At 67.1% G+C, this 57,671-nt stretch carries 48 protein-coding genes, 1 tRNA gene and 1 riboswitch (1 of these 50 running past the window's edge); of the genes, 17 read left to right on the top strand and 32 right to left on the bottom strand.

Annotation, left to right across the window (positions count from 1 at the left end; translation table 11 throughout):
• A protein-coding gene (locus G5V65_RS13010) for a sigma-54-dependent transcriptional regulator (protein WP_165050785.1) crosses the window boundary here: on the top strand, positions 1-109 show its end. Its footprint begins 1,373 nt before the window's first position; only the last 109 of its 1,482 coding nucleotides appear in the window; its start codon lies beyond the left edge, outside the window; the stop codon is at positions 107-109.
• Between the two features lie 198 nt (positions 110-307).
• Here G5V65_RS13010 and G5V65_RS13005 read toward each other — a convergent pair whose 3' ends face one another.
• The 3 genes from G5V65_RS13005 to G5V65_RS12995 form a co-directional block, all read right to left on the bottom strand.
• Positions 308-1,699, bottom strand: coding sequence for a PepSY-associated TM helix domain-containing protein (locus G5V65_RS13005; RefSeq protein ID WP_165050782.1), 1,392 nt, complete (start codon positions 1,697-1,699; stop codon positions 308-310).
• Positions 1,700-1,758: 59 nt separating this feature from the next.
• Complete coding sequence (locus tag G5V65_RS13000) at positions 1,759-2,142, bottom strand: hypothetical protein (RefSeq protein WP_165050779.1); 384 nt, start codon at positions 2,140-2,142, stop codon at positions 1,759-1,761.
• A 340-nt stretch (positions 2,143-2,482) separates the two neighbouring features.
• A complete protein-coding gene (locus tag G5V65_RS12995; RefSeq protein WP_165050777.1) occupies positions 2,483-3,250 on the bottom strand; it encodes an NAD kinase in 768 nt (255 codons plus the stop codon).
• A gap of 204 nt (positions 3,251-3,454) precedes the next feature.
• On the opposite strand from G5V65_RS12995, the gene glyA reads away from it, so the two are divergent.
• Complete coding sequence (glyA, locus tag G5V65_RS12990; protein WP_165050775.1) at positions 3,455-4,750, top strand: serine hydroxymethyltransferase; 1,296 nt, start codon at positions 3,455-3,457, stop codon at positions 4,748-4,750.
• Positions 4,751-5,011: 261 nt separating this feature from the next.
• Positions 5,012-5,899, top strand: coding sequence for a DUF817 domain-containing protein (locus G5V65_RS12985; RefSeq protein ID WP_165050774.1), 888 nt, complete (start codon positions 5,012-5,014; stop codon positions 5,897-5,899).
• On the opposite strand, the gene G5V65_RS12980 is transcribed toward G5V65_RS12985, so the two are convergent.
• Entirely contained in the window at positions 5,859-6,230 is a 372-nt protein-coding gene (locus G5V65_RS12980; RefSeq protein WP_165050773.1) for a hypothetical protein, read from the bottom strand. The two genes, G5V65_RS12985 and G5V65_RS12980, sit on opposite strands and share 41 nt — an antisense overlap.
• Before the next feature lie 94 nt (positions 6,231-6,324).
• Here G5V65_RS12980 and G5V65_RS12975 point away from each other — a divergent pair, with 94 nt between their 5' ends.
• Positions 6,325-7,128, top strand: a complete 804-nt coding sequence (locus G5V65_RS12975) for an alpha/beta fold hydrolase (RefSeq protein ID WP_165050771.1) — start codon at positions 6,325-6,327, stop codon at positions 7,126-7,128.
• A 22-nt stretch (positions 7,129-7,150) separates the two neighbouring features.
• Here G5V65_RS12975 and G5V65_RS12970 read toward each other — a convergent pair whose 3' ends face one another.
• The 21 genes from G5V65_RS12970 to gltX form a co-directional block, all read right to left on the bottom strand.
• Positions 7,151-7,636 carry a cytochrome b gene (locus G5V65_RS12970; protein ID WP_165050769.1) on the bottom strand — a complete coding sequence of 162 codons (486 nt, stop codon included), beginning with the start codon at positions 7,634-7,636 and terminating at the stop codon, positions 7,151-7,153.
• Positions 7,637-7,757: 121 nt separating this feature from the next.
• Positions 7,758-9,488, bottom strand: a complete 1,731-nt coding sequence (locus G5V65_RS12965; protein WP_165050767.1) for a hypothetical protein — start codon at positions 9,486-9,488, stop codon at positions 7,758-7,760.
• Positions 9,485-10,615, bottom strand: coding sequence for a protein-glutamate methylesterase/protein-glutamine glutaminase (locus tag G5V65_RS12960; protein WP_165050978.1), 1,131 nt, complete (start codon positions 10,613-10,615; stop codon positions 9,485-9,487). The genes G5V65_RS12965 and G5V65_RS12960 overlap by 4 nt, the downstream gene beginning before the upstream one ends.
• A 7-nt stretch (positions 10,616-10,622) precedes the next feature.
• On the bottom strand, positions 10,623-11,456 hold the full coding sequence (locus G5V65_RS12955) for a CheR family methyltransferase (RefSeq protein WP_241250563.1): 834 nt from the start codon (positions 11,454-11,456) through the stop codon (positions 10,623-10,625).
• Between the two features lie 16 nt (positions 11,457-11,472).
• Positions 11,473-11,979, bottom strand: coding sequence for a chemotaxis protein CheW (locus G5V65_RS12950; protein WP_165050765.1), 507 nt, complete (start codon positions 11,977-11,979; stop codon positions 11,473-11,475).
• 10 nt (positions 11,980-11,989) lie between these two features.
• Positions 11,990-13,654, bottom strand: a complete 1,665-nt coding sequence (locus tag G5V65_RS12945; RefSeq protein WP_165050762.1) for a methyl-accepting chemotaxis protein — start codon at positions 13,652-13,654, stop codon at positions 11,990-11,992.
• A gap of 11 nt (positions 13,655-13,665) precedes the next feature.
• On the bottom strand, positions 13,666-14,154 hold the full coding sequence (locus G5V65_RS12940; protein ID WP_165050760.1) for a chemotaxis protein CheW: 489 nt from the start codon (positions 14,152-14,154) through the stop codon (positions 13,666-13,668).
• Positions 14,151-16,193 (bottom strand): chemotaxis protein CheA, encoded by a 2,043-nt coding sequence (locus G5V65_RS12935; RefSeq protein WP_241250562.1) that lies wholly within the window; start codon positions 16,191-16,193, stop codon positions 14,151-14,153. Before G5V65_RS12935 ends, G5V65_RS12940 begins: the two co-directional genes overlap by 4 nt.
• A complete protein-coding gene (locus tag G5V65_RS12930) occupies positions 16,193-16,558 on the bottom strand; it encodes a response regulator (protein ID WP_165050758.1) in 366 nt (121 codons plus the stop codon). The genes G5V65_RS12935 and G5V65_RS12930 overlap by 1 nt, the downstream gene beginning before the upstream one ends.
• Before the next feature lie 65 nt (positions 16,559-16,623).
• The gene (locus G5V65_RS12925) at positions 16,624-16,896 is read right to left on the bottom strand and encodes an STAS domain-containing protein (protein WP_165050755.1); all 273 of its coding nucleotides are present in this window, start codon (positions 16,894-16,896) and stop codon (positions 16,624-16,626) included.
• Between the two features lie 307 nt (positions 16,897-17,203).
• Positions 17,204-19,480 carry a S8 family peptidase gene (locus tag G5V65_RS22695; protein WP_165050753.1) on the bottom strand — a complete coding sequence of 759 codons (2,277 nt, stop codon included), beginning with the start codon at positions 19,478-19,480 and terminating at the stop codon, positions 17,204-17,206.
• A 197-nt stretch (positions 19,481-19,677) separates the two neighbouring features.
• Positions 19,678-19,753 (bottom strand) — tRNA-Ala (locus tag G5V65_RS12915).
• Positions 19,754-19,813: 60 nt separating this feature from the next.
• Positions 19,814-20,263: a thioredoxin family protein gene (locus G5V65_RS12910; RefSeq protein WP_165050751.1), complete on the bottom strand. Its 450-nt coding sequence runs from the start codon at positions 20,261-20,263 to the stop codon at positions 19,814-19,816.
• Positions 20,264-20,474: 211 nt separating this feature from the next.
• Positions 20,475-20,792 carry a DUF3775 domain-containing protein gene (locus G5V65_RS12905; RefSeq protein WP_165050750.1) on the bottom strand — a complete coding sequence of 106 codons (318 nt, stop codon included), beginning with the start codon at positions 20,790-20,792 and terminating at the stop codon, positions 20,475-20,477.
• A gap of 91 nt (positions 20,793-20,883) precedes the next feature.
• Positions 20,884-21,201, bottom strand: a complete 318-nt coding sequence (locus G5V65_RS12900; RefSeq protein ID WP_165050748.1) for an AzlD domain-containing protein — start codon at positions 21,199-21,201, stop codon at positions 20,884-20,886.
• Positions 21,198-21,893 (bottom strand): AzlC family ABC transporter permease, encoded by a 696-nt coding sequence (locus G5V65_RS12895; protein ID WP_165050746.1) that lies wholly within the window; start codon positions 21,891-21,893, stop codon positions 21,198-21,200. Before G5V65_RS12895 ends, G5V65_RS12900 begins: the two co-directional genes overlap by 4 nt.
• A 235-nt stretch (positions 21,894-22,128) precedes the next feature.
• Complete coding sequence (gcvP, locus tag G5V65_RS12890; RefSeq protein ID WP_165050971.1) at positions 22,129-24,999, bottom strand: aminomethyl-transferring glycine dehydrogenase; 2,871 nt, start codon at positions 24,997-24,999, stop codon at positions 22,129-22,131.
• Between the two features lie 119 nt (positions 25,000-25,118).
• Complete coding sequence (gene gcvH, locus G5V65_RS12885) at positions 25,119-25,478, bottom strand: glycine cleavage system protein GcvH (RefSeq protein WP_165050744.1); 360 nt, start codon at positions 25,476-25,478, stop codon at positions 25,119-25,121.
• A gap of 9 nt (positions 25,479-25,487) precedes the next feature.
• Entirely contained in the window at positions 25,488-26,609 is a 1,122-nt protein-coding gene (gene gcvT, locus G5V65_RS12880; RefSeq protein ID WP_165050742.1) for a glycine cleavage system aminomethyltransferase GcvT, read from the bottom strand.
• Positions 26,610-26,769: 160 nt separating this feature from the next.
• A riboswitch (glycine riboswitch) is annotated at positions 26,770-26,876 on the bottom strand.
• 95 nt (positions 26,877-26,971) lie between these two features.
• Entirely contained in the window at positions 26,972-28,345 is a 1,374-nt protein-coding gene (locus tag G5V65_RS12875; protein ID WP_343162847.1) for an MATE family efflux transporter, read from the bottom strand.
• Between the two features lie 144 nt (positions 28,346-28,489).
• Positions 28,490-29,827: a glutamate--tRNA ligase gene (gltX, locus tag G5V65_RS12870; protein ID WP_165050740.1), complete on the bottom strand. Its 1,338-nt coding sequence runs from the start codon at positions 29,825-29,827 to the stop codon at positions 28,490-28,492.
• A 91-nt stretch (positions 29,828-29,918) separates the two neighbouring features.
• On the opposite strand from gltX, the gene G5V65_RS12865 reads away from it, so the two are divergent.
• The 4 genes from G5V65_RS12865 to G5V65_RS12850 all read left to right on the top strand — a co-directional run bounded on the left by G5V65_RS12865 (position 29,919) and on the right by G5V65_RS12850 (position 34,238).
• Positions 29,919-30,356: a metallopeptidase family protein gene (locus G5V65_RS12865; protein WP_165050738.1), complete on the top strand. Its 438-nt coding sequence runs from the start codon at positions 29,919-29,921 to the stop codon at positions 30,354-30,356.
• 161 nt (positions 30,357-30,517) lie between these two features.
• Positions 30,518-31,456 (top strand): MBL fold metallo-hydrolase, encoded by a 939-nt coding sequence (locus G5V65_RS12860; RefSeq protein ID WP_165050736.1) that lies wholly within the window; start codon positions 30,518-30,520, stop codon positions 31,454-31,456.
• 164 nt (positions 31,457-31,620) lie between these two features.
• A complete protein-coding gene (locus tag G5V65_RS12855; RefSeq protein WP_165050734.1) occupies positions 31,621-32,586 on the top strand; it encodes a 1-phosphofructokinase family hexose kinase in 966 nt (321 codons plus the stop codon).
• 128 nt (positions 32,587-32,714) lie between these two features.
• Entirely contained in the window at positions 32,715-34,238 is a 1,524-nt protein-coding gene (locus tag G5V65_RS12850; protein ID WP_165050732.1) for an endonuclease/exonuclease/phosphatase family protein, read from the top strand.
• Between the two features lie 140 nt (positions 34,239-34,378).
• Here the strand turns inward: G5V65_RS12850 and G5V65_RS12845 are convergent, their stop codons facing one another.
• On the bottom strand, positions 34,379-36,046 hold the full coding sequence (locus G5V65_RS12845; RefSeq protein ID WP_165050729.1) for an NAD+ synthase: 1,668 nt from the start codon (positions 36,044-36,046) through the stop codon (positions 34,379-34,381).
• A gap of 128 nt (positions 36,047-36,174) precedes the next feature.
• Between G5V65_RS12845 and G5V65_RS12840 the strand changes: the two genes are divergently transcribed.
• Positions 36,175-37,671, top strand: coding sequence for a 2-isopropylmalate synthase (locus G5V65_RS12840; protein WP_165050727.1), 1,497 nt, complete (start codon positions 36,175-36,177; stop codon positions 37,669-37,671).
• A 188-nt stretch (positions 37,672-37,859) separates the two neighbouring features.
• Here the strand turns inward: G5V65_RS12840 and G5V65_RS12835 are convergent, their stop codons facing one another.
• Positions 37,860-39,389 (bottom strand): cryptochrome/photolyase family protein, encoded by a 1,530-nt coding sequence (locus tag G5V65_RS12835; RefSeq protein ID WP_165050725.1) that lies wholly within the window; start codon positions 39,387-39,389, stop codon positions 37,860-37,862.
• Positions 39,390-39,474: 85 nt separating this feature from the next.
• A complete protein-coding gene (locus tag G5V65_RS12830) occupies positions 39,475-40,137 on the bottom strand; it encodes an SDR family NAD(P)-dependent oxidoreductase (protein WP_165050723.1) in 663 nt (220 codons plus the stop codon).
• A 278-nt stretch (positions 40,138-40,415) separates the two neighbouring features.
• Between G5V65_RS12830 and G5V65_RS12825 the strand changes: the two genes are divergently transcribed.
• The 4 genes from G5V65_RS12825 to G5V65_RS12810 all read left to right on the top strand — a co-directional run bounded on the left by G5V65_RS12825 (position 40,416) and on the right by G5V65_RS12810 (position 46,342).
• Complete coding sequence (locus G5V65_RS12825) at positions 40,416-41,990, top strand: 2-isopropylmalate synthase (RefSeq protein ID WP_165050720.1); 1,575 nt, start codon at positions 40,416-40,418, stop codon at positions 41,988-41,990.
• A gap of 140 nt (positions 41,991-42,130) precedes the next feature.
• Complete coding sequence (locus tag G5V65_RS12820) at positions 42,131-42,472, top strand: hypothetical protein (RefSeq protein WP_165050718.1); 342 nt, start codon at positions 42,131-42,133, stop codon at positions 42,470-42,472.
• Between the two features lie 125 nt (positions 42,473-42,597).
• A complete protein-coding gene (locus tag G5V65_RS22840; protein ID WP_165050716.1) occupies positions 42,598-44,475 on the top strand; it encodes a calcium-binding protein in 1,878 nt (625 codons plus the stop codon).
• A gap of 427 nt (positions 44,476-44,902) precedes the next feature.
• Positions 44,903-46,342 (top strand): tyrosine-type recombinase/integrase, encoded by a 1,440-nt coding sequence (locus G5V65_RS12810; protein ID WP_165050714.1) that lies wholly within the window; start codon positions 44,903-44,905, stop codon positions 46,340-46,342.
• 17 nt (positions 46,343-46,359) lie between these two features.
• Here G5V65_RS12810 and G5V65_RS12805 read toward each other — a convergent pair whose 3' ends face one another.
• Positions 46,360-47,562 (bottom strand): Fic family protein, encoded by a 1,203-nt coding sequence (locus G5V65_RS12805; RefSeq protein ID WP_165050712.1) that lies wholly within the window; start codon positions 47,560-47,562, stop codon positions 46,360-46,362.
• 241 nt (positions 47,563-47,803) lie between these two features.
• Here G5V65_RS12805 and G5V65_RS12800 point away from each other — a divergent pair, with 241 nt between their 5' ends.
• A complete protein-coding gene (locus G5V65_RS12800) occupies positions 47,804-49,129 on the top strand; it encodes an integrase family protein (RefSeq protein ID WP_165050711.1) in 1,326 nt (441 codons plus the stop codon).
• Positions 49,130-49,157: 28 nt separating this feature from the next.
• Here the strand turns inward: G5V65_RS12800 and G5V65_RS12795 are convergent, their stop codons facing one another.
• Positions 49,158-49,862, bottom strand: a complete 705-nt coding sequence (locus G5V65_RS12795) for a hypothetical protein (RefSeq protein ID WP_165050709.1) — start codon at positions 49,860-49,862, stop codon at positions 49,158-49,160.
• 92 nt (positions 49,863-49,954) lie between these two features.
• Between G5V65_RS12795 and G5V65_RS12790 the strand changes: the two genes are divergently transcribed.
• On the top strand, positions 49,955-50,953 hold the full coding sequence (locus G5V65_RS12790; RefSeq protein ID WP_165050707.1) for a helix-turn-helix transcriptional regulator: 999 nt from the start codon (positions 49,955-49,957) through the stop codon (positions 50,951-50,953).
• A 4-nt stretch (positions 50,954-50,957) separates the two neighbouring features.
• Here G5V65_RS12790 and G5V65_RS12785 read toward each other — a convergent pair whose 3' ends face one another.
• Both G5V65_RS12785 and G5V65_RS12780 read right to left on the bottom strand, forming a co-directional pair.
• A complete protein-coding gene (locus tag G5V65_RS12785; RefSeq protein ID WP_165050705.1) occupies positions 50,958-53,003 on the bottom strand; it encodes a VIT domain-containing protein in 2,046 nt (681 codons plus the stop codon).
• Between the two features lie 3 nt (positions 53,004-53,006).
• Positions 53,007-53,351, bottom strand: a complete 345-nt coding sequence (locus tag G5V65_RS12780) for a MerR family transcriptional regulator (protein WP_165050703.1) — start codon at positions 53,349-53,351, stop codon at positions 53,007-53,009.
• 209 nt (positions 53,352-53,560) lie between these two features.
• Between G5V65_RS12780 and G5V65_RS12775 the strand changes: the two genes are divergently transcribed.
• Positions 53,561-54,697, top strand: coding sequence for a metallophosphoesterase family protein (locus G5V65_RS12775; RefSeq protein ID WP_165050701.1), 1,137 nt, complete (start codon positions 53,561-53,563; stop codon positions 54,695-54,697).
• Entirely contained in the window at positions 54,694-57,288 is a 2,595-nt protein-coding gene (locus G5V65_RS12770; RefSeq protein WP_165050699.1) for an AAA family ATPase, read from the top strand. Before G5V65_RS12775 ends, G5V65_RS12770 begins: the two co-directional genes overlap by 4 nt.
• Positions 57,289-57,671: the final 383 nt, after the last annotated feature.

The raw sequence follows: 57,671 nt of genomic DNA, 5'->3' as shown, positions 1-57,671 counted from the left end.
GGTGATCGAGGCCACGCTGAAACGCTTCGACGGCTCGGTCCCCAAGGCCGCCCGCATCCTCGAACTGGCACCCTCCACCCTCTACCGCAAGATCGACGGCTGGAAGTAAGCCAGGCCCGGCGCGCGCGGGGTCACCATGCGGAACACCCGTAGGGCGGGGTTCACCCCGCCACGCGCCCCCGCTCCGGCCATACCCTGCCCACCCCGCGCAACGCCGTAGGGCGGGGTTCACCCCGCCACCCCCCCCCAAAAAAAAGACATAGGGCGGGGTCAACCCCGCCCTACGGCCGCACCGCAAGCCTTCGGCTTACGACAGCACCCGCCGCAGCGCCGGCACCTGCCGCAGCAGCACCAGATCCAGCACGATCACCGCCGCGATCGCCGCCCCGCCCAGCGGGAAGGCCAGCCCCAGCACCACGATCAGCGCCGCCGCCCCCCACCAGAAGGCCAGACCCTGCGGCGCGGGCGGCGCGGCCAGGCGGAAGGCCCGCTCGGGCCGCCGCTTCCACCACATCACCAGCCCCGATACCGGCAGGAAGATCATCGACAGGCAGAAGACCGTGTTCAGCGCGATGTTCCACACCCCCATGTCGCCTTCATGGAAGGCGATGCCATAGGCCATGGCCTTGGCCCAGGGGGAGTAATCGGCATAGCCCACATCGGCCAGCACATTGCCGGTATACTGGTCGATATGGATCGTCCGGTCCGCGCTCGGGTCCGGCCCGTCATTCGACATGCTGTCATGGCTGATCGTCCAGACCCCGGTCTCGTCGCCCGGCAGGGCGATCTGGAACCGCCCGTCGAACCCGAGGCCGCGCGCAAACCCCGCCACGCCGTCGATATCCACCGGCCCGGCCACCGCCTGCACCCCGGCCAGCGATCCGCTTTCCGGCATCGGCGTCTGCTCCAGCCCCCAGGGCACGCTCTTCTCCGCGCCATGGTTCATCTCGGCATGGGTCTTGTCCGACAGCGGCACCGCATCCCATTTCTCGGCCGGAAAGGTCGACCAGGCCTGCACCATCTTGCCGCCCCAGATCCCGGCCCAGCTCAGGCCCGAAATCAGGAAGACCAGCAGCACAACCGACATCCACATCCCCACCGCACCATGCAGCGCCTTCCACGCCCCGCGCGACGAGAAGGCAACCTTCGGCAACAGCGCCTCGCGCCAGCCCGCGCCCCGGCGCGGCCAATGCAGCCAGAGGCCGGTCACGACAAGGATCACGCCCAGCGAGGCCGCCGCCTCGATCAGCCAGTCGCCCAGATCGCCGATCAGCAGCGTGCCATGGATCTCGGTCGCGAAATCATACCAGCCCGCCCGCCAGGGGAAGGTCTCCACCACCTCGGCGGTATAGGGATTGATGACCACCGTCATCTCGCCCGCCTCGCCCGCCACGCGGAACACGGCCACCCGGTCCGCCGCCATCGGCTCGATATAGGCCCCCGCCACGCCGCCGGGAATGGCGGCCTCGGCCGCCGCCTGCAGGGCGGATACCGCCAGCGGCGCATCGCCCGGCTGGATGACCGTCCGCTCGCCATTGATCTCGGTCAGGGCCGAAATCCACAGCATGATCAGGCCGGTCACCGCCAGCATGATCAGGAAGGGAAACACGTAAAGGGAACTGTAGAAATGCCAGCGCCAGACCGTGAAATAGCGCCGTTCCGTCGCCGCGCGGGCGACATCTTCCGTTGTGGAAACCATGGGATCCATCCTTTGTCCATGAGCTGGCCGCCGCACCACGCGGCAGCCTGAAGATCGCATCAGGAAAAGGTCGTCTCCGGGGGGCCCCGCGCCGGGGGCAGGATCAGCGGATCGTCGGGAACCGGCTGCCCGCGCGTGACAGGCCAGAGCGCCAGGACCAGCCGCCCCCGCACGGGGGCGGGCAGGGCCATCCCTGCCGCCGCCATCGCGCATTTCTGCAAGACGCAGGCCGGGCACTCCATCGCGCCATGCCCGTTGCGATGCCCCGGGCTTCCCGCATCATGGCAGAGATCGGCCAGCGATCCGCCCGAGGCGAGGAAGGCCGCCATCGCCGCCGCCTCGGCGGGCCGCTCCAGCGGGCGATGCGCCGCGCCTGCGCCCACCAGCGCAAGGCCCAGCAGAAGGGCCATCACGGCCCGCATCACCGATGGAAAGCGCGGCATCCACATGCCGACAGCGCTAACGCAACTCTCCGCCCCCGATCAAGGGGGCATCACGGATGGACGTGAAAGCCCCCCCGCGCGCCCGCCCCGGGCCTGACCCGGGGCCTCCCCGAACCGCCCCGAACCGCCCCGAACCACCCAGAACCGCCCACAGGCCCCGGCTCACGTCCGGGGCGCCGGGCTGGCCCGGCACCCGGCCCGACTCATCCCCCCGCCTGCCATGATTAACGCAGCCCTACCCGCGCGCGCGTCTGCACCGGCTGCTGCACTGCCCGTCTGCACCGGGCGCGGCACGCCCTCCGGACGGAATCGCGAAAATGAATGCAGCGTTCCCCGCGGGTTAGACGAATTGCTCGTTGATCAGCCGCTCTTCCAGCCCATGCCCCGGATCGAACAGGATGCGATGCCGCACCCCCGGCTCCGACCGCACCTCGACGCTTGCAACACCCCGCACCGATCCGCGGCTGTCGGCATCGGCCATGACCGGGCGCTTCTCCGCCTCCAGCACGTCGAAACGCACGACCGATGTGCTGGGGATCAGCGCCCCGCGCCAGCGCCTTGGCCGAAAGGCCGCCATCGCCGTCAAGGCCAGCACATCCGCCCCGATGGGCAGGATCGGCCCATGCGCCGAATAGTTGTAAGCCGTTGATCCCGCAGGCGTTGCCACCAGCGCCCCGTCGCAGACAAGCTCCTCCATCCGCACCCGTCCATCGACGCTGACCCGCAGCTTCGCCGCCTGCGGCCCCGCGCGCAGCAGGCTCACCTCGTTGATCGCCAGCGCCTCGTGCCGCGCGCCCTCCACATCCAGCGCCTGCATCCGCAGGGGATGGATCACCGCCTCTTCCGCCGCCGCCAGCCGCGCGGGCAGGTCGCCGGGGGCATAGGTGTTCATCAGAAAGCCGATGGTGCCGCAATTCATCCCGTAAACGGGCAGCGCCAGCGCCTGGGTTTCATGCAGCGTCTGCAACATGAAGCCGTCCCCCCCCAGCGCCACCACAACATCTGCCCTCTCCAGCGGCACCTGCCCGTAACGCGCCGTCAGCACCCGCAGGGCCTCGGTCGCCGCGGATGCCGTCGAAGCCATGAAGGCGATGCGTGAAAAGGCCATCGGCCCAACCTCCCCTGATCCTGCCCCGCAGTCTTGCGGGCGGCTTGGCGCAAACTCAACCCCCGTTCCGATCCGCGACATAAGTTCCGATGCGCACATTTATTTCGCACCGTGCGCCTTTGGAGTCGTTTTCCTGCCTTCCCGCATTGCCCCCATTGCGCTAGATGCAGCCCAAGCCCGCGAATTCCGCCATGAGGAGTGCCCATGAACGCCCCCCACCGCGACACCGGATTCTTCACCGAACCGCTCGCCACCCGCGATGCCGAACTCTTCGGCGCGATCACCCAGGAACTTGGCCGCCAGCGGCACGAGATCGAACTGATCGCCTCGGAAAACATCGTCTCCCGCGCCGTGATGGAAGCGCAAGGGTCGGTGATGACCAACAAATATGCCGAAGGCTATCCCGGCAAGCGCTATTATGGCGGCTGCCAATACGTTGATATCGCTGAAAATCTGGCGATCGAACGGGCCTGCAAGCTGTTCGGTTGCGGCTTTGCCAACGTGCAGCCGAACTCCGGTTCGCAGGCCAACCAGGGCGTGTTCCAGGCGCTGATCCAGCCCGGCGACACCATCCTCGGCATGTCGCTCGATGCGGGCGGCCACCTGACGCATGGCGCGGCCCCCAACCAGTCGGGCAAGTGGTTCAAGGCCGTGCAATACGGCGTGCGCAAGCAGGATCTGGAACTGAACTATGACCAGGTCGCCGAACTGGCGGCCGAGCACAAGCCGAAGCTGATCATCGCCGGCGGCTCCGCCATCCCGCGGGTGATCGATTTCAAGCGCATGCGCGAAATCGCCGACTCGGTCGGCGCCTATCTCCTTGTGGACATGGCACATTTCGCGGGCCTCGTGGCGGCGGGCCTCTACCCCTCGCCCTTCCCGCATGCCCATGTCGCCACCACCACCACGCATAAAACCCTGCGCGGCCCGCGCGGCGGGATGATCCTGACCGACAGCGAAGAGATCGCGAAGAAGGTCAATTCCGCCATCTTCCCGGGCATCCAGGGCGGCCCCCTGATGCATGTGATCGCCGCAAAGGCCGTGGCCTTCGGCGAGGCGCTGCAACCCGGCTTCGTCACCTATCAGAAACAGGTCATCGCCAATGCCAAGGCGCTGGCGGATGAGCTGATGAAGGGCGGGCTCGACATCGTCACCGGCGGCACCGACACGCATCTTATGCTGGTGGACCTGCGCCCCAAGGGCGTGAAGGGCAATGCCACCGAAAAGGCCCTGGGCCGCGCCCATATCACCTGCAACAAGAACGGCATCCCCTTCGATACCGAAAAGCCCACCATCACCTCGGGCGTCCGTCTGGGCACCCCCGCAGGCACGACGCGCGGCTTCGGTGAGGCGGAGTTCCGCCAGATCGCCCGCTGGATCACCGAAGTCGTCGATGGCCTTGCCGCCAACGGCGAAGACGGCAACAGCGCGGTCGAGGCCAAGGTGAAGGCCGAGGTCGAGGCCCTCTGCCAGCGCTTCCCGATCTACCCGGATCTGTAATCCCCGACCGTGCCGGAAAATGACGCATTTTCCGGAACGGTTTTTGACACAAAAACCGGTGGCACCCGGCATCGCATCCGGGGCACCCGATCAGGGCAAGGGCAGGGATTTTCAGGAAAATCCCTGCCCCTTTCGCAAACAGACCACCCCTCGCTCCCTGGGCGCGCCCCCGGAAAATGCGTCATTTTCCGCCGCGATTTCTGCGTCAGAAATCGCCCCCCCTGCGCCCCCGCCCAGACATCTCGCTGTCCCGAGTGATCCATGACCCCATCCCCCGCCCCCGGCACCCGCAACCTCGAACGCCGCCTGGGGGATTGGGCCCGCGCCCGCCTGCCCCATGCGCTGGCCGAATTCGTCATGTTCGTGCTGAAACAGGGCTGGGCCTGCCTCTTCGGCGGGCTGATGCTGGCCGCGATCATCGCCAGCCACCTGATCTGGCAGCCGGGCTGGACCCTGCACCGCTATGACGCGCTCTTCCTTTTCGCCATCGCCACGCAGGCGCTGTTTCTTTGGAAAAAGCTGGAAACCTGGGAAGAGGCGCGGGTGATCCTGCTCTTTCACCTGACCGGCACGGCGATGGAATGGTTCAAGGTTTCCGCCGGATCCTGGGGCTATCCCGAACCCGCCCTGTTCAAGGTGATGGGCGTGCCGCTGTTCTCCGGCTTCATGTATGCCGCCGTGGGCAGCTATATCGCCCGGGTGATCCGCATCTTCGACATGCGCTTCACCCCCTATCCGCCCTTCGCCTTCACGGTCCTGCTGGCGGTGGCGATCTATGGCAACTTCTTTGCCCACCACTTCCTGCCCGATATCCGGCTTCTGCTCTTCGCGGCGACGCTGGTCCTTTTCGCCCGGACGCGCGTCTGGTTCCGCGTGACCGATCACCCGCTCTGGATGCCGATGCCGCTGGCGGCCTTCCTCGCCAGCCTCGCGCTCTGGATCGCGGAAAATGTCGGCACCGCCACCGGCACCTGGCTTTATTCCGGCCAGTTGCCCGGCCAGATGGTGGGCCTGGGCAAGCTCGGCTCGTGGTATCTGTTGCTTTACGTCTCGTTCGTGACGGTGACGCTGGTCAGCCGCGCGGCCCTTGGCGGCGCGGCCCCCGCCGTCAGATCAGCCCCGCAAAGGCCAGCCCGAGATAGAGGATGACCACCGACAGCACGGCCGTCACCCCGCTTTGCAGCGCGCCGCGGATGGGGGGCAGGCCCGGATGGCCCGGCTCCACCGCCTGAAGATGGCGCAGGCAGACGCGGTAATCCTCGTCAAAGCGCTGCGGATCCACATCCAGCAACTCGCCCGCCCGCGCCTTGCGCTCGGCCACGGCGATGCGCCAGCCCGCGGCCCGCGCCTCGCCCATCAGGATCCGCCCGGCCCGGCCCAGCCGCGCCTCCAACGTCGCCCCCTTGACGCCCGCCCGTTCCTCAAGCAACTCGGCAAGGCGATTGGCTTTCTGAAGAATGATGATCGCGCTGGCAGACATCTTAATACCCCTTAATGGATTGTGGCAGGATAGCGGCAAGACTGGGGCGGAAAAACCGGGCGGATGGAAACGACCGGGTGACGAAGGCGAAACAATGCTGAAGCTGATCCACCATCCCGCCACCCGGCCCGCCACCGATGCCGACAGCGTGGCCGCGCCGCCGCTTGTCATCGCGCATGGCCTGTTCGGCTCGGGGCGGAACTGGGGCGTGATCGCCCGCCGCCTTGCCGATATCCGCGATGTCTGGGCGGTGGACATGCGCAACCATGGCGAAAGCCCCCGCGCCGCCCGCCACCGCTACCCCGATCTCGCCGCCGATCTGGCCGAGGTGATCGCCCATATCGGCGCCCCGGCCGATCTTCTGGGCCATTCCATGGGCGGCAAGGCCGCGATGCAGCTTGCCCTGACCGAACCCGATCTGATCCGCCGCCTGATCGTCGCCGATATCGCCCCCGTCGCCTATGCCCATGACCAGACCCGCCATATCGACGCGATGCGCGCGCTGGATCTGGCCAACCTCACCACAAGGGCCGAGGCCGACCACCGCCTTTCCGCCCTGATCGAGGATCCGGGCCTGCGCGCCTTCTTCCTGCAATCGCTGGATCTCAAGGCCGAGGGCGGGCCGCGCTGGCGGCTCAACCTTGATGTGCTTGAGGGTGAGATGCCCCATATCGTCGGCTGGCCCGGCACCGAAGGCCGCTTCGACCATCCCACGCTTTTCCTGACCGGCGCGCAAAGCCACTATGTCCGCCCCGAACACCGCGACACGATCCGCCACCACTTTCCCGCCGCCCGCTTTGCCCGCATCCCCGATGCCGGGCATTGGCTGCATGCCGAGAAGCCGCGCGAATTCGAAGAGACGGTCCGCGTCTTCCTGACCGCCCCCGATCGCGCCTGATCTGATCGCGCCTGACCGGCCCTCAGCCCGGCCGCCGCATCCGGTTCATCAGCCCGTCCTTGCGGATGAACTGATGCCAGAGCGCCGCGCCGACATGGCCCAGGATCAGGATGACAAAGGCAGGCTTGCCCAGCTCATGCAGTTCCGCCAGGTCCTCGGATGCCCAGAACCACGCAAGCAGCCCCAGCACCGGCACCCCGATCATCAGCGCATAAAGCGCCGCATGCCCCAGGACCGCGGCGAGTTTCATCACGGCGGGTTCATCCGCGGGCAGGTCCGGCACGCCCCGCATCAGCCGCAGGCCCAGCCGCCAGGCCACCAGCACCAGCACCGCCACGCCGATGCCGATATGGGCCAGCGCCCCGGCATCATAGACCGGCGCGCCGCCCGTCTCGATCGCGCGCCAGCCGGCCTTGATCCAGTCCTCGAAGATCAGGTTGACCGCGATCAACCCCGCGATGACCCAGTGCAGGGTGATCTGGCTTCGTGAATATCCCTTCGGTGCCATCGGCCCCTCTCCTGTGCTGACAGGGGCAGCATGCCCCGCTTGGGCCAGCCGCGCCAGCGGGCAACGGCCTGTCCCGGGCATTGAACGCCGCAACCGCGCGCTTCCGTCGCGCGCGTGGCGCTCAGAACAGGATGTCGTCCAGCAGATCCTCGTCCGTCGCCGCCGCAGCCACCGCCACCGGCGCGGGGGGCATGGCCTGCACCGCCGCGCCCCGGCCCGCCGCCGTGACGCGATCCAGGATCTCGCGCTCGGCCTGCATGGTGCAGCGCGCGCGCAGCCGCGCCAGAACCGCCGCCCCGGCGCCGCCCTCGGGCAGGGGCAGCGCGGGATCGGCCAGCATCAGCCGGCGCAGGCCCAGCACCCCGCCCAGCGCCGCCACATCCCCCAGCGCCGCGCGGAACTCGCCCAGCCTGGCCGCAGCCTGGCCCAGCCGCATCGGCAATTCCCGCCCCGCCGCGTCAAAGCCCTGCGCTGCCTCGGCCACCAGCGCGGTGATCCGCCCCATCGCCGCATTCAGTGCCCCGGCATCGCCGATGAAGACCGCAAGCGAGGCTTCCAGATGGTCCACCCCGGCCTGGCCCGCCGCCTCGGCGCAGGATCGCGTCTGCGCCAGATCGCCCTGCAGGCGCTGCACGATGGCATCGCTTTCATCCGTCAGCGTCCGCAGCCATTGCGCCAGTTCCCGCAGCGACCGCCCTTCTTCGCCCAGCTTGGCGCAGATCAGAACCGCATTCAGCCCCGACAGCCGCACGCTCTGCGCGATCTGCCGGATCGTCGCCTCATGCTTCAGGATCACATCCAGCCGCCCGCCCAGCGCCTCGGCCCGGCCGCGCATCGCCGCCAGATGGCGCTGCACGCGCGCAAGGCTCGCCTCCAGCCCCTCGGCATCGCTGCCGCCTCCCGCCTGCCCCACACCCGCCTGCGCCAGATAGACCTGCCGCGCCGCGGCCATGGCCTGATCGGCCCGCGCCTGCACCGCCTCCAGCGCCGCGACGGAAACCGCCACCTCGCCATCGCCCTCGGTCCGCGCCGCCTCGGCCAGGGCCCGCGCCAGATCAACCAGCACCGCCTCCAGCCCCGGCTCCGCCCCCGCCGCTTCGGCCTCGCCCAGCACCTCCTGCACCCGCTCCAACCGCTGCCGCGTGGCATCCCCGCTCTGCAGCGCCATGACCAGCCGCGACACTTCGGCAAATATCGCCTTCATCCGCGCCGCCAGCTCGCCGCTGGTGCGCGCCATCTCGGCCCGGCCGTCCTGCACCCGCTGGGCAATCGCGGCAAAGCGGCTGAGCGTCGGCAGCACATGCAGCAGCAATTCCTGCCGCAAGTCCTGCAGGGCGGCCTCCATCGCGCCGGTGTCATGCCCGATCCCGACCATGGCCTCCTTCACCTCCTGCAGGATCGCCTCCGCCTCCTGCGACATGGCGGCCAGCCGCTCGATGAAGGAATTCACCTGCGGGCGCGGCGGCACCAGCCCGTTGCCCTGGATGCGCGCATTGATCGACACGTTGGAAATCGTCCGCACCACGCGGTCCAGATCGGCCACCTCCATCCGCACGGCGCGCACCGCCCCGCGCAGCGCATCGCTATGGGCGAGAAAGCCGTCGAAATCGGCGCGGATCGTCGCGACATTGCCGAAGGTCCGCGTGATCAGCCGCCCCAGTTCCGCCCCCGCCGCATCGCCCAGCCCCTGATCCAGCCGCGCGAACTGCGCCTCGGTCGCATGCAGGATGTCGATGCCGCGCGCCAGCGCGTCGCCTGCGGCGACAAAGCTGTCCTCGGTGATGCGCAGCACCGGCTGCAGGGCGTCAGCCCCGCCCGTTGCCATGCCCGCGCCCATCCTGCCCGCCGTCATGCCTGCACCTCTGCCCTGTGGCGCCGGGCAAAGCCCATGATCGCCGCCGCCATCCTGTCCAGCGCCATGGACTGCGTCACGCTGCCCATCCGCACCGCCTCGCGCGGCATTCCGTAGACGACGGAACTCGCCTCATCCTGCGCGACGGTCATCGCGCCCGCGGCCCGCATCTCGCCCAGGCAGCGCGCGCCGTCATCGCCCATCCCCGTCAGGATCAGCCCCATCGCATTGCGCCCCGCCGCCGTCGCGCCCGACCGGAACAGCACATCCACCGAAGGCCGGTGCCGGCTGACATAGGGCCCCGTCGCCACGGTGACGCGATAGCCCGAAGGCAGGCGGCGCAGCATCATGTGCTGGTCCCCCGGCGCGATCAGCACCTCGCCCTGCCGCAGCACGGCGCCATCCACCGCCTCGGACACCTTCACCTGGCACAGCCCGTCCAGCCGCCGCGCGAAGGCGGCGGTAAAGCCTGCGGGCATGTGCTGCACGATGCAGATGCCCGGCGCATCGGGCGGCAGCGCGGTCAGGATCGCGCGCAGCGCCTCGGTCCCCCCGGTCGAGGATCCGATGCAGACCACCGGCTCCGTCACCGGCACCACGCGCGCCGGGTTGGGTGGGGGCAGCATCTCGTCCGCCGTCAGCTTGGCCGCCTGCGGCCGCGGCCCCGCCGCACCCGCCAGCGCCCGCGCCCCCCGCGTCTGGCTGGCCGCGCGCAGCGCATCGCAGATGCGCAGCTGCGCCTCGGCCCGCGCCTGCGCATCGCCCGCGCCGGGCTTCAGGATCACCTCCACCGCCCCCGCCTCCAGCGCGGCCAGGCTCTGCTCCGATCCCCGCGCCGTCAGGCCGGAACAGACGACCACCGGAATGGGCCGCTGCGCCATGATCTTCTTCAGGAAGGTCACCCCATCCATCCCCGGCAGTTCCAGATCCAGCAGGATCACGTCGGGCAGGTCGGTCTGCATCAGCTTGGCCGCGGCATAGGCATCGGCGGCGAGCCCGCTCACCCGCAGGGCGGGATCGCTTTCCACGATGGCCCGCAGCATCGCCCGGGCCGAGGTGGAATCGTCCACGATCAGAACCTTGACGGCCGTGGGGCCGCCGGATGCCGGATTGGGATGGGGGATCATGGCCATGTCAGCACTTCTGGAAGATTGTCGGTTTCACCTGCCGCAGACCCTCATGCCGGACGACCATGCTTTCGGCATGTCCCACCAGCAGATAGCCGCCCGGTGCCAGATGCCCGGCCAGCCGGTCCACCACCGTTTCCTTGTCCGCGACGTCGAAATAGATCAGCACATTGCGCAGAAAGATCACGTCCACATCGCGATCCACCGGATAGCGCGCATCCATCAGGTTCAGATGGCGAAAGCGCACCTTCGCCCGCAATTCCGGCACCACACGCGACTTGCCCGCCATGCTGGCATCGCGCGACCGCAGGAAGTATCGCGCCAGCAGGTCGCGCGGCACGGTCGCCAGTTGCTCGTCGGCATAGATCGCGGCGTCTGCCCGTTCCAGCATGCGATGGCTGATATCGGTGCCAAGGATGGCATAGTCGAAATCCGGGCCGCGCCGCCGCGCCTCTTCCAGCACCATCGCCGCGGTAAAGGCCTCTGCCCCTTCCGAGGCCGCCGCCGACCAGACCTTCAGCCGCCCCCGCTGCCCCCGCCCGGGCCGCGACAGCCGTTCCGGCAGGATCGAGCGGACCAGCAGATCGAAATGATCGGCCTCGCGGAAGAAGCTTGTCGTGTTGGTGGTGATCAGGTCGATCACCCGGCGCAACTCGTCCTGGCCCAGCGCCCCGGCCAGAAGCTGATCCAGATAGGTCTCGGTATCGGGCTGCGCGCAGTCGATCACGCGGCGGCGCAGCCGCTGTTCGATCATCTGCACCTTGCTCGGGGGCAGGCTGATCCCGGTGATCGACCGGATCATGTCGCGGAACCGGTCCCCGGATTTTCCCAGCGTCGCCATCTGCATCATCGCGCCCTCAGGCCACCGCGGGCAGCACGGCCCCTCCGGGCACCTGCCGATGCCCCGCCGCCAGGGCCAGGTCCAGCGGCGCAAAGAGCCGGTCCAGATCCAGCACGCTCACCACCTCGCCGCGGCAGCGCCCGATCCCGGCAATCGCACTGCCCGACCAGCGCAGCAGGTCCGCCTCGCCCAGCGGCTTCAACTCCGCCTCGTCCAGGAGCGTCACCTCGATCACCCGGTCGGTCTTCACCCCGATGATCGCCCGCCCCGCGCCATGCGCCACCCAGACGACAAGGATTCGGCTCTGCCCCGTATCCGCGCCATCCGGGCGGCCCAGCAGGCGGCGCAGGTCCACCACCGGGATGTTCTCGCCCCTCAGGTCGATGATCCCCAGAAGATGCGGCGGCGCGTTGGGCATCGCCGCCACCGGGCGCAGGTCAAGGATTTCCTGCACCCGGCAGACCGGCACCGCATAAAGGCCCGCATCCGCGTTGAACGTCACGACATCCGCCTGTGCGGTCATCTCGCCCCCCTCAGGCCGCGTCGCGGCGCTTGAAATGGGCATCCAGATCGTCGGCGCCCTCGCCCAGGTCAAAGCTGAAGCCGCCATCGCCCTGCGATGCCGCGGGCCGCACCCGCGCCACTGCAGCCGCGCCGCGCGCCCGCCCTGCCGGGGCCGACCGCACCGCCGCGCCCTCTTCCACCCGGAAGAAGCTGATCGCATCCTGCAGCGCATCCGCCTGGCTGGCCAGTTCCGTGGCGCTGGCCGAAAGCTGCTCGGCGGCCGAGGTGTTCTCCTGCGTGACCTTGTCAAGCTGCTGGATCGACAGGGTGATCTGGCTCGATCCCGTCGCCAGTTCCCGCGACGCGACCGAGATTTCGGTGACCAGCGACGAGGTCTTCTCGATATCCGGCACCAGCCCCAGCAGCATCTCGCCCGCGCTGGCCGCCGTCCGCACCGTCGATGCCGACAGGGACGAGATTTCCGCCGCCGCCGTCTGGCTGCGTTCCGCCAGCTTGCGCACCTCTGCCGCCACCACCGCAAAGCCGCGGCCATGCTCGCCCGCCCGCGCGGCCTCCACCGCCGCGTTCAGCGCCAGCAGATCGGTCTGCCGCGCGATTTCCTGCACGATCATGATCCGGTCCGCGATGGTCTGCATCGCCTGCACCGCATCCGCCACGGCCTTGCCGCTGGCGCGCGCATCCTCGGCCGATTTCACCGCCATCTTCTCGGTCAGGGTCGCGTTCTCGGCGCTCTGCTTGATATTGGCCGCCATCTGCTCCACCGCGGCCGAGGCTTCCTCGGTCGAAGAGGCCTGCTCCGTCGCGCCCTGGCTCAGTTCCTCCGAGGTCGAGGCCATCTGCGTGGAGCCCGAAGCGACATTGCGCACCGCGCCCGACACATTGGCCACCACCTCGCGCAGCTTCACGATCATGTCGTTCTGGGCGCGCAGCAGATCGGTGATCTCGTCATTGCCCTTCATCTCGGGCGTCTTGCGCAGATCGCCCTCGGCAATCGATTCCGCCAGCGCCACCGATTGCTTCAGCCCGCGCGACATCCCGATCAGAACCCAGGCCGACAGCACCAGCGCCAGCAGCGCCGAGGCGACGAAGATCGCGATCATCTTGGTGCGCGCCGAACCGAATTCGGCATTGGTCGCGGCCTCGTTCTCTTCGATCACGCCGCGAACCATGGTCCGCAACTCGCCCAGATTGGTGCGGATCCGCTCGGCCATCACGCCCAGATCCTTGTGATACAGCGTATTGGCCGTATCGCCGTTGCCCGCCAGTTCCAGCTGAACGATCCGATTGTTCAGCGCATAGGCTTCCTTGTGCAACTCGGCGAATTCGTCGATCTTGGCGATGATGTCGGGCCGCGTGCTGTGCCCGCGCAACTCTTCGATCAACGTGTCGACCCGCGCCGCGGTGGCCTCCAGTTCCTTGGTCAGTCCGGGGATGTGATCCGCCGGCGCATTGGGCAGCCCGATCAGGATGCGCCCGACGATCGTGCGCACCTCGCCCTTGGAAGAGAGCAGATCCTCGATCTCCAGCAGCCGCGGCACATCCCGGCTTACCGTCTGGGCATAGCGCGCATTGGCATCACCCAGATACATCACCGCCAGTCCGGTCGACACACCCCACAGCCCGAAGACCAGCAGGAAGGTCGCCACAAGTTTCGCCTTGATCGTAAGTCTCATGTTTCGCTCCTTCAGAGCTGGACGGCCAGCGGCCGGTTGGCAAGGTTGGAAAAGATCTGTTCCAGATTGGGCAGCAGGATGAATCCCTGCGCCCCCCGGAAAAGACCGCTCAGATATTCCGGCGGCCAGACATGGGCCGAGGCGGGCACCGCCTCGATTGCGCCCGCGTCGATGGTGGCCACCTCATGCACGGCATCGGCGGCAATGGCGACCGTGGCCGCCTCTCCGCCCAGCATCACATCCAGAACCAGAACGCGGCTGCGGTCGTCCTGGCCTTCGTCGGGAATGCACAGCGCCTGTTTCAGATCGGCCAGCGGCACGACCGAACCGCGCACATTCACCACCCCCGGCACCAGCGCCCCCGCGCCCGGCACCCGCGTCACCGGCAGGGGATCCAGGATCTCGCGCAGCAGATCCGTCGGGATGGCCAGCGTCTGGCTGCCCAGCGCCAGCGTGACCACCGTCATGCTGCCGCCCCTGTGCATGTCATGGATGCTCATGCCGCCACCTCCTTCGGTGCCTGCCCCGGCTCGCCCTGCAGCCGCCCCATTCCCACCAGATGCTGCACGTCCAGGATCAGCGCGACCGATCCGTCGCCCAGGATCGTGGCCCCCGAAACCGCCCGCACCCCGGCATGCAGCTTGGACATCTGCTTGATCACCGTCTGGTTCGTGCCGACGATCCGGTCGACGACGATGCCCACCCGCGTCTCGCCCGATTGCACGATCACCACATTCTGCGCCGCCCCCGGCTGGCCGGGGCAGTCGAACAGGCTGCGCAGGCGCAGGAAGGGCACGAACCGCCCCCGGATATCCAGGAAATCCCCCGCCCGCCGGGCCTGCGCCTTCTCGGGGGGCAGTTCGACGATTTCCTGCACCGTCGGCATGGGCAGCGTATAGCGCTCGCCCGCCACCTCGATCAGCAGCCCCTCGATGATGGCCAGCGTCAGCGGCAGCCGCAGCGTGACCGATGTTCCCAGCCCCGGCTTCGACTCGATCTCGATGCTGCCGCGCAGGGAATCGATGGTCCGGCGCACCACATCCATGCCCACGCCCCGGCCCGAAAGCTCGGTCACGGATTCGGCGGTGGAAAAGCCCGGCTCGAAGATCAGCGCGAAGGTCTGCGCCTCGCTCAGCACGGCATCGGCGGGGATCAGCCCCTTGGCCACCGCCTTGGCGCGGATCTTCGCCACATCCATGCCCCGCCCGTCATCGCGCAGCCGGATCAGCACTTCCGCCCCCGCATGGCGCGCCGAAAGCTCGATCAGCCCCTCGCGCGGCTTCTCCGTCGCGGCGCGCTCCGCTTGCGTTTCCATGCCGTGGTCGATGGCATTGCGCAGGATATGCACCAGCGGATCGGCCAGCTTTTCGATCACGGTCTTGTCCAGTTCCGTCTCTTCGCCCAGCACCACGAAATCGACCGGCTTGCCCAGCTTGTCCGACAGATCCATCACCAGCCGCCGGAACCGCCCGACAAGCGACCGCAGCGGCACCATCCGCATCGTCATCGTGGCATCGCGCAGCCCCCCGGCCAGCCGGGTGATCTGTTCCGCCGTGGCGATCAGCGCCGGATCGCGGCTCTGGCGGGCCAGTTCCGTCAGCCGCGCCTCGACGATGACCAATTCGCCCACCGAATCCATCAGCGCATCCAGCCGCTCGGCCGGAACCCGGATCGTCGCCCCCGCCTGATCACCCCGCGCCGCGGGCGCCGGGGCCGCCGCCGCTGCCACCGCCGCAGGCGCACTCCCCGGGGCCACCGCATCGGTCGCCGTCCCGGCCAGCGGCGCGGCAATGGTCATTGCCTCTGCCACGCCTGCCGCCGCAGGGGCCGCGTCCGCCGCCGCCACCGGGGCCGGCGTCAGTTTCCACTCCGCATCAACGAAAAGGAACACATCCTCCACCTGCGCCTCGGTCACCCCGGCGGGCAGGTCCATCTCCCAACCGATGGCGCAGGCTTCGGGATCCAGCCGGTCCAGCGGCGGCAGATCGGCCAGATCGGCGATGATCCCCTCGGCCCCCAGCCCGCGCAATTCATCCAGCACCAGTTCCGGCCGCGCCCCCATGGCCAGCGCCGCCCCCGACAGCCGGAAGCGCAGCCGCTGCGGCCCCGCCGCCCCGATCCCTGCCGCCCCGGCGCCTTCCGCGACCTCTGCCGCATCCTCCGCCACCGCTCCGCCGCCCATCACGGCCTGCAGCCCCTCAAGGATCTGCCCCCGCCGCCCCTCGGGATCGGCCAGCCCCTCGACCAGCCCCGGAATCTCGTCCTTCGCCGCCAGCGCCAGCCGCAGGATCTCAGGCGTCACGGCCAGGGCACCCGCGCGGATCCGGTCGAAGACCGTCTCGAATTCATGGATGAAGGCGGCCAGTTCGGTGAAGCCGAACATCGCCCCGCTGCCCTTCACCGTATGCAGGTCGCGGAACACCTGGTTCACCAGCCCCATGTCGGCCGGTCGCGCCTTCAGGTCCAGCAGGCCCTTCTCCAGGCTTTCCAGAAGATCCCGCACTTCCTCGCGGAAGATCGCCGCCATGTCGTCGGTCATCAGCCCAGCACCTTCCGCATCACCGCCAGCAACTTGTCCTGCGAGAAGGGCTTCACCATCCAGCCCAGCGCCCCGGCCTCGCGCGCCTGGGTCTTCAGCCCCTCTTCGGAATCGGTCGACAGCACCACGATCGGGATGCCCTTGCCCTGCGGGTGCTGGCGCAGCGCCCGGATGAAGCCCAGCCCGTCCAGATTGGGCATGTTCTGATCGGTGATGATCGCATCCACCTTCTGGGCCAGCGCCTTGCTCAGCCCATCCTGCCCGTCCACCGCCTCGATCACGGCATAGCCGGCCTCCTGCAGCGTCATCGCGATCATCCGCCGGATGGAAGGCGAGTCATCAACGGTCAATACGGTCTTGGTCATGTCACACTCGGTTTGATGAAGGGGTCGTGCAGGGGCGGGGGCAGGCATGGGGGATCGGGCCGCGCTCAGGCGGCAAAGGCCCCCTCCAGCGCAAGCCGCGGCAAGAGCCGGGCCAGTGCGCCATCGGGGGGCAGGTCGATCTCAAGGACACGGTCCAGTTGCCGGGCGCTCTGCAGGGCCGAAAGCAGCACCTGAAGGATCGCCGTATCGGCCGAGACGACATCCGCCGTCCCGATGCGCAGATCGCCCGCCTGCAGGGCCATGAGAAGGGCCGCGCGCAGGCCCTCTGCATCGCCCGCGCGCAGGTCGCCCTGCAAGTCATGCTGAACCATAGCCATGCCGCGACCTTTCACCCTGAACCCGGGCCCCGCGCCGCCAGTGCGGCTGGAACCTCTCGGGGTGATCAACGGACCTTGTCGGGGCACTGTTAGGCGGCGCGCCGCGCGCCCATCCGAAAGTCAGCCCCGGACAGGCCAAGGGCTGTGTGGCGCGGGGCATGGGTGGGGGGGCGGGGGGGGGCGGGCCAGCCCCCCCCCCCCCCCCCGGGCAGANGCCGGGTGATGACACGGCGGACGATCACCAGATCGGGCCGCGCCTTTCGCGCCGCCTCGATCAGCGTGTCCTTGCCCCCCCCCCCCGCCCGGATCAGAACTGCAACCGCCAGCCCATCATGGCCACCTGATCGGTCTGGCCCGCCACATGGCCCGCATTGCGCTGATGAGCAAAGCCCAGAACCAGATCGCTGCGCTGCGATGTCGGCAGGTAATATTCGAACCCCAGATCCACCTGCCGCGCCTCGGGCACCAGCGACAGATCCACCGCCGCGAAATCGGGCTGCGCCTGTGCCACGGCGCCCGCGGCCATGGGCTGCGGCACATCCATCCGCGCCGTGCCCGACACCGCGCCCACCGGCATCTGCACGAAGACCGACAGCCGGTCCCCGCCCTGCAGCACCGACCGCCGCGCCAGCGCCGCCCCGGCCCGGTTATAGCCCAGCCCGCTCAGCCCGCTCACCAGCCCGCCCGCCGCCGCATCGACGCGGCCCATCTCGGCCTCCAGCGCCAGTTCCAGCCCGCCGCCCATCGGCTGCCGCCAGCCCAGGCTGGCCGAGACCGCCCGCGCCGCCCCGCCACCGCCGAAATCCAGCCCGAACAGCCCCTCCTGCCCGGCCATGGCGGCCACGCCCGCCGTCACCTCGCCCGCGCCCAGCGCCATCACCCGCTCCACCCGCAGCCCGGCCGCGCCCTGCCCGCCATCGGTCAGCGCGGCCAGCCGCAGCCCGCCCTCGGCACCGAACAGATCCACCGCCGTCAGCCCGTTCACCTCGGCCCCATCCGGCGCCGCCAGCGCCAGCGCCTCCGCCCCCGTTCCGGCGGCATCCAGCGCCCAGCGCCGCGCCGCCCGCGCCGGGGCCGCCACCGCCACCGGCGCGACATAGGCCGCCATCGGCGCGGCGAAACCGGCCGACAACTGATCGTTGAACCCGATCTGCACCCCCGCCAGCCCCGCGGCCAGCGCATCCCCCGCCAGCATCCCGCCCGACAGCCGCAGCTGATCCATCGGCACCACCGTCCCCGCCGCCGTGAAGGCCGCGCTCGATCCGATGGGCATCAGCGCATCGCGCACATTGATGAAGCCATGGCCGAATTCGGTGCTGAAGCCATGCTCCACCCCCGGCACGATCTGCAGAAAGGCCTCGGGCGTGAAAAAGGAATTGTCCGCCGTCGCGATCAGGCGGTTGCGCAGCTGCGCGGGTGTCAGCGTGGGAAAGGCCTGCGCCAGCAGGCCCAGCGCCCCCGTCACCTGCGGCGCGGCATAGGATGTGCCCTGCCCCACCACATAGTCGCTGTTGCCGTCGATATCCGCCCCGGTGATGTATCCCGTCGCCGCAAGGCACCAGCGCGCCGCCTCCTGGCACCCCGCCGATTGCCGCTGCACCGCGACGATCCTATCCGTGGTCGGGTTGTAATTCGCCAGCACATTGATCACCGCCAGCCAGCCCTGCTCCAGTTCCGGCCGCTCCGCAGGCAGCCCCGCCATCAACGAGGCACTGGCCAGATCGTCATTGAACTGCGCAAAGACCACGACGCCCGTCTGCGAAAACCGCTCCAGCGCATCGACATAGCCCGCAAAGCCCGCGCCCATGCCCGCAATGCTGGAATTGGCCACCGTCGCCGCCTGCCCGCCCGCTGTCGTCAGCGTCCAGGAATTGTTCATCGCCACCGCGCCCGCCGCCCGCGCGCCATCCATCACACCGGCCAGCGCGCCATAATCCAGCACCGCCCCCGGCTGATAGGAAATCTGCCCGGCATAGATCCGCGCCTCGGGCGCATAGCCCAGCGTCGGGGCCGTGCCCCCCGCCCCCCCGGTCCCCGCCATGATCGAGGCGACAAAGGTGCCATGCTCGTCCCCCGCCTCGTTCACCCCGCCGCCCCCGGCCAGGAACTTGCCCGCCTGGGTGGAGAATTGCTCGTGGCTGGCAAGGATCGGGCTGTCCACCATGCCCAGCACGACCCCCGCCCCCGTCAGGTCCGGCAGCCCGTCGGGCACATCCGGCACCCCGTCCACCGCGCCATTCGTCTCGCGGTCGATGGAGCGGACCCAGTCCAGCCTGCTCGCCTGCAGGGGCCGCACCGTGCCAAATCCCGGCGCATTCAGCACATTGGCGCGAAAGGCCGCCTCGTTGCGCACCAGCGCAAGCCGCGTCGCACTGAAATCCGAAAGGGCATTGATGAAGACCCGGTCCAGCGCCGCCTCCATCTGGGTCAGCGCCGCCCCCGTCAGCCCCAGCGACACCCGCGCCAGCGATCCCAGATCGATGCTGCCCGAACCCCCGCCGCCGCCGCAGCCCGCCAGCACGGCCAGCGATCCCGTCAAAAGCACCCCGCGCGCCACCGCGCGCCGTCCTTGCTGAACTGCCATAGCTGCCCCGTCAGGTTCGCCGTTTCCGGCCTTCTTTGAGACAGGTTAGCAAGCCACCCCCCCTGGCCGCAATCGCCGCCTCCGGCCGGGGCCACCCTGCAGACCAATGCCGCGCCGCCTGTTGTGCGCAGGCCACGCAAGGGCAGGCCATCAGGCCCCGAACCACCGCCCGGCATCTTGGATCAGAAATGGAAAACTGGTGGAGCAGAGGGGGATCGAACCCCTGACCTTATCATTGCGAACGATACGCTCTCCCAACTGAGCTACTGCCCCATCCGCGACGCGCGTTCTGGCCGAAAGCGGCACCCTTGTCAAGCGACGCGCGGCGCCCTGTCACGCCGTCGGAACAGCGACATGCGACCGCACGAAGGCCAGGATCTCCGCCGCCGGGCGCGCGCCCGCCAGCCGCGCCACCTCGCGCCCGCGATGGTACAGGATCAGCGCCGGTATCCCCCGGATCGCCGCCCGCTGCGCCACCGCCGGATGCGCCTCGGTGTCCAGCTTTCCGAACCGCACCGCAGGCGCCAGCATCTTCGCCGCCCTGGCGAATTCCGGCGCCATCATCCGGCAGGGCCCGCACCAGGCCGCCCAGTAATCCACCAGAAGCGGCAGGTCATCCCCGCGCACCGCCCTGTCATGCGCCGCGCCGTCCAGCTCCATCACCCGCCCATCCGCAAGCGCCGCCCCGCAGACCCCGCATTTCGGCCCCGCCGCCAGCTTCGCCTCCGGCACCCGGTTCATCTGCCCGCAGTCCGCACAGCACAGCTTCACGCCTTCCGCCATGGCCCTCTCCAATACATTCCATTTACCGCATATATTGGCAACCGAGGACCCGCCTTCAACCCCTTCATCTTGGCGAAAATACCCTCAAGGGGTGAATTGGCCGGCACGGCCAAGAGGGGACGGAACGTCCCCTGACACCGGAGGAGGCGCGCAGGCGCCGACGACGCCAAAAGACTTGCGGCGGAACGCCGCTCCGCCGGATCACCGCCGGTCAGAGGAAATCGCTCTCCACCTCGCTCACATCGATCCCCAGCGCCTCCAGCCCCGCCTCCAGGTTCTCGGCCAGATGGGGCATCCCCATCAGATACTGGTCCGTGGGGATCGTGGCCTCGGTATAGGCCGTCTCCACCGCCGTCTGGTAATCCTCCGGCTCGAATGCCCCGCGCCCGACCCAGGCAATCGCCGTCAGATGCGCCTTCTCGTCGTCGTTCAGGCCGTCGATGAAGGCATGCAACTCCTCATCCGCCGCATTGCCCTCGCGGAACTGGTAAATGACATGCACCACCTTCTCCGGGCTGATCTCCAGCATGGCGCGACTCCTCTGCTTGCTTCCCCGATGGTCGCGCCAAGCGCCGCCCGGCGCAAGCCCGCATCACGGCCCCCCCCTCGCAGCCCCCCGATCACAGCCCCAGCGCAAAGCCCGCCGCATGGGCCACCGCCCCCGCCAGCGTCGCCAGCACGACAGACCGCCGCCACAACCACACCGCCACCACCGCCACCGTCCCCGGCACCGGGGCCAGCAGCGCGCCCCCGGCCACGAAGGGCAGGGCGGATGCCACGAACAGCGTCGCAATCGCCGCCGGCCCGACCGAGGCGAGGAACCGCCCCAGCATCCCCCCCTCTGCCCCCGACCCAAGGCCGAACCGGATCGGCAGATAGCGGAACCCCCAATTCGCCGCCCCCACGACCAGCGCCAGCGCCAGCACCTCCCACCTCATGCCCGCGCCCTCCGCATCACCCCGGCCAACGCGCCCGCCAGCATCCCGCCCAGGATCCCCGCCGTCGACGACACCGCCAGCGTGCCCGCCACGCAGGCCAGCCCCGCCACCACGATCACCGGCACCTGCGGCCGCGTCAGGATGGAAAGCAGCAGCGCCAGAAACAGCGCGGGCAGCAGGAAGGCCAGCCCCGCCTCCAGCACGGGCCACCCCGCCAGCGCCCCACCCCCCGCCAGGGCCCCCGCCACCGTGCCGGAAACCCAGGCCGCATAGGGCAAAAGGCCAAGGCCAAACATCCCCGCCTCCGAAAACCGCCGCCCCCGCGCGATCTCGCCCAGCGCCGCACCGAAGACCTCGTCGGTCAGCCCCCAGGCCCACAGCCAGGCATGCCGCTTCCCCGCCCCCGCCCCCGCCGCCTTCATCAGCGCAGGCCCGTAAAGCACATGCCGCAGGTTCATCGCGATCAGCGTGAAGGCCGCCACCGGCAGCGCCGCGCCCGAAGTCAGCAGCGCCAGCGCCAGAAACTGCGACGCCCCCGCATAGATGATCACCGACAGCGCCGCCGCCTCCCATCCCGAAAGCCCCGCCCCCGTCGCCGCCACGCCAAAGGCAAAGGCGATGGGAAAATAGCCCAGCCCGATGGGCAGCGCCGTCACCAGCCCCGCCGCGAATGTCTCCTGCCGCGTCTCCATCCCGCCCCCTCGATCCTGCCCCCGCGCAGGGCTACTCGGCCCCTCCGCCCCCGTCAACGCCAGCAGGCCCGCCGCCGTAGGGCGGGGTTCACCCCGCCTCCCCTCGCGCGCGCTGGATCTTCCCGCCTTACAGAAACGCACAGAAACCGAAAAAAGGCGCAGCCGAAGCTGCGCCAATTTGTATGCACGCGCGTCTGCACCGCGCCGCTGCACCAGATGTGGCATAGCCCAAAGGCTATTCCGCCGCCTGGGCGTAGCTTTCCACCGGCGGGCAGATGCAGATCAGGTTGCGGTCGCCATGGACATTGTCCACCCGGCCCACGGGCGGCCAGTACTTGTCCACCCGGAACGCGCCGGGGGGGAAACACCCCTGCTCGCGCGGATATTTCCGCGTCCAGTCCGCCACCAGATCCTCCACCGTATGCGGCGCATGGCGCAGGGGGCTGTCCTCGGCGGAAATCTCCCCCTTTTCAACGGCTTCGATCTCGGCCCGGATCGCCATCAGCGCGGTGATGAAACGGTCGATCTCGGCCTTCGTCTCCGACTCGGTCGGCTCCACCATCAGCGTCCCCGCCACCGGCCAGCTCATCGTCGGCGCGTGGAAGCCGTTGTCGATCAACCGCTTGGCGATGTCATCCACCGTCACGCCGACCTCCGCAAAAGGCCGCGTGTCCAGGATGCATTCATGCGCCACCCGCCCCTTGTTCCCCATGAACAGGATCGGATAGGCCCCCTTCAACCGCGCCGCGATATAGTTGGCATTCAGGATCGCCACCCGCGTCGCCTGCGTCAGCCCCGCCCCGCCCATCATCAGGCAATAAGCCCATGAAATCAGCAGGATGGACGCAGACCCGTAAGGCGCTGCCGACACCGGCCCCGCATAGTTTGCGTTTTGCGGGCCTACGCCCGCGTGTCCCCCCGTCTCCGGATGCCCCGGCAGATAGGGCGCCAGATGCGCCTTCACGCCAATCGGCCCCATGCCCGGGCCCCCGCCGCCATGCGGAATGGCAAAGGTCTTGTGCAGGTTCAGGTGGCTCACATCCGACCCGATCTCGCCCGGTTTCACCAACCCGACCAGCGCGTTCATGTTCGCCCCGTCAAGGTAAACCTGCCCACCGAAATCATGCGTGATCTTGCAGATTTCCCGCACCGTCTCCTCGAACACGCCATGCGTGGACGGATAGGTGATCATGCAGGCCGCCAGATTTTCCCCAGCCTCTTCAGCCCTTTGCCGGAAATCCTCCAGATCCACGTCCCCGTTCGGGGCCGACTTGACCACCACAACCTGCATCCCCGCCATCTGCGCGGATGCCGGGTTCGTCCCATGCGCCGACACGGGGATAAGGCAGATGTTCCGGTGCCCCTCCCCCCGCGCACGGTGATAGGCCTGAATGGTAAGCAAACCCGCATATTCTCCCTGCGCACCGCTATTGGGCTGCATGGAGAAGGCATCATACCCCGTCACCTCGCACAGCTTGGCCGTAAGGTCCTCGATCGCCTCGCGATACCCCGCCGCCTGATCCGCAGGCGCGAAGGGATGCAGCGACCCGAACTCCGGCCATGTGATCGGCATCATCTCCGCCGCCGCGTTCAGCTTCATCGTGCAGGATCCCAGCGGGATCATCGCCCGATCCAGCGCCAGATCGCGGTCCGACAGGCGGCGCATGTAGCGCATCATCTCGGATTCCGCGCGGTTCATGTGAAAGACCGGATGGGTCAGATAGTCCGACTGACGCACCATATCCTCGGGGAAGCCAAGCGTCGCCCGATGCGGCGGCACCCCTTCGATGCCGAAGGCGCGCAGCACGCGGATCAGCACCTTCTCATCCGTCGTCTCGTCCAGCGAAATCCCCACGCGGTCGCTGCCGATCTTGCGGAAGTTCAGCCCCTCATGCCGCGCGGCGGCAAGGATACCGGCTTGGCCCACCCCCACCTCCACCGTGATCGTATCGAAAAACGCCTTGGGCGACACCTTCGCCCCCGCCGCCTTCAAGGCCCGCGCCAGACGGTTGGTCAGGAAATGCACCCGCTCGGCAATGGCGCGCAGGCCCTTCGGCCCGTGGAACACCGCATAGAAGGACGCCATCACCGCCAGCAAAGCCTGCGCCGTGCAGACGTTCGACGTCGCCTTCTCGCGCCGGATATGCTGCTCGCGCGTCTGCAGCGACAGCCGATACGCCTTGTTCCCCCGCGCATCGATGGACACGCCGACGATCCGTCCCGGCATCGACCGCTTGTAATCGTCCTTGCAGGACATGAAGGCCGCATGCGGCCCGCCATAGCCCATCGGCACGCCAAAGCGCTGGCTGGACCCGATGGCAATATCCGCCCCCATCGCCCCTGGTTCTTTCAAAATCGTTAACGCCAGCAGATCGGTGGCGACCACAGCCACAGCCTTCGCCGCATGCAGCGCCGCGATTTCCTTCGTGAAATCAGTGACATGGCCATAGGTTCCGGGATACTGTAAGATCGCCCCGAACAGCTTCTCCGGCTCCATCTTCGCCGGATCGCCCACGATCACCTCGATCCCCAGCGGCACGGCCCGCGTCCTGATCACCTCCACCGTCTGCGGATGACAGCCGTGATCGACAAAGAACCCCTTGGCCTTCGACTTCGCCACCCGCTCGGCCATCGCCATGGCCTCCGCCGCCGCCGTCGCCTCGTCCAGAAGCGAGGCATTGGCCACCGGCAGCCCCGTCAGATCGGCAATCATCGTCTGGTAATTCAAGAGCGCCTCAAGCCGCCCTTGCGCGATCTCGGGTTGATAGGGCGTATAGGCCGTATACCAGGCCGGGTTCTCCAGGATGTTCCGCTGGATCGCGGGCGGCGTCACGGTGCCATAATAGCCCTGCCCGATCAGGCTGGTCATCACCCGGTTGCGCGCCCCCACGGCCCGCATCCGCGCCAGCAACTCATGCTCCGACAAGGGCGCCCAGCCCAGCGGGATACTCTGCCGGATCGAGGCCGGAACCGTCTGGTCGATCAACTCGTCCAGCGTCTTGACGCCCACCACCTTCAGCATCTCCTCCATCTCGGCAGGCGACGGGCCGATATGGCGGCGGTTGGCAAAGTCATAGGGGTTATAGTCGACAGGCGTATAGGACATGGCGCAGACCTCACCGGATGCGGGATTGGGCATGACGGCCGCCGCACGCGCCCGCCAACTTCCTTCGATAGACTGTGCAAGGGTCATCGAAACCCTTGCAGATCAGGGACTTGCCGGGATCACCCGATCAGGTCGTTGTATTCGTCCTCATCCATGAACTGATCGAGAACCGACAGGTCATCCAGCTTCATCTTGAAGAACCACGCCGCCCCCGTCGGGTCCTCGTTCACGAGGCCGGGGTTATCCACCAGCTTGGCATTAACCGCGACGATCTCGCCATCCACCGGGGCAAGGATGTCCGACGCCGCCTTGACGCTCTCGATCACCACCACCTCGTCGCCCGCGGCCACCATCGTCTCGGTCTCCGGCAGTTCGACGAAGACCACGTCGCCCAGTTGCGTCGCGGCATGTTCCGTGATGCCGACGACGACCAGATCGCCCTCGACGCGCAGCCATTCATGTTCTTCGGTATACTTCATCGCGCATCCTCAACGCTTGTAGGTGGTGGGATTGAAAGGCATCTCCGCCACGGCGACGGGCAGGCGCTTGCCGCGCACCTCCCCCTCGATCGCCGTTCCGGTTTTCGCATAAGAGGCAGGGACATAGCCCATGGCAACAGGGGCCTCGACCGAAGGCCCGAACCCGCCAGATGTCACCTTGCCCAAGGGCGTGCCATCCGTGGCGAAAAGCTCCACCCCCTCGCGCATCGGGGCGCGCCCTTCGGGGCGCAGCCCGACGCGGCACCGCTCCGGCCCCTCGGCCAGTTCGCGCAGGATGCGCTCGGCCCCGGGGAAGCCGCCCGCGCGCGCGCCGCCCGCACGGCGGGCCTTCTGGATCGCCCATGTCAGCCCCGCCTCGACCGGGCTGGTCGTCGTGTCGATGTCATGCCCGTAAAGGCACAGACCCGCCTCCAGCCGCAGGCTGTCGCGCGCGCCAAGGCCGATGGGCATCACCCCGTCACAGGCCAGCAGCGCCCGCACGAAACCCTCCGCCACAGCCTCCGGCACCGAAATCTCATAGCCATCCTCGCCGGTATAGCCCGACCGCGACACCCAGACCTCCGCACCCTGCCAGCCGAACACGCCCACATCCATGAACCGCATCGCAGCGACCTCCGGCACCAGCGACCCCAGGGCCGCCTCCGCCGCCGGCCCCTGCAAGGCCACCAGCGCGCGGTCCGCGATGAACTCCACCTCCGCCACATCGCCCAGATGCGCCCGCATATGCGCCACATCCGCCTCCTTGCAGGCGGCATTGACCACGACGAACAGATGATCCCCGCGATTGGCAAACATCAGGTCATCGAGGATGCCGCCCGTCTCGCTGGTGAACAGCCCATAGCGCTGCCGCCCCTGCGCCAGCCCCAGCACATCCACCGGCATCAGCGCCTCGAACCCCAGACACAGCGCCTCCATCCCCTGCTTCGGGCGCAGGATCACCTGACCCATGTGCGAGACGTCGAACAGCCCGGCGGCCGCGCGCGTCTGCAGATGCTCCTTCATCACGCCCGCCGGATACTGCACCGGCATCTCATATCCGGCAAAGGGGACCATCCTCCCCCCCAATTCCACATGCAGGTCATGCAGACCCAATCGCTTCAGGTCGGACACAACGTCCCTCCCCCTTCCAAAGCGCCGGTCTTTTGAACGCGGCACCGCCCGGACAGGCCAATCCCTGTCCCACGATGCCCCCTCTGTCCTTGCCCGGCTTCGGGCGCCTGAGATCGTTATCCCTTCGGCGGGTGCGTCACGCACCACTCTCCAGAGTTCTTCGCCAGCAACGGTCCTGCTGCCTGAGAGTTTACCGGGGCGGTTGCTCCTTCGGCACCGGCTCCCACAGGGCTGCCCCCGCGCGCCGGATTCTCCCGATGCTGACGCCCCTGCCTAACCCGCCCGCCCCCGATCAGGCAAGCGGAATTTCGGATACGACGGTATACAGCCGCCTTCCGACATCGGGCAGGTCGCAGAACCGCTCAGACCCGCGCGCCCGCCGCCACCCGGTCCACCACGCGCAGGGCCAGCCAGACCGCAAGGATGCCGAAGATCACACCCCCCACCGCCTGCCCCACCAGCACGCCCTCCGCCCCCCACCACTGCCCCAAGGCCCAGGCGAAAGGCACCGTCCCGATGGTATGCCGCCCCCAGTTCACCATGGTCGACTGCATCGCCGCGCCCAGATTGTTGCAGGCCGCATTCGCCACGAAGATCAACCCGTTGAAGAAGAACAAAAGGCTCAGCGGGCCGCAGAACAGATAGATCAGGTCGCGCGTCTGCCCCTCGGCATGGAAGGCATCGGCGATGGCCCCCCGCGCAAGGAACAGCAGCGCCGACATGGCCACGATCACAAGCCCTGCAAAGAGGATGGAATCCCAGAACACCCGCCGCACCCGATCCATCTTCCGCGCGCCAAGGTTCTGCCCGATGATCGGCCCCACCGCCCCCGACAGCGCGAAGATGATGCCAAAGGCCACGGGCGTCAGCCGCCCCGCAATCGCCATCCCCGCCACCGCCGCCTCGCCATAACCCGCCACCATCCGCGTCACCACCGCCTGCCCGACCGGCGTCGCCAATTGCGTCAGGATCGCCGGCCCCGAAATCGCGAAGATCGGCGTCGCGGCCAGCCAGACCGTCCGCGCGGACGGCGCCCCGAACCCGCCGTAATGCCGCCAGATGGGCCAGAGCGCCATCCCGGCAATCGCCGCCCGCGACCCCCACCCCGCCAGCGCCGCCCCCGTCAGGCCCATATCCGCCCAAAGGATCAGCACCGGGTCCAGCGCCGCCAGCACCACCGCGCCCCAGACCGTCACCATCATGCCCCGCCGCGCATCCCCATGCGCCCGCAACACCCCGGCCCCGATCATGCCGATCATCAGCAGGGGCTGCGACGGGATCAGCACGCGCAGGTAATGCAGCGCCTCCTCCGCCGTCCCGCCCGTTGCCCCCAGCAACCCCACGACCCACGGCAGCGCAACCCAGACCAGCGCCGCGAATGCCGCCCCGAAGCCCGCGCCCAAGAGCAGCCCCTCCGTCGCCCGCTGCCGTGCCAGCGCCATGTCCCGCGCCCCCACCGCCCGCGACACCAGCGCCGAAACACCGACCGACAGACCGATCCCGAAGGCCGTGGTGAAGAACAGCACCGCCCCGGCATAGCCGATGGCCGCCGTCTTCTCGGGGTCCTGCAACCAGGAAATGTAAAGCATGTTGATCAGGTCCACGACGAAGATCGCCATCAACCCGACCGAGGATGTCAGCGACATCACCGCGATATGCCGGAACAGGCTCCCGGTGACGAACTTCCCCTGCGCCGGGGCAACCGCTGCCGCCTCACCCTCATTCGTCACTGCCACGCCAAGACCCCTCCGAAAGGCCCAAGCCCTTCATCTGTTTTCAAATATCCCACGGGGGTCCGGGGGTGTGAAACCCCCGGTCCGACGCATCAACCGCCGCGACAGCAGGACCGAAGCACCCGATTTTTCGCAGAAAAATCGTCCTCAGCCCGCCTTCACCACCTTCAAGAGCGGCATCACATCGGCCATCTCCGGCCCGTTCCCCCGCCCCGTCAGCGCCTTGCGCAGGGGCATGTAAAGCTGCTTGCCCTTCCGCCCCGTGGCCGCCTTCACGGCCTCGGTCCACGCGCCCCAGGTCGCCTGCGTCCAGGGCCGCGCGGGCAGCATCGCCATGGCCTGCGCGATGAACTCCTCATCCCCCGGCTCGACCAGAGGATCCGCCCCGTCGCGGAACAGCACCCACCATTCCCCAAGATCGTCCAGCACGGTGATGTTGCCCTTGGCCACGTTCCAGAACGCCTCCGCCTCGCCCGCCGGAACCCCCAGCGCCGCGATCCGCTCTGCCACGTCCGCATAGGGCAGCCCCTGCACATGCGCCCGCGTCAGCGGGAACAGGTCCTCGGCATCGAATTTCGTCGGCGCCGCCCCGAAGGACCCCACATCGAAGCCGTCGATCAGGTCCTGCATGGATGAGGCCAGTTCCACCGGCTTCGAAGACCCCAGCCGCGCCATCAGCGACATCAGCGCCAAGGGCGCCACCCCCCGCGCCCGCAGGTCGCGCAGGGACAGAACGCCCAGCCGCTTGGACAATTCCTCGCCCTGCGGCCCGGTCAGCAGGCTGTGATGGGCAAACTCAGGCGGCGTGCCGCCCAGCGCCTTCATGATCTGGATCTGCGTCGCGGTGTTCGTCACATGGTCCGCCCCCCGCACGATATGCGTGACGCCCATATCCACGTCATCCACGGACGAGGCAAAGGTATACAGAACCTGCCCATCCGCCTTGATCAGCACCGGGTCCGACACGCTGGCCGCGTCGATGGAAATGTCGCCGATGATCCCGTCCCGCCACTCGATCCGCTCCTGATCCAGACGGAACCGCCAATAGCCCTGCCGCCCCTCGGCGCGATAGGCGGCCTTCTGTTCCTCGGTCAGGTGCAGCGACGCGCGGTCATAGACCGGCGGACGCCCCATGTTCAGCAGTTTCTTCCGCTTCAGGTCCAGCTCGGTCGGCGTCTCGAAGCATTCATAGAACCGCCCCGCCGCCTTCAGCTGCTCGGCAGCCTCCGCATAGCGCGCCAGCCGCTTCGATTGCTGCTCCACCCGGTCATACTGGATGCCCAGCCAGGCCAGATCCTCCTTCAGCCCGTCGATATATTCCTGCTTCGACCGTTCCTGATCCGTATCGTCCAGCCGCAGGATGAAGGTGCCCCCCGCCTTGCGGGTGATCAGATAGTTCATCAGCGCGGTGCGCAGGTTGCCCACATGGATGTAACCGGTGGGCGAGGGCGCGAAACGGGTGGTGACTTTGGACAGGGTGGTCATGGGGAACGGGCTCCGTTGAACCCTGTCCCTCTTTCACAGGCGCGCCCTTTTGTCCATATCAGGGCCATGCCACAGGCAGGAAGGGCGCCGCATGACAACCCCCGACAATCCCGATCCGCAGGCCCCGGGCTGGGAGGCCTTCACCGCCCCCGATCTCGCGCTTTTCGAACAACTCGCGCATGAGGCGGTCATCTCCCTGCCCCAACCCTGGCGCGACATGGCCACCCATGTCGCGCTCCGCATCCTCGACTTCCCCCCCGACGATGTGCTGGAGGCGATGGATCTCCACGATCCCTATGAACTGACCGGCCTCTATGAAGGCACGCCGCTGACCGAAAAATCGGTGATGGATCAGCCCGCCCATCCCGATATCGTCTGGCTCTTCCGCCGCCCGATCCTTGAAGAATGGGTCGATCGCGGCGATGTAGGCCTGGGCGACCTGATCACCCATGTGGTGATCCACGAATTCGCCCATCACTTCGGCTGGTCGGATGAAGATATCGCGGCCATTGATCCCTGGTGGGAGTAGGGCGGGGTTCACCCCGCCGTCCCCCCCGCACATGACCCGCCCGCACATGCCCCACCAGCACAACCTTTGTGCGCCCGCGCGCATCCGCTGACAAAGGCGTGAATGGCCCGATGGCCGCGATGGCCTATCCTTCCGGCTTCCATGCACGCAAGGAGGATGCCATGACGACCCCGATCCTGTCGCGCCGCAAGGCGCTGTTTGCCGGTGCCGCGCTGCCCCTCGCCGCGCCCGCCCTTCTGTCCGGCACCGCCCCCGCCCTGGCGGCCGCCCCCCAGCAGGGTGCCGCCCATGCCCCCTTCCACCGCGCCAAGCTCGGCGGATTCGAGGTGACGACCCTGCTTGCCGGCACCCGCGCGGGCGACAAGCCGCAGGAAACCTTCGGCATGAACGTCTCGCCCGAAGACTTCGCCGCCGCCTCGGCCGCGAATTTCATCCCTGCGGACCGGACCTTCAACTTCTTCACCCCCGTCGTGGTGAATACCGGCGCGGAACTGGTGCTGTTCGACACCGGCCTTTCCGCCGAAGGCACCACCGCCGCGCTCGCCGCCGCCGGGCTGTCGCCCGACCAGATCGACATCGTGGTGCTGACCCATATGCATGGCGACCATATCGGCGGCCTCTCGGGCGAGGATGGCACCGCCACCTACGCCAATGCCCGCTACGTGACCGGGGCCACCGAACACAACAACTGGTCGGCGGCGGCAAATGAAACCTTCGACGCCAAGGTGAAGCCCCTGAACGACAAGTTCACCTTCCTCGACGATGGCGGCGCTGTCGTCTCGGGCATCACCGCCATGGCCGCCCCCGGCCATACGCCGGGCCATTTCGCCTATATGCTGGAGAGTGACGGCGCGCGCATGGCGATCCTTGCCGATACGACCAACCACTATGTCTGGTCGCTCGCCTATCCCGACTGGGAGGTCCGCTTCGATCAGGACAAGGCCCAGGCCGCCGCGACCCGCCGCCAGATGCTGGGCATGCTGGCCGCCGACCGCATCCCCTTTGCGGGCTACCACATGCCCTTCCCCGGCATGGGCTTTGTCGAGGCGAATGGCGACGGCTTCCGCTACGTGCCCGCCAGCTATCAACTGATGCTTTAGGCAAGACGATTTCTGACACAGAAATCGTCCCGAAATCTGCACACAGATTTCGTCGCGGAATTTGTGTCAAATTCCGCAGCCCGGCAGGAAACGGGGGGCGACGCTTGCCCCCCGCGCCTCGTTAGCGCTATCATGCCGCCGATCCCCAGAGGAAGGGCGGCCCCATGCCTGACAGCGCATCCCCGCAGCAGACCCCGATCCTGACGCTGACGCTGAACCCGGCGCTCGACATGGCGTCTTCCGTGCCAGTCATGGTGCCGGATGAAAAGCTCCGCTGTTCCGAACCCCAGCTCGATCCCGGCGGCGGCGGGCTGAATGTCAGCCGCGCGGTCCATGCGCTGGGGGGCGAATCCCTCGCCCTTGTCGCGCTTGGCGGGCTGACGGGCGACCGTCTCGCCGTGCTGATCCGGCGCGAAGGCGTGATGTTCCTCGGGATCACCGGCCCCGGCGAAACGCGCCAGAGCCTGACGGTGAACGAGGCCAGCACCGGCCGCCAATACCGCTTCATGCTGCCCGGCCCGGTCTGGCATCAGGAAGACCAGGCCCGCGTCTTCACGCTCTTGCGCGCGGCCGGAAAGCCCGGCGGCTTTGCCGTCATCTCGGGCAGCCAGCCCCCGGGCGTGCCCATGGATTTCCCCGCCCGCCTGGCCGCCGCCATGGCGGGGATGCGCGTCGTCCTCGATACCTCCGGCGCGGCTTTGACTCAGGCCGTCGACCATCCGATCCCCGATCTGGAAGTCCTGCGGATGGATGGCGAAGAGGCAGAGGCGCTCGCCGCCCGCCCCCTTGCCACCCGCGCCGCCACTGCCGATTTCGCCCAGTCCCTCGTCCTGCGCGGCGTCGCGAAGAAGGTCATCATCGCGCGCGGGGCCGATGGCTCCGTCCTTGCCGATGCCCGCCAGCGGCTCTTTGCCCGCGCGCCCAGGGTGCAGGTGAATTCCAAGGTCGGCGCAGGCGACAGCTTTGTCGGCGGCTATGTCCTGGCCCTCGCCCGTGGCCAGACCGAAGCCGAGGCGCTGGCCCAGGGCACCGCCGCAGCCGCCGCCGCCGTGATGTCGGCGGCCACCGAACTCTGCCGCGCCGAGGATGTCGCCCGGCTCCTGCCGGAGGCGGCGGTCAGCCCCGTCTGACCGCGCCGCCCCCCTCGCCCCGCCCCGCGCGCGGGACAGGTTTCGCTTGATCCGGCGGCCCGCTGTCGCGCAGGCTTTGCATCAGCCTGACAGACTGCGCCCCTGTTCCCCCGGATGGAGTGCCGCCGATGCGCCTTGCCCCTGCCCTGCCCCGCCTTGCCTGCCTGCTTCTGCCCCTGCTCCTCGCCGCCGCCCCCGCCCCCGCCCAGGCCCAGGCCCAGGCCCAGGCCGAAGATGCGGTCCGGATCAAGGTGCTGTCCTTCAACATCTGGTATGGCGGCGATCAGGTCAGCTTCGCGCGCGTCATCGACGCGATCCGCCTGGCCGATGCCGATATCGTGGGCCTGCAGGAACCCGATGGCCGCAGCGCCGAGATCGCGGCCCTCGCGGGCTATCCTTACGTCGATACGCGGCGCCATATCCTGTCGCGCTTCCCGCTCTTCGATTCCGGCGCGGGCGAGACCACCGCCACCGCCGCCCCGCCCTATTCCACCGCGGGCCTCGATCCCGATGCCCTGCATGTCTGGGCCGAGGTCGCCCCCGGCCGCGTCGTGGCGCTGGCCAACACGCATCTCACCTCCGATCCCTACGGCCCCGAACTGCTGCGCGATGGCGCGAGCCCCGCCGAAGTGCTGGCCAACGAGACCGATACCCGCCTGCCCGAGGCCGAGGCCCTGATCACGGGCCTCGCCCCCGTCATCGCCTCTGGCGCCCCGGTCCTGCTGACGGGCGATTTCAACAGCCCCTCGCATCGCGACTGGACGGGCGACCGCGCCCTCGCCTGGCCCGTCTCCACCGCGCTGGAGGCGGCAGGCTTCACCGATACCTTCCGCGCCGCCAACCCCGATCCCGCCACCCGGCCCGGCCTGACCTGGACCCCGGGCCGCCCCGCCCCCGTGATCCCCGAAGGCGAAACGCTCGACCGGATCGATTTCGTCTGGCTCGCCAATGGGCGCACGCTGTCCTCGCTGGTCATGGGCGAGGCGGGCAATCCGCAGAACGGCCTCTCCGTCACGCCCTGGCCCTCGGACCACCGCGCCGTGCTGTCCGAGGTGGAGGTGACCCCCCTCCCCGCCCCGCCCCGCATCGCCGTGGAACCCCGCCCGGTGCAGGCCGGGGGCAGCTTCCTCTTGCGCGCGCTGCTGCCCGGGGGCGGCACCTATTCCGCCTATGTCCTGCCGCCCGGCGCGGGCCCCGATCAGGCCCTGACCGGCATCGCCGATGTCGATATCGCCGACCGGCCCACCCTCCGGCTCTCCACCCTCGGGCTGGAACCCGGCCCGCATGACGCCGTGCTGCTGGATGCCGAAGGCACGGAAATCGCCCGCACCACCTTTCACATCACCCCGCAGGACGGGCTGGCCCGGATGGAGGTGACGGCCCCCGTCATCCAAGGCAGCCCCGTCTCCCTGCGCTTTGCAAACGCGCCGGGGTTCAAGCTCGATTGGGTGGGCATCTACCGGAAGGGCGATCCCTCGGTCTACAACTACCTCGGCTTCGCCTATACCGGCGCGCGCATCGCGGGCGAGCTGACCTTTCCGGCGGAAGAACTCTACGAGGAACTCACCCCCGGCGATTATGAGGCGCGGCTGATGTTCGATGACCATTACCGCGTGATGGCCGTTGCCCCCTTCACCGTCGCCGCGCCCTGATCAGGCCGAGGATGGGTATTTGGGCCAAGATGAAGACCCGCCGCTTCATCTTGGGAAAAATACCCTGGGGGTGAGCCGCCGCAGGCGGCGAGGGGGCAAGGCCCCCTGCCCAAGGCCCGCCCAGGGCGGTTCCGTCCCGTTCAGGCGGCCCCGCTGCCATCCCGCCAGCGGTTCACCATCGGATAGCGCCGATCCAGCCAGAAGGCCTTCTGCGTCAGCCGCACGCCCGGCGCGGATTGGAAGCGCTTCCATTCCGACGTGTAAAGCAGCCCCTCCACCCGCTTCACCGTGGCAAGGTCATGCCCCTGCGCCACGATCTCGGCCACCGACAGGTCCTTTTCAACCAGCCCTTCCAGGATGGCATCCAGGATGTGATAGGGCGGCAGGCTGTCCTCGTCCTTCTGGTTGTCGCGCAACTCGGCACTGGGCGGCTTGTCGATGATGCGCTGCGGGATCACCGCGCCACGCGGAGCCTTCATCCAGGGGCGGTGGTTCTCGTTCCGCCAGCGGCAGGTGTCAAAGACCCGCGTCTTCCACAGGTCCTTGATCGGGTTATAGCCCCCGTTCATGTCGCCATAGATCGTGCAATAGCCGACCGCCACCTCGGACTTGTTCCCCGTGGTCAGAAGCATCGCGCCGAACTTGTTCGACAGCGCCATGAGCAGAAGCCCCCGCAGCCGCGACTGGATGTTCTCTTCCGTGATCCCCGGCGTGGTGCTCGCGAAAAGCGGCGCCAGCGCCTCGCCCACCGCCGCCTGCGGCCCGCTGATCGGGATCGTGTCCAGCCTTGCCCCCAGCCGCCCGGCGCAATCCGCCGCATCCTCCAGCGAATGGGCCGAGGTGAATTCCGACGGCAGCATCACGCAATGCACGTTCTCCGGCCCCAGCGCATCGGCGGCAATCGTCGCCACCAGCGCCGAATCGATCCCGCCCGACAGGCCCAGCACAACCTTCGAAAAGCCCGACTTTCCCAGATAGTCCTGCAGGCCGATGGTCATGGCGCGATAATCGGCCTCGGCCACCGGGGGGACGGGGGCGATCAGGCCCTTCCCGGCCTGCCAGCCCTCGGCCCCGCGGGAGAAATCCACATGGATCACGCAATCATCGAATTGCGGCATCTGCACCGCCAGATGCCCGCCCGGGTTCAGCACCATCGAACAGCCGTCAAACACCTGATCATCCTGCCCGCCCGTCATGTTCAGATAGACCAGCGGCAGCCCCGTCTCGACCACCCGCGCCACCATCAGGTTCAGCCGCAGATCGGGCTTGCCGCGATGATAGGGCGATCCGTTGGGCACCAGCAGGATCTCGGCCCCCGTCTCGGCCAGGGTCTCGGCCACGTCCGGATGCCAGCTGTCCTCGCAGATCGGCGTGCCGATGCGGACGCCGTTCACCACATAGGGGCCATGCATATCGGCCGGGCTGAACAGGCGCTTCTCGTCAAACACCCCGTCATTGGGCAGATGATGCTTCAGAACCGTCGCCGTGACCTTTCCGCCCTGCAGGATGTAATAGGCGTTGCAAAGCCGCCCCTCGCGCAGCGCAGGCCCGCCGATGCCCAAAGCCGGACCATCCGCGCAATCGCGCGCCAGCGCCTCGATCGCCGCCACGGCCTCGGCCACGAAGGCGGGTTTCAGGATCAGGTCCTGGGTCTGATAGCCGGTGATGAACATCTCGGTCAGCGCCGCCATGTCGGCCCGCGCCGCCCGGGCCTCGTCCCAGACCGCGCGCGCCTTCGCGGCATTGGCCGCAATCGCCCCCACCGTGGGGTTCAGCTGCGCCAGCGTAAGACGGAAGTGATCGGCCATGCGCGGAAATTCCCTGCCTGTTCGCCTTCGTTCTAACAGAACCGGGGGGAAGGGAAAGGTGGGCGGCTTGCCCAATCGGGGGGGCGCGGCTAGGCTGCGCGCGACAGGTGGCAGGGCAGGCGTCAGGGATGCGGAACGGTTCGTCGATTTTGGCTCTCACTCTGGCGGCGGCGCTGGCCCTGCCCGGCATGGCCATGGCCCAGGACGAGGGCGAGGTCATCACCAAGCAGTATGACGACGGCTCGGTCTATGAGGGCACCTTCCGCAACGGGCTCCAGCATGGCACCGGCACCTATCGCCTGCCCAACGGCTTTGAATACAGCGGCGACTGGCAGGATGGCCAGATCACCGGCACCGGCCGCGCCAGCTATCCCAATGGCTCGGTCTATGAGGGGGCCTTCGTGGAAGGCAAGCCCGAGGGGAAGGGCAAGATCACCTATCCCGATGGCGGCAGCTATGAGGGTGACTGGCTCGCCGGCGCGATCACCGGCAGCGGCACCGCCCGCTATGCCGACGGCTCCAGCTATACCGGCAGCTTCAAGGACGGCAAGCATGACGGGCGCGGCGTCCTGGAAGGCCCGGGCGGCTATCGCTTCGAGGGAAGCTGGGTCGCGGGCGTGAAAGAGGGCGAGGGAAAGATCACCTATCCCGATGGCGCGGTCTATGAAGGCATGCTGAAGGGCGGCGCGCGCGCCGGGCGCGGCACCCTCACCCTGCCCGACGGGATGACCTATGTCGGCGACTGGGCCGATGGCCAGATCAACGGCACCGGACGCCTGACCCAGGCCAATGGCGATGTCTATGAAGGCGGCTTCGCCAATGGCGTGAAAGAGGGGCGCGGCACGCTCACCTATGCCGGGGGCGATGTCTATGAAGGCGGCTTCAAGGCCGACCGGCGCGAAGGCCAGGGCGTCTTCCGCAGCAGCGACGGCTATGTGCTTGACGGTACCTGGCGCGCGGGCAGCCTTGCCGGGACCGGGCGGCTCACCTATCCCGACGGGTCGGTCTATGAAGGCCAGCTCGCCGCCGACCGCCCCGAAGGCCAGGGCAAGATCACCTATCCCGACGGATCGACCTATGAGGGCGCCTGGAAGGCGGGCGTGATCGCGGGCAACGGGCGCGCCAGCTATGCCGATGGATCGGTCTATGAAGGCGCCTTCGCCGATGCCCGCCCCGAAGGCCAGGGCCGGATGACGATGCCCGACGGCTATGTCTATGACGGCCAGTGGAAGGCCGGACTGCGCGAGGGCAAGGGCAAGGCCACCTTCGCCGACGGCTCCGTCTACGAGGGCGACTTCCGCGCCGGGCTGCGCCATGGCAAGGGCAAGCTCACCATGCCCGATGGCTTCGTCTATGAAGGCGACTGGCTCGATGGCGAGATCCACGGCCAGGGCCGGGCCAGCTATCCGGGCGGCGATGTCTATGAGGGCGCCTTCGAAAAGGGCAAGCGTCAGGGCCAGGGCAGGCTCACCTATGCCGGCGGCCAGGTCGCCGAAGGCAACTGGCTGAACGGCATCCTGGTGGCCCCGCCCGAGGCCCCTGCCGATACTGCTACGGAACCGGCCCCTGAGACGCCACCTGAGGCGCCCCCCGAAGCACCGGCCGAGGCCCCCGCCGGGGACTGACCCCTCCCGCCTTGCCAAGGCCGCCGCCCTTCGCGCAGGGGGGCACCAAGCCCCCCGATTTTTCGCAGAAAAATCGCCCCGCCCGGCCCCCGCCCCCGGACGCCCCCCCCTTCCCCAAGGCAGGGGGGGCGCACCGCGCCCCCCCACGATTTTTCGCAGAAAAATCGCCCCCCCCCCGCGCACACCGATCAAAGCGTCTCGCCCGCGTCCAGCCGGGCGAGGAACCCTTCCGCCTCGCGCAGGACCCGGGCCCTGTGCCCTTCCTCCATCCGGTCCCATGTCCGGTACATCTGCGCCATGCGCGGATTGGCCGCGAACCTGTCACGATGCCGGATCAGGAAATGCCAGTAGAGCAGATTGAAGGGACAGGCCCGCGCACCCGTCTTTTCCTTCACACGGTAATGGCAGGTGCCGCAGTAATCCGACATCCGGTCGATATAGGCCCCGGAACTGACATAGGGCTTGGACCCCACCACGCCCCCATCGGCGAACTGGCTCATGCCGATGGTGTTCGGCGCCTCGACCCATTCGAAGGCATCGACATAGACCGACAGATACCATTCATGCACCTCGGCCGGATCCACCCCCGCCAGCAGCGCGAAATTCCCCGTCACCATCAGCCGCTGGATGTGATGGGCATAGGCCATGTCCCGCGTCTGCCCCACCGCATGGCCCATGCAGGCCATCCGCGTCGCGCCCCCCCAATAGACCGCAGGCAGCGCGCGCTTGTGGCCAAGCGCGTTGCGCCCCGTGTAACCGGGCCCTTCCAGCGCCCAGATGCCGCGCACGAATTCGCGCCAGCCGATGATCTGCCGGATAAACCCCTCTGCCGCATTGATCGGCACGCGGCCCGCCTGCCATTCCGCCTCGACCCGACGGCAGACCTCCATCGGGGACAGCAAACCAAGGTTCAGATAGGGCGAGATCAGCGCATGGCTCAGCGTGGGGTCGCCTGCCAGCATCGCATCCTGCTCATCCCCGAATGTGGGGAGCGATGCCCGCGCGAAACAGTCAAGCGCCGCCAGCGCCTCCCCCCGCGTCACGGCCCAGCCGAAGGGCCGGGCCGCCCCGAAATGCGTGCCGAACCGCGCCTCGACCAGCGCCAGCACCTCCTCCGTCACCGCATCCGGCGCAAAGCGCGGCGGGCGCGGGCGGAAGAGATCGGCTTTCGCGGGCTTGCGATTGTCATGGTCGAAATTCCACTGCCCGCCCGCGGGCTTCTCCCCCTCCATCATCAGCCCGGTCCTGCGCCGCATCTCGCGATAGAAGAACTCCATCCTGAGCTGCTTGCGCCCCTCGGCCCAGGCCGCGAATTCGGCCTCCGAACAGAGGAAGCGATCATCGGGCAGCATCCTCACCGGGATGGGGCATTCGGCCAGCGCTGCCCGCAGCCGCCAATCCCCCGGCGCCGTCGCGATCACCTCGCGCGCACCAACCTCCGCCGCGCGGCGGATCAGTTCCCCCGCGATGCTTTGGGTATTCTCCGCCTCGTCCAGACGGGAATAGGCCACCTGCCAGCCTGCCGCCCGCAGGTCTTCGGCGAAATGCCGCATGGCCGACAGGATCAGCGCGATCTTCTGGGGATGATGCGGGACATAGGTGCCTTCCGCCATCACCTCGGCCATCACCACCACATCGCCCGGCCGCGCCGCCCGCAGCGCCGCCACATCCGCCGTCAGCTGGTCCCCCAGCACAAGGATCAGGCGCGGCCCGCTCATGCGCCCCTCCCCCAGGCGGCGCGCCCGGCCGAGAGGGTGCGATCGGGTATTTGAGCCAAGATGAAGCCCATGCGGCAGGACGGGATCACCACGGGATCACCTCGCCCTTCCAGTCGTAGAAGCCGCCTGTCTGCTCTGGCCCCAGTTGCTCCAGCACATGCAGCAGGTTCTCTGCGGCAACCTCCGGCGCGACAGTCGGATGCCCGCCCGCATAGGCCGCGGTCAGGCGCGTGGCCACCGTGCCTGGATGCAGCGCCACCAGCGCCGCCTGTCGATGACTGCGCGCCAGTTCCACCGCGCAGGTCCGGATGATCTGGTTCAGCGCTGCCTTCGCCGCGCGATAGCCATGCCAGCCGCCCAGCCGGTTGTCCCCGATCGACCCCACCCGCGCCGACAGCACCGCCACCCGCGCCGCCCGGTCGCGCGGGATCATGCGCCAGACATGTTTCAGAACCAGCGCAGGCCCGATCGCATTCAGCGCGAATTGCGCGGCCAGCGCCGCCCCGTCCAGCGCGCGCAGGCTCTTTTCCGGGCCGATGCCGCCGATCTCCAGCCCGCCGGTGGCAACGAGGATCAGCTCGAACTCCCCCTCCACCGCGCCCAGCACCCGGGCGACAGCGGCCTCATCCGTCACGTCCAGGCCATCGGCGCGGCGCGACAGGCCCACCACCTGCCAGCCCCGCCGCTCCAGCGCCTGCGCCAGCGCCGCCCCGATCCCGCCCGAAACCCCGATGATCAAGGCCCGCATGCCGCCCCGCCCCCTGCCCGCCTGTCCGGCCCCAGCACCTAAGCCGCGAAAAACCCGCTTCAACCCGGTTTTTCGCCTTGCGCCGCCGCAAATCCTGCGTATCGTCGCGCCCCATGACAGGGAACCGGCATATCGCTTCGATTTCGGGTGCATTCCGCGCCCCCGCCGCCCTTGGCCTGCTTCTCCTTAGCCGCCTCTGAGCGTGCCCCCGGGCGCGACCGCTCGGAGGTGATCAGCGCCCGCAGGAAAAGCAGCAGACGGCACAAGGAACAGACCCAATGACCGACACCAGCACGCAACCCCGCGTAATGATCTTCGACACCACGCTGCGCGATGGGGAACAATCCCCCGGCGCCACCATGACCCATGACGAAAAGCTGGAAATCGCGGGCCTGCTCGATGACATGGGCGTCGATATCATCGAGGCAGGCTTTCCCATCGCCAGCGAGGGCGATTTCAACGCGGTGAGCGAGATCGCGAAACGGTCGCGCAATTCCACCATCTGCGGGCTGGCGCGCGCCAATTTCAAGGATATCGACCGCTGCTGGGAAGCGGTGCGCCACGCGAAATCCCCCCGCATCCACACCTTCATCGGCACCTCGCCGCTGCATCGCGCCATCCCCAATCTGGACATGGACCAGATGGCCGAACGCATCCACGAAACCGTGACCCATGCCCGCAACCTCTGCGACAACGTGCAATGGTCGCCGATGGATGCGACGCGGACGGAACCCGATTACCTCTGCCGCGTGGTAGAGATCGCGATCAAGGCAGGCGCCACGACGATCAACATCCCCGACACCGTGGGCTACACCTACCCGTTCGAGAGCGCGAAGATCATCCGCATGCTGCTCGACCGCGTGCCGGGCGCCGACACCATCACCTTCGCCACCCATTGCCACAACGACCTTGGCATGGCGACGGCGAACGCGCTGGCCGCGGTAGAGGCCGGGGCGCGCCAGATCGAATGCACGATCAACGGGCTGGGCGAACGCGCTGGCAATACCGCGCTGGAAGAGGTCGTCATGGCGATGAAGGTCCGCAATGACATCCTGCCCTATCGCACCGGCATCGACACGACCAAGATCATGCACCTCTCGCGCCGCGTCTCCACCGTCTCGGGCTTTCCGGTGCAGTTCAACAAGGCCATCGTGGGCAAGAACGCCTTCCTGCATGAATCCGGCATCCATCAGGACGGCGTGCTGAAGAATGTCGAGACGTTCGAGATCATGCGCCCCGAGGATATCGGGCTCACGCAGAAGAACATCGCGATGGGCAAGCATTCGGGCCGCGCCGCGCTGCGGGCCAAGCTCAAGGAACTGGGCTATGATCTGGCCGACAACCAGCTGAACGATGTCTTCGTGCGGTTCAAGGCTTTGGCCGACCGCAAGAAAGAGGTCTATGACGACGACATCCTCGCCCTCGTGGCCGATGAGGCGACGATGGATGCGCATGATACGCTGGTGCTGAAGAAGCTGCGCGTGGTCTGCGGCACGGATGGCCCGCAAGAGGCCGACATGGTGCTGTCCATCGACGGGGTGGAACATCACATCGACGCCACGGGCGACGGCCCGGTGGATGCGGCCTTCAACTGCGTGAAGATGCTGTTTCCGCACAAGGCGCGGCTGCAGGTCTATCAGGTGGCCGCCGTGACCGAAGGCACCGACGCGCAGGCGACGGTCAGCGTCCGGCTGGAAGAGGATGGCCGCATCGTCACCGGGCAATCGGCCGATACCGATACGATCGTGGCTTCGGTGAAGGCCTATGTGAACGCCCTGAACCGCCTGATCGTCCGCCGCACGAAATCCGCCCCGGGCGAGGATGTGAAGACGGTAACCTATCACGGCGAATAGGGCCTGACGCCCCCGCCGCCCGGCCATGCCGGGGCAGCGGGGGCGAAACTGCATGTCCATCAACCTGAAATTGATTGACAGGACTCCATCTCTCGCTTCTCATCCTCACGTGTTCGTGATCCTGGGGGGGGGGTGAAGCCGTGGCAGAAATCAAGTTTTCGATAGATCCCGCGCTCAGGACGGCAACAGCCGTCACGGATCGCCATTTCGGCGTGCAGTTCGAAGCGGGAAGCTACACGGCTGCGTCACTCACCAATGCCTTCTCCAAGATCGCACCGGATTATGTCCGCTTTCCAGGCGGCTTCCATACCGAGCGTTCCTTTGACGTCACACAACCGAATTCCACCACGAATGGCCTGAAGGAAACCCTGTCAGGCTTCCTGGCAGCGGCCAGTGCAGCCCAGCAGAAAACGATCATGGGATACCAACCCAATGCTTCTTTGACGGAAGCGGGATCGTCGCCACGGCCAAGAAAGACGTAAAGGACTTCGTGAAATCCTTGCTTTCAGGTGCTTACGGAGAGGCGGATATCCACGCATTTGAAATTGGGAACGAATGGTTTCACCCGGATTGGGCCCAGTCCTATACGATGGAAAATGGCCAAAAGGTGAAAGACACAACCCCGTCTGACTGGACAGCGGCAGAGTTCGGCGCGCTTCAGGCAAAGATCGTGCGCTATGTGCATGAGGCGATCAACGAAGCGCGCGCAGCGGATAGCTCGATCGCCGATCCTCGGATCTGGATTCAGGCCAGAGGCGGCGGCGAAGCGGATTGGGACATGAACAATCAGAGAGACGCCGCCGAAATCCTTCAGGCGCTGAAGCGTGAAGGAGCGCATGGCTTTGTCGACGGAATTCTAGATCACTTCTACTTTCCGGCAGGTCGTCAAGACACGCCGCTCGGAGTTTTTGAGACCGCAACCAATTGGGTCGCCTCCCGCCGCACAGACTCACTTCGCAGCGATCTCGCCTCGCTCGGAATCCTGCCCGATGTCGACATCATCACGACGGAATGGAATGTCAGGGCGGAACGGTCAGAGAATGGCGCGGCGGGGATAATCACCGGGCTGGAAAGGCTGTCGCTCTTCGTCTGGGGCTTCTCAAATCTGCTAAGCGCCGGTGTCACCGATGCTTCGGTGTTCACGCTCCACGGCACCAAACCAGGTTTCCTGAACGCGGCTGGCGAGGATATCCTCACCCCAACCGGCCAGCTGTTCCGGATGATGCGCGAAAACCTTGTCGGGACAAGATATGTCGATGTCACCAATGCGGGAGAGACGGAAACGTCTCGAGCACAGGCAGTCGTTCAGGATGCCGCCGATCGCCAGGCCGGTCTGACATTCTCGTTAATCTCCGACGATACCGACCGGATCGTCGTCTATTACGCGAATGTCCTGAACGACAACGCCCGCTTCACGGTAGATTTCCGTGACCTGATGGGTCAGGGCTACCATATCCACGCCACCTCCCTTGGCGCGGCGCCGGGTCAGGATGCCCTTGGCGAGTTCACCCGGGGCCAGCTGCGCGCCTGGACGCAAACCGCCCTTGATCAGGATCGCAACGGCATCTTCGACTTCACCCTCGGTCAACTCGAACTGATCCAGATCGTCTTCACCCGCAACCAGGGCGTGAACCTTTACGGCGATGACCAGAACATCACGCGCGACACGATCATGGGGTCGGATCTTGCCGACACGATCGCCGGAAATGCGGGCAATGACAGCCTCTATGGCGCGGCGGGCGATGATCTGCTGTCGGGCGGCGCGGGGAATGACAGGCTCTATGGCGGCAATGGCAACGATACGCTGACGGGGGGCGATGGCGCGGATCAGTTCGATGGCGGCAGCGGCACACGCGATCGCGTCTCCCATGCCGATGCCACGGCCGGGCTGCGCGCCGATCTCCTCGATGCGGCCACGAATACAGGCGCCCCTCAGGGCGACCGCTATTTCGGCATCGAGGATCTGGAAGGCTCTCGCCATGCCGATATCCTGCTCGGCTCCTCGGATGGGAACCATCTCTTCGGCGGCCAGGGCAACGATCTGCTTCAGGGCCGCAACGGCAACGACATGCTCTTTGGCGGTGCGGGCAACGACACGCTCGCGGGCGATGAGTTGGCCGATACGCTGAACGGCGGGTCCGGCGCCGACCGCCTCACCGGCGGCACGGGGGCCGATGTCTTCCTCTTCGACGCCGCCCTCGTCGCGGGCGGAGCCGATACGATCACCGATTTCACCACGGGCCTTGACCGGGTCGGCCTTTCCGGCGGCCCCAGCGGGATCGTCTCGCGGGTCGGGTCCGTGCTGGCGGCAAACGGACTCTGCTTCGGCCCGGTTGCGCGGGATTCCAACGATTTCCTTGTCTACAATCGTGCTACCGGCCAACTCTTCTATGATTCCGATGGATCGGGGAACCGCAGCGCGGTTCTGATCGCCTCCCTCGGCGCGGGAACCGAGCTTGCCTTCGGCGACCTCTTCCTGATCTGAGCGCCGCCGCCCCGCCCCGCGCCGCCCCCCCGGATCCCCGCCGGCGAGCGGCGCATGTCTGCCTCAAGAAGGGCAGCCCCCGCCCACGGCCAGCCCGGCCACCCTCTCCAGGGGCACAAGGCACCGGCATGGCAGAGACCATCTCCCGGACACTCAGGGTGCCGCAAGAACAGCGGGGCGTTTCAACTGCTTGGCAGAGGAGGTGGTGCCCAGAGCCGGAATCGAACCAGCGACACGCGGATTTTCAAGCGGGGCAGAAGACCTGACCCATCTTGGGAAAAGCGCGCAGGACATTGGCATCAAGCCATTGGAAATGCCGGGTAAAATTTACCTCAGGGCAACTCGCCACAGTCGCCAGTCGGCTCCGAATCAAGGGCCCGGTCGCAGCGATTTCAAGTCCTAAGCAAGTCCAGGCAGAGCGCTCTTCGTGGCCATCAAGGCCATTCAACATGGCCTGATCGCGTCTTCTCCTGCCCCAACCGAAGGGCAGAACATGAAGAAGGAACTGACCGAGAAGCTTGTCGCCGGCACCACCAGCAAGGGGCCGCGCCTCATGATCCGCGACACGAAGGTGACGGACTTCGCGGTCCGCATCGGAAAGCGGACCAAGACATTCGTCGTCGCCTGTCGCGACCGCGAAGGAAAGATGCGGACGGTCGCCATCGGGCTCTATCCGGAGATTTCGGTCAAGGAAGCGCGCGACGCTGCCGCCCGGATAAGGTCCGAGCTCAGAGGGGGCGGCAAGATCCCTGCATCCGTCACGGTCGAAGAAGCACGAAAGATCGACCCCACCACGCTGCAGGAACTCCTGATCGAAGCCGAGGCCAAATTCAGCCGCACCCTGAAATCTTGGCGATTGATGAGCGAGACGAACCGGAGATCTTCAGCACGGCGTTCCATCGATTCCGTCTTCAAACCCCTTCTCGACAAACCTGTCGAAAGCCTGACCGCCCACGACCTTGCCGAAGTCGTGGCATGCTACCGCCCCCAAGGACGCCAGACTGGGCAGACGGGGTCGGGCCATGTGTCCGGCACGATGTCCTACCTTGCCACCGTCCTGAACTGGGCGGCCCACCGCAAACGGTTCCGCCCCATCGGCGCTGGTCGCCAGCCGAAACTCAACGCGCCAGACATCCGCGAGGTCTTCGACCCGAAGCTGGATGATCCGACCATCACCGGCCTTCGAACCCGGGTGCTCACGATCCCCGAATTCACCGCGATCTACCCCCTGCTCACCTATCCGCGCCCCGCGTCACTCGAAAGGACACAGGTGCCGCCAGAGGAAGACTACGCCTATGTGGCACTCCGCTTCGTCCTGCTGACAGCGGCACGTCTGTCCGAGGTCACGACGATGAAGTGGGGCGATGTCGACTGGCTCAATGGTGTCTGGATGAAGCCGGACACAAAGGGTTTCGGCACGGCCCCACGGAAGCAGTCGCTACCTCTGTCGGACAAAGCGCTGGACCTTCTCGGAAGCCTCCCGCGCGCAATGAAGGCTTTGCCGTCCGAACTCGTCTTCCCGAACGCAAACGGAGGGCTGCAAATGAACTGGGACCGCGCTGGCAAGGTCATCCAGGCCGCGACCGGAACGTCGGGATGGACGCGCCACGACCTGCGCCGGACCGCAGCGACCGTCATGCTCCAGGCGGGAATTCCGGTGCATATCATCGAGACCATCCTGAACCACGCCTCCCCGATCAAGTCGGCGGGCGGGGGCGGAGCGTCAGAACATTACATGGTCGTGGCGCGGATGTGGACCAACGAAGTGGATCCAGTGAAGGACGCCCTCGACCGGCTCGCCGCGACCTATGACCGTCTCATAGCGATGATGGAGGCGCGGATGAAGGACCGGTCCCGCCATCAGTGACGCCAATCTGCCCCGGTTCAGACCGTATCGTGATCAAACGGATCGGACCCGAAGGGCCTCGTCAGGACCCCGAGGATCTCTCGCGACTGGAAAACGCGGTTTCGCGACTGCGCTTTCCGTAAGGTCAGAACCCCCGCCTTCTCCAGTTGACCGATCCCGTCGTTAGCGCTCTTGAAGCTGACATCCAGAAGCTGTGCCAGCCTTTTCGCCGTGATCACCGGATAGGCCGGGAGCAAACGGAGTGTCCGATCAGCCGCAGAGTTGCGCCTCAGAGGAATCCTTTTACGCCAGCCCGCCTCAATCGTGGCGATCGCCTTCATCGTTACCTTGAACTCCGCTTCGATCCCCAGAATTGCCTCCGAGATCAGTCGCACCAGCGGTCCGTGGTCGAGCCGCTGCTGCGCTGCCTTGAGGGCGGCAAAATAGGCCTGCTTGTGGTCCGCTGCCTCGATCCACGGGGAGATATAGACGGGCGCATGACCCTCTGCCGCGAACATCAGCGGGATCAGGATGCGCCCGATCCGGCCATTGCCGTCAGAGAATGGGTGGACCGCCTCGAAATGCGCATGTGCAACTGCCGCGCGGACGATCGGGGAAACCTGCGAAGGGTCCTCCACATCCGCGCGCATGTAGGCGAGCGTATCCTCAAGACAGGCAGCGACGCGATCAGGCGGCGGCGGGTTCCAGCTGGAGTTGTCGGGGGTCGGGCCGATTGGTCCGATCCAGACGACCCTGTTCCGCAGCACGCCCGGCGTGTCGCGGTATCGCTCCATGTTCGAGGCGAGGATGCGATGCAGATCGCAGACAAGATCCAGCGTGAAGCCGTCGCGCCCCATTTTCGATATCACGTCGAGACCTTGGGATATGGCCCGCGTTACTCCACCAATCTCGCGGATGTTCCCCTCGGCCTCCCCATCCGCCTCTCCGGCCAAAAGCGCGTCGAGCGTTCCGTGGGTGCCTTCAATCGACGAACTGGTCAGCGCCTCCTGCCGCTCGAGTATCCGCGTGAGGGCGAAAGCGGAAAGGCCGGGCCGGACATGTTCGGTCATTCGGACAAGGGCGGAATTCGCGGAGTGAAGAAGCGCGCCCACCTCGGCTCCGCCGATCGGGATCGATCCCCGCGAGGGGGCCAGCGGCACCACGCCCCGGTGATTGGAATGGGGTGCAGGATAGGGCACGAGCGTGGAGCGGACGACAGCAGACAGATCGCTGTAGCGCATGGAAAACCTTCAATAAGGCCGAGAACTCCGGATGTATATTATAGCTTATTGCAAAAAGGTGAATAAAGAATCCGTGCGAGAGGCCTTGTTGTAGGTTCCTCTGTATCAGCGACTACTTCCCGACGACGTCACAGAAGCCGACAGGGCGGCCGCTTTTGCAGGCACGCGCCACGCATCAAACCCGCCTCTCACATTTTTTCGACGGACTCATGTCCCCGCCGCATCAACGACGGCGGCGAACATGTCCACGCATATCTTCAGTGAATCGCAGACGGTCCGACTGACCAAGGCTATTGCTGACAAGGCAACGACCGATGCCACGAAACGTATCGAACTGCGCGACAGTGTGGTATCGGGCCTCGTCCTGCGCGTCTCGCCGACAGGACTGCGCCGGTATGTCTGCAAGATCAGCGTGGGCGGCAAGACGCCGACCATCGCCCTCGGCTCGCCCGACAAGGTCGACCTCGAAAAGGTCCGGATTCAAGCACGCGAGAAGATCCTGTCGGTCAAACGGCATACCCTCAAATACGGCCCCCGTTCCGCATGCCGCGTGACCCTGCGCCAACTGATCCTCGAGGCCACCCCCATTCTCGCCAAGCGCAGGATCGGAGGGAAGATCTGGTCGCTGCGGGAGCACCGCAAGACCCCCGACGCAGTCGGAACGCTCGAAAACGTCTTCCATACTGTTTTGGACGAGCCGGTGCGCGAGCTTGACCTCGAAACGATCAATGACGTCGTGACCGGAGGGCACAACGTCACGGCCCCCGGTTCGGCATCTCGCGGCCTTTCCTACCTGCGCACCCTGTTCGACTGGGCGGCGAACCGAGGGAAATTCGCAAAGATGGGAAGCGGTCGGAAAGTGCCCATCGAACTCCCCGAAGTGCAGAACATCCACAAACCCGGTGAACCTCGCCGCCGCGAGCGCACATTGAACACCAAGGAAGCCGGATTGGTCTGGCGGGAAGTGACCAAGCCTGATGCAGGGATCGGGCATTCTATTCACCGGTTCATCATGTGCACTGCCTCCCGGCGTGGGCCCGTCGCCACGATCCGTTGTGGTGATATCAACCCTATCGACGGAACCTGGACCTTCGTCGCGAAGGGAGGCGCAACCAAGACCATCGGCTTGTCTCCGTCGATCATCGCCTGGGTGACCTCTCTGCCAAGCTACGACCGGAACAAGCTGGGCGCATATCTCTTCCCGAACAGCGAGGGCGGGCCGTTCTGCGACTGGGATGCCGCAACGAAAGCGATCCAGGAGGCAACCGGCACTATGAACTGGACGCGCCACGACCTGCGCCGGACCGCAGCCTCTGCTCTCGAAAGCTACGTCGACGATGACTTCCCGCATCACGAACTGCTCTCCCATGCCAATCCGGGCGATGGGCACCTGAAAGCCAAAGCCGTGGTCGACCGCCTGATGACCAAGCCGCATCAGAGCGGGATCGGCCTGACCTATCGGCCCGAGACGGATCCCGGAATCGAAAAGAGCATGCGCAAGCGGACGCGCGCAGCGACGGCGCGGTTGGAGCGGTACTATGAGGAATGTGCGATGATGGTTGAATAACTGTCGGGGCCAGAAGTCGTGGCTTGCTCTACCGGTCCGATGCTTCCTGCTTCCACGAATACCAGACCGTGGGACGCATCTCGTCCTCACTCAGAAAGGTTCGCACAGAGAATAGAGGAACTCCGGCAGCATCTTTGCAGACCAATCCCCAATCTTCGTCCAGGGCAGCCTGGTCCACGCCGCCTGCCCAGACTCCATTCGCGGCTGCTGGAATGAAATGATCGCCACTCTCGGTGAAATCCCTGCCCTGCGCTAAGCCCCGCAGGACACGCATGCCTTCCTGATCGGCAACTGGCAAAAGCGGGCGGTCCAGCGCAATCGCGCTACGCTCCACCAACCTTTCGAGAGCATGCAGGCAGAAACTGGCCCGAGACACATGATACCCGACACCCGTCCGCAGGCACCGGATCGCAAACCGGGTATAGACGAGCGCCGTTTCGGTGAAGAGGTCCTGCTGATCAATCTGGTTGCGGATCTGGCAGACATTGCGGACGAAGACGACAAGCCCTTCGTCGCCCTTGGCAACTTTCACCACTCCCTTCCGTGAAGCCAGTTGTTGTGCGAGCCGCTGCATGGCCTTCGCATTCGGCCGCATGTTCGTCGAAATGCGGACAAGCGCTGCAACATCTCCTTCGGCCTGCGCCGCATGCGACATTGCCTGACGCGCAAGACCGCGTTTCAGGGCAGTCCGGAGGGAAGCGTTGGTCGCAAAATGGCTGTGCTGGATCTGCATCGAAACTTCCTTTCATCGGCAAATGGAAAAGCTCTCGTCCCAAATCTGACTTTACGTGCTATGGGTGGCAAAACCTGTCACGGGCATTAACCATGTCATTCACCAAAGCCGTTGACCTGCTTCGCCTCGCCGAAATGGCAACGTCGCGCCATTCAGGCGTTGGCCTCGGAGACATCGAAGAGGAATTCGGCGTCGACCGCCGCACCGCGCAGCGCATGACGCGGGTGCTGGAAGAGGTGTTCGACACCTGCACCACGCGCGTCGACGACGAACGCCGCAAATACTGGCGGCTCGACGGCAACGCCGCCCGCCTGATGCTCGCCCAAGGCATCCGCGACAGCGAACTCGCCGCCCTCGAAATCGCCCTTCGCCGCGCCGAAAGGGATGGCGCGACGAACGAGGTGAAAGCCCTGAAATCCCTCCGCGACCGTCTGCTTGCCAGCATGGCCCGCCCCCACGCCCGCCGCGCCGAAAGCGATGCCGAGGCGGTGCTGGAGGCCTATGGCTTCGCCTCGCGCCCCGGGCCGCGGGTGCGGACCGCCACCCTCGTCCTCGAAACGGTGGCCGAGGCGCTGAAGGGGCCGAACCTTCTGACCATCACCTATGCAGGCGGCAGCAAGCCTGACGGGACCGAACGCACCGTCGAACCCTATGGAATGCTCCTTGGCACCCGCCGTTACCTCGTGGCCAAGGTCAGGGGCGGCAACGGGCGCTTGCAGCACTTCCGCCTTGACCGGATCACCGCCGCGCGGCTGGAGGCCGCGTCCTTCAACCGCGATCCCGACTTCAACCTCGAAGCCCACGCCGCCCGCGCCTTCGGCAGCTTCCACGCGGACGAGGAATTCGCCGAGGTGATCTGGCGCTTCGCCCCGAAGGCTGCGGCCGTCGCCCGCGAGTTCATCTTCCACCCGCTGCAAGAGGTGACGGAGGAGCCGGACGGAAGCCTGACCGTCCGCTTCCACGCCTCTGGGCATCTGGAAATGGCCTGGCATCTCTACCTCTGGGGCGACACGGTCGAGGTTCTGGCCCCCGACCGCTTGCGTGCAATGGTTGCAGGCTTCCAGCGCAGGGATTTCCCCGCGCTGCCCTGATCTGTCAGGCACCCCAACGGGCGAAGAGCCCTCGGGACGGAGACTGATCCCAAAGCCGCAGATGCGCCCAATCGGCAACCGGCAGACCCCTGAACGCCTGCTTGACGAAGCGCCGCGCCAGCCGGTCGTCGATCAGATCGGCGATCAAGGCCAGCACCACCGTCGCCGGAGGCAAGCCCGCAACCGCTGCGAAGTGCGCAATCGGATCCGAAGCCGCAATCCTCGAAACCGCATCCTGCTGCGCCTCATCTAGGCTGCTGACATTTCCGGCCAGAAATTCTTCGCACAAGGCATCCCAGCGCAGGCCAGCGAACATCTGGCGAAGATCTTCGGGCGGAATGGTCGGCTTCATGAAGAATGAAACATCTGCTCTGAAGCTGGGCAATGCATCCCGGTCAGTCATGATCCGCATTCTGGAGATCGGAGGCGGTGCAGCAAAGCTGCGCTTCGCAAATGACATGGAGGGCATCGCCGTATCGACAGACTGCGTGACGCCCGCAGCATACCGCGACGCCATCAACGGCACCTTGCGCTGCTGCGCCATGCCTTCGACCACTTCGCCCGCCTCGTCCACCAGAACCAGACTGCTGCGGTGCGTGCAAAGCCCGTGGGCACGCGCAAAATCTTCCGCTGCCTCTGCACCGAGAAGCGGCAAAGTCAAGGCTGCCGCAAAACGTCCCACGGCATCCGCCCTGCGCAACTCCATCGCCTCGGACCATTCCGCCGTGATCTCCACCCCGCCGCGAAGAGCAACGACCCGCTCCGGCGCACCCGCAACGACTTGGCCGTCAGCCGCCTGACCACGCTGCCGCAAGGCCGAAAATGCCAGCGCAAGACTCGCCGCCACATCATCGCCCGGCGCATAGAACAGCTGCCCCCCCGTCATGGCACAGAGCTGCCCGATGTTCGCATCCAGACTGCCCGGACCGACAAGGATCGCCGAAATCCGCGCTTTCGACGCAGCCAGCGCATCCACCGTCGCAGCCCAGGTCTGCCCGTCCGTCAGCACGAGGATATCCTGCGCCCCTTCCCGCACCGCTGCATCCACCGCCCGGTCAAGTTCGGTGCCGCCCGCAGGTTTCCGCAGCTTCGACACCAGCCGTGCCGCCTCCGGTCCAATCGCCGCGCCAAGCTGTCGACAGTCGTCGTCAAACTCCCACAGCGCGATCCGGTCCGACCCGCGCAGCCGCCCCAGCTCCAGCCGCAGCCCGTCGCGGATCGCCTCCCACACCGTCAGCCCGCGCGGCCCTTCGGCCTTCGATCCGGTGGACCCCGAATGATCGACCAGAACCGCCAGATCCAGCGCCCCGGAACCCGCCGCCACCTGCCGCAGATCGACGCGCACCTGCCGCCCGTCCGCCGCCACACCCTGATGCGCCCCGAACCGCCCACCCTGCACCACGATCTCGATCGCGGCATCCAGAGTGATCCGCTGCGAACCAGTGACCAAGCGTCCGCCCAGCAACACCTGACCCGCATCCACCGTCACGGAAAGATCGGCCTCGTGCCGCACATGCGCGCTCGTCGCCAGATCATCGACAGGGGCCAGCGGGGACGCCCCGTACAATTGCCCCACCGTCACCGGTATCCGCAGGAACGGCCCGGATGCGCCCGCGGACAGCGGCACCACCGTCTCGATCTCGACCGTCACTTCCTTGCCCGCGCCCAGATTGCCGACCGACAGCGCATGGACCCCGCGCAGCACTTCCTCGTGCAGCACGGCCAGCTTTCCCTCGTCCAACGCAGCCTCATAGCTGTCCCGCGCCTCTGCCTTGGGCTTGGCTGCGGCAACAAGGACGCGGCCATCCACCACCGCACGCATCCCCGTCACCACGGCATCAAAGCCGACCGGCATGGTCAGGATCGCCTCGATGGGCCGACCTTCCGCATTCACGAACCGCCGCGAGGTGCGCACCGTCGCCAACCCAGCCACGATCCCGACCGCAATATCGGTCGCCACCAGCGGCACGGGCGCGGGCCTGCCACCAGCAAACACCGTCAACCCGTCATGTATCGTTTCCAGCGCATGCCCGAATGCCGTGACACCCATTCCCTATCCCTTTGCAACATAGGCCCGCAGCGCCGCCTCGACCGCGCCCAGAACCGTTTCAATGTCGATCGCCTCCGGGGAAATTCCCGGATCCACCCGCAACTCGACGCCGCCCGCCTGAAGGATCGGCACCGCATCGTCGAAGGCCATCAGGACCTTGATCGAGCCGGGCTTCATCCCCATCCGGTGCAGCGCCAGATACCGCTGACCTTTCAGGACATGCGTCTCGTCATAGCCATCCGCCGCGCGTCCGGTCTTGGCCGCCGGGGGAAGGATCCCCTCGGCAATCAGGAAGCGGATCTGTCGCGCCGGAACGCCAAGACGTTCGGCAAGGTCGTTCAAGGTCATGTCGGGCTCCAACGAGACATAAATTGTGTCGCGTTTAATTCTCTGTCAAGCAGAACGTGACAAAATTTTTGTCTTGATCTCGCAGCCCGTGCAAGTCCTAACTAACCGGGCAGGGCGACAGATTCTGACACGACCCCAGTCTATTCATTAACCAAGGGCAGATTCGCCCCCCGAATCCGTCCGGCGTCACAGTCATTCAGGAGGCGACCTTGCCCCCCTTCCGTTTCATCCACTCTGCCGATCTCCACCTCGGTCGCCGTTTCGGTGGCTATCCCGAAGACCTGCGCGGCCGTCTGGTCGAGGCGCGGCACAACGCGATCAACCACCTGATCACCGCGGCGCAGTTCCACGAGGCCGAGCACATCCTGATCGCAGGCGACCTCTTCGACAGCGAAACCCCGACCGATCCCGTCTGGCGGCAGGCATTGGCCGCGATGGGGGCGAACCCGACCCATCACTGGTGGATCATCCCCGGCAACCACGACAGCCTTGCTGCCGAATCCCTCTGGTCCCGCTTCCGCGAACAGGCCCCCGCCAACGTCCACCTCCTCGACGATGTCGAACCTGTCGAAATCGCACCCAACGTCTTCCTCCTTCCGGCCCCGCTGCCCCGCCGCTATCCGGGCCGCGACCTCACCTCCCATATGCCCGGATGCGAGACGGACCCCCGCGCCTTCCGCATCGGACTGGCCCACGGATCGATCCAGAACTTCTCGGAAGAAGGCGCGCGCGCCGAGGATACCATCCCGCCCGACCGTGCCGCCACCGCACGGCTCGACTACCTCGCCCTTGGTGACTGGCACGGCCATGTCCGCGTCGGCGACCGGACATGGTATCCCGGCACGCCTGAACGCGACGCCTTCACCCATGATGGGCGCGGCACCTGCATCTGCGTCACGCTCACCGCGCCCGACTCCCCGCCTCAGGTCGAAACCTTCCCGACCGGCCGCTTCGCATGGCATGATGAGGTGCTGCCCCTCCTCCCCGGCCAGAACACCGCCGAAGCCCTCGCCGCCCTGTTGCCGCCCGACCGGGCCGAACGCCGCGACCACCTCATGCGCATCCGCGCCACAGGCCGCGCCACGCTGGCCGAACACGCCGCCCTGACCGAGGCCGCAGCCGCCGTCGCGCCGGACTTCGCATGGTTCACCCTCGACACCACCGCCCTCGAAACCGAGGTCGAAGCCACCGACCTCGACCAGATCGACCGCGCAGGTGCCCTGCGTCTTGCCGCCGACCGCTTGAAAGACCGCGCCGACGATGCGGCCCTCGACGGCGAAACACGCCGCACCGCTGCCGCCGCCCTCAACCGTCTGTATGGCTACCTGCGCGAGGATCGGGCATGAAACTCGTCTCCATCGAACTCTCCGACGTCCGCCGCTTCGTCGCCCCTGTCTGCATCGACGGCATCGGGCCCGGCCTGAACGTGCTTTGCGCGCCGAACGAATTCGGCAAATCCACCCTCTTCGACGCGCTGCAAGCCCTGTTCTTCCAACCCCACCGCTCGAAATCCAAGGAAATCAACGCGCTACGTCCGCATGTCGGCGGCTCGCCCTGCGTGACGGTCGAGGTGGAGCTGAGCGATGCCCGCTACACCCTGTCCAAACGCTGGCTCGGCAAGGCCCAAGCCACGGTGCATCGCAACGGCACCCTCATCCATCAGGCCGACGATGCCGAAGCCTTCATCTCGGCCATCGTCCAAGCCGAAGGGGATGGCGGGCCTGCGGGCCTTCTCTGGGTGCGTCAGGGGCTGACACGGCTGGAAGGCGAAGGCGACAGCCCCAAGGAAAGGGACGCCGCCAAAGCCGCCCGCCGCAACCTGATGACCTCTGTCACCGGCGAGGTCGAGGCCCTGACCGGCGGTCGCCGCATGGACAAGGCACTGGCCCGGACCCGCGAGGAACTGGCGAAATATGTCACCCCCAACGGAAAAGCGATCAAGGGTAAGCCTCTCTCCGATGCTGAAGCCTTAGTTAACATGCTGACCGAAGAGAAGGCACGTCTCGAAACCACCGCCCGTCAGCTGACCGCCGCGCTTGCCCGCCGCCGCGAGGTGGTCAAGACACTGACCAGCCTGACCGCACCCGACGAAGTCGAGACGCGCCAGACCCGCCTCGAAGACGCCACTCGCGCCCTTGAAGAGGCCAAACGCCACGCCGACACGCTGGACAACGCGACCGCCGCACTGCGGGCAGCGGAGATGACTCAGGCGACCCTGTCCGAGCGTCTCTCGGCCCTCCACCGCGCCCAATCCGCCTGCGCAAAGGCAAAGGCCGATCTGCAATCCGCCGAAGCCGCAGCCCGCGCAGCCAAGGAAACCAGCGCACAGGCCGAAGCCGCCCTGATCCCCCTCGCCGACGCACTCGCCGCCGCTCGCCACGCGAAAACCACCGCCGACGCCGAACTGGCCGAGGCGAACCGCGCCGTCGCATCCCTTGCCGCCGCCGCCCGCCGCAAGGATCTTGCCGACCGCATCGGAAAAGCCCGCGCCTTGCTGGAAAAGCGCGCGCCGCTGGCATTGGCTGCGACCCGTGGCCCCGACGCCAAAGCGCTGGCCGAGCTGCAAAACCTTTCGCAAGCCGCAGCCCTCGAACGCGCCCTGCGCGACCGCAGTGCGGCCCAGATCACCTTCCACCACACCGGACCCGCCCGCGTCACGACAGGCGACAATCCGGTTCCCGAAACACCCCTCCCGGTGCTGGCCGAGACCCGCTTCGACATGCCTGGCCTCGGCCACTTCACGGTCAAGCCCGCCGCCGGAAACGACAGCGATGATCTCGCCCGCGCCGAGGCCGCGTTCGCCACCTCCCTCTCCCGCCTCGGTCTGCCGGATCTCGCCACCGCGCAATCCGAAGCCACCGCCCGCACCGAGGCGACCTCGGCCCTGCGCGACCTCGACGCGAGCCTCGCCTCCCTCGCTCCGCAGGGCCTGCCCGCGCTAGAGGCCGAATTGTCCGCCCTGCCCGAAGCGGTCACACCCCGCGAAGGCCTGCCGACCGTGGCCGAGGCCCAGACAGCCGCTGACAAGGCTAGTATCGCTCTGCAATCCGCCGAAACGGCACACGAAGCCGCCCGCGCCGAAGCCGAACGCCTCCGCACCGCCGAAGTCCGCGCCAGCGTGCAGGCCACCAGCCTCGCCAACGAACTCGCCCGCGCAGAAGCGGTACTCGTCACCTTCGGCGAAGACGCAGAGGCCACCCTCCTCCCGCAACTGGCCAGCGCCACGACCGCGCTGGAAGAAGCCCGCGCCAAACACGCCGCACTCCTCGCCGCCGCCCCCGACTTGATGGCCGCACAAGCCGCCTTCGACCGCGCAAAGTCGATCGTGGAAAGCGCCCGCAGTGAAACGACGCGGCTGGAACTGGAACGCGCCCAGCTCGACACGGAAATCAAGATCCAGTCCGGCGCAGGCGTCATGGAGGAACTGGCCGACACCACGACCCGCCTTGATGCAGCCACCGAGTCCCTTGCCACCATCAGCTTCGAGGTCGCCGTCCTCAAGGAACTCGCCACTACCCTCGAAGCCGCCCGCAACGAGGCCCGCGACCGCTATTTCGAACCCGTCCTCGCCGAACTGCGGCCACTTCTCCGCATGCTCTGGCCCGATGCCGAACTGCGCTTCGACGGCGAAAGCCTGCTTCCCACCGCCTTGGTCCGCGACGGGCGCGAGGAGCCGCTCTCGATCCTGTCAGGAGGCACGCAGGAACAGATCGCCCTCCTCGTCCGCCTCGCCTTCGCCCGCCTCCTCGCCGCCCGAGGCCACCACGCGCCCATCATCTTCGACGACGCGCTGGTCTATACCGACGACGACCGCATCGAAAAGATGTTCAACGCCCTGCACGCGCAGGCGTCAGGCCAGCAGATCATCGTGCTCAGCTGTCGGCAAAGGGCGTTCCGGGATCTGGGCGGGATGGCATTGACGGTGCGTGGGACATGACGCTGTCGCACAACCCCGACTGCTCTGATTTGGCAAGCTCATGCCGGAGTTAAGCTCTCACGATAGCGTCATTTCGCGTGCCTATCGCGACGCAGGGATCCGATAAGAGACGGTCAGGTGTAGCGACGGCCAAGGCCGCTTCGCAGACATGGTTTCGTCATTTTGGGCGGGAAGCGGACCTTCGTCATGCTCGCGAAGGTCCGCCATCAGGTCAAATCGAAAATGCCTTGCGAAAGGCTTCCAGAGCTTCTTCCTCATCGCCTTTGGCAAAGGCTTCCATACCAACCGGGCCGGTATATCCCATGTTGTTGATTTGCGCTGAGAGCTGACCCGGTTGGGCTGAAGATTTCCATTGAGATTTGACCCATGTGACCCTTCCCCGA

This window comes from Paragemmobacter kunshanensis, assembly GCF_011059185.1.
Taxonomy (GTDB): Bacteria; Pseudomonadota; Alphaproteobacteria; order Rhodobacterales; family Rhodobacteraceae; genus Paragemmobacter; species Paragemmobacter kunshanensis.
The sequence above is the reverse complement of the archived record's forward strand: the minus strand, read 5'-3'. Positions and strand labels throughout refer to the sequence as shown.

Excerpts from the sequence above, each read along its gene's own strand:
- G5V65_RS12835 (WP_165050725.1), bottom strand. The coding sequence starts at position 39,389 with ATGAGCGGGCCGCGCCTGATCCTTGTGCTGGGGGACCAGCTGACGGCG.
- G5V65_RS12865 (WP_165050738.1), top strand. The coding sequence starts at position 29,919 with ATGACAACCCCCGACAATCCCGATCCGCAGGCCCCGGGCTGGGAGGCC.
- G5V65_RS12925 (WP_165050755.1), bottom strand. The coding sequence starts at position 16,896 with ATGGCTATGGTTCAGCATGACTTGCAGGGCGACCTGCGCGCGGGCGAT.
- G5V65_RS12930 (WP_165050758.1), bottom strand. The coding sequence starts at position 16,558 with ATGACCAAGACCGTATTGACCGTTGATGACTCGCCTTCCATCCGGCGG.
- G5V65_RS12800 (WP_165050711.1), top strand. The coding sequence starts at position 47,804 with ATGTCCACGCATATCTTCAGTGAATCGCAGACGGTCCGACTGACCAAG.
- G5V65_RS12805 (WP_165050712.1), bottom strand. The coding sequence starts at position 47,562 with ATGCGCTACAGCGATCTGTCTGCTGTCGTCCGCTCCACGCTCGTGCCC.
- G5V65_RS12840 (WP_165050727.1), top strand. The coding sequence starts at position 36,175 with ATGCGGAACGGTTCGTCGATTTTGGCTCTCACTCTGGCGGCGGCGCTG.
- G5V65_RS12965 (WP_165050767.1), bottom strand. The coding sequence starts at position 9,488 with ATGACGGCGGGCAGGATGGGCGCGGGCATGGCAACGGGCGGGGCTGAC.
- G5V65_RS12940 (WP_165050760.1), bottom strand. The coding sequence starts at position 14,154 with ATGAGCATCCATGACATGCACAGGGGCGGCAGCATGACGGTGGTCACG.
- G5V65_RS12850 (WP_165050732.1), top strand. The coding sequence starts at position 32,715 with ATGCGCCTTGCCCCTGCCCTGCCCCGCCTTGCCTGCCTGCTTCTGCCC.
- G5V65_RS12790 (WP_165050707.1), top strand. The coding sequence starts at position 49,955 with ATGTCATTCACCAAAGCCGTTGACCTGCTTCGCCTCGCCGAAATGGCA.
- G5V65_RS12830 (WP_165050723.1), bottom strand. The coding sequence starts at position 40,137 with ATGCGGGCCTTGATCATCGGGGTTTCGGGCGGGATCGGGGCGGCGCTG.
- G5V65_RS12945 (WP_165050762.1), bottom strand. The coding sequence starts at position 13,654 with ATGAGACTTACGATCAAGGCGAAACTTGTGGCGACCTTCCTGCTGGTC.
- G5V65_RS12950 (WP_165050765.1), bottom strand. The coding sequence starts at position 11,979 with ATGACCGCACAGGCGGATGTCGTGACGTTCAACGCGGATGCGGGCCTT.
- G5V65_RS12795 (WP_165050709.1), bottom strand. The coding sequence starts at position 49,862 with ATGCAGATCCAGCACAGCCATTTTGCGACCAACGCTTCCCTCCGGACT.
- glyA (WP_165050775.1), top strand. The coding sequence starts at position 3,455 with ATGAACGCCCCCCACCGCGACACCGGATTCTTCACCGAACCGCTCGCC.
- G5V65_RS12905 (WP_165050750.1), bottom strand. The coding sequence starts at position 20,792 with ATGCTGGAGATCAGCCCGGAGAAGGTGGTGCATGTCATTTACCAGTTC.
- gltX (WP_165050740.1), bottom strand. The coding sequence starts at position 29,827 with ATGACCACCCTGTCCAAAGTCACCACCCGTTTCGCGCCCTCGCCCACC.
- G5V65_RS12825 (WP_165050720.1), top strand. The coding sequence starts at position 40,416 with ATGACCGACACCAGCACGCAACCCCGCGTAATGATCTTCGACACCACG.
- G5V65_RS12855 (WP_165050734.1), top strand. The coding sequence starts at position 31,621 with ATGCCTGACAGCGCATCCCCGCAGCAGACCCCGATCCTGACGCTGACG.
- G5V65_RS12975 (WP_165050771.1), top strand. The coding sequence starts at position 6,325 with ATGCTGAAGCTGATCCACCATCCCGCCACCCGGCCCGCCACCGATGCC.
- G5V65_RS13005 (WP_165050782.1), bottom strand. The coding sequence starts at position 1,699 with ATGGTTTCCACAACGGAAGATGTCGCCCGCGCGGCGACGGAACGGCGC.
- G5V65_RS22695 (WP_165050753.1), bottom strand. The coding sequence starts at position 19,480 with ATGGCAGTTCAGCAAGGACGGCGCGCGGTGGCGCGCGGGGTGCTTTTG.
- G5V65_RS12995 (WP_165050777.1), bottom strand. The coding sequence starts at position 3,250 with ATGGCCTTTTCACGCATCGCCTTCATGGCTTCGACGGCATCCGCGGCG.
- G5V65_RS12900 (WP_165050748.1), bottom strand. The coding sequence starts at position 21,201 with ATGAGGTGGGAGGTGCTGGCGCTGGCGCTGGTCGTGGGGGCGGCGAAT.
- gcvH (WP_165050744.1), bottom strand. The coding sequence starts at position 25,478 with ATGAAGTATACCGAAGAACATGAATGGCTGCGCGTCGAGGGCGATCTG.
- G5V65_RS12955 (WP_241250563.1), bottom strand. The coding sequence starts at position 11,456 with ATGGCGACGCTGGGAAAATCCGGGGACCGGTTCCGCGACATGATCCGG.
- G5V65_RS12935 (WP_241250562.1), bottom strand. The coding sequence starts at position 16,193 with ATGACCGACGACATGGCGGCGATCTTCCGCGAGGAAGTGCGGGATCTT.
- G5V65_RS12980 (WP_165050773.1), bottom strand. The coding sequence starts at position 6,230 with ATGTCTGCCAGCGCGATCATCATTCTTCAGAAAGCCAATCGCCTTGCC.
- G5V65_RS12985 (WP_165050774.1), top strand. The coding sequence starts at position 5,012 with ATGACCCCATCCCCCGCCCCCGGCACCCGCAACCTCGAACGCCGCCTG.
- G5V65_RS12895 (WP_165050746.1), bottom strand. The coding sequence starts at position 21,893 with ATGGAGACGCGGCAGGAGACATTCGCGGCGGGGCTGGTGACGGCGCTG.
- G5V65_RS12910 (WP_165050751.1), bottom strand. The coding sequence starts at position 20,263 with ATGGCGGAAGGCGTGAAGCTGTGCTGTGCGGACTGCGGGCAGATGAAC.
- G5V65_RS12785 (WP_165050705.1), bottom strand. The coding sequence starts at position 53,003 with ATGGGTGTCACGGCATTCGGGCATGCGCTGGAAACGATACATGACGGG.
- G5V65_RS12780 (WP_165050703.1), bottom strand. The coding sequence starts at position 53,351 with ATGACCTTGAACGACCTTGCCGAACGTCTTGGCGTTCCGGCGCGACAG.
- G5V65_RS13000 (WP_165050779.1), bottom strand. The coding sequence starts at position 2,142 with ATGCCGCGCTTTCCATCGGTGATGCGGGCCGTGATGGCCCTTCTGCTG.
- G5V65_RS12860 (WP_165050736.1), top strand. The coding sequence starts at position 30,518 with ATGACGACCCCGATCCTGTCGCGCCGCAAGGCGCTGTTTGCCGGTGCC.
- G5V65_RS12970 (WP_165050769.1), bottom strand. The coding sequence starts at position 7,636 with ATGGCACCGAAGGGATATTCACGAAGCCAGATCACCCTGCACTGGGTC.
- G5V65_RS12960 (WP_165050978.1), bottom strand. The coding sequence starts at position 10,615 with ATGATCCCCCATCCCAATCCGGCATCCGGCGGCCCCACGGCCGTCAAG.
- G5V65_RS12845 (WP_165050729.1), bottom strand. The coding sequence starts at position 36,046 with ATGGCCGATCACTTCCGTCTTACGCTGGCGCAGCTGAACCCCACGGTG.
- gcvP (WP_165050971.1), bottom strand. The coding sequence starts at position 24,999 with ATGTCCTATACGCCTGTCGACTATAACCCCTATGACTTTGCCAACCGC.
- G5V65_RS12770 (WP_165050699.1), top strand. The coding sequence starts at position 54,694 with ATGAAACTCGTCTCCATCGAACTCTCCGACGTCCGCCGCTTCGTCGCC.